This window comes from Sulfolobus tengchongensis (assembly GCF_036967215.1).
GTDB classification, from domain to species: Archaea; Thermoproteota; Thermoprotei_A; order Sulfolobales; family Sulfolobaceae; genus Saccharolobus; species Saccharolobus tengchongensis_A.
Genome location: NZ_CP146016.1, coordinates 1,362,768 through 1,420,438 on the forward strand (window position 1 = coordinate 1,362,768; position 57,671 = coordinate 1,420,438).

Annotated in this window: 49 protein-coding genes and 4 pseudogenes (2 of these 53 cut by a window edge); 27 read left to right on the forward strand and 26 right to left on the reverse strand. The window is 35.1% G+C overall.

The window, feature by feature from the left end:
• Positions 1 to 1,380, forward strand: the 3' portion of a protein-coding gene (locus V6M85_RS06550; RefSeq protein WP_338604496.1) for an MFS transporter. Its footprint begins 36 nt before the window's first position; the window shows 1,380 of its 1,416 coding nt (coding positions 37-1,416); the start codon falls outside the window, past its left edge; its stop codon occupies positions 1,378 to 1,380.
• 3 nt (positions 1,381 to 1,383) lie between these two features.
• Here the strand turns inward: V6M85_RS06550 and V6M85_RS06555 are convergent, their stop codons facing one another.
• Both V6M85_RS06555 and V6M85_RS06560 read right to left on the reverse strand, forming a co-directional pair.
• Positions 1,384 to 2,334 carry a zinc-binding dehydrogenase gene (locus V6M85_RS06555; RefSeq protein WP_338604499.1) on the reverse strand — a complete coding sequence of 317 codons (951 nt, stop codon included), beginning with the start codon at positions 2,332 to 2,334 and terminating at the stop codon, positions 1,384 to 1,386.
• A gap of 2 nt (positions 2,335 to 2,336) precedes the next feature.
• A complete protein-coding gene (locus V6M85_RS06560; RefSeq protein WP_338604661.1) occupies positions 2,337 to 3,602 on the reverse strand; it encodes an MFS transporter in 1,266 nt (421 codons plus the stop codon).
• A 374-nt stretch (positions 3,603 to 3,976) separates the two neighbouring features.
• Between V6M85_RS06560 and V6M85_RS06565 the strand changes: the two genes are divergently transcribed.
• From V6M85_RS06565 to V6M85_RS06575, 3 genes are all read left to right on the forward strand, one after another.
• Positions 3,977 to 4,447, forward strand: coding sequence for a hypothetical protein (locus tag V6M85_RS06565; protein ID WP_338604501.1), 471 nt, complete (start codon positions 3,977 to 3,979; stop codon positions 4,445 to 4,447).
• A 148-nt stretch (positions 4,448 to 4,595) separates the two neighbouring features.
• A complete protein-coding gene (locus V6M85_RS06570) occupies positions 4,596 to 5,804 on the forward strand; it encodes a Zn-dependent hydrolase (RefSeq protein WP_338604504.1) in 1,209 nt (402 codons plus the stop codon).
• A gap of 232 nt (positions 5,805 to 6,036) precedes the next feature.
• Complete coding sequence (locus V6M85_RS06575) at positions 6,037 to 7,374, forward strand: aspartate aminotransferase family protein (RefSeq protein WP_338604507.1); 1,338 nt, start codon at positions 6,037 to 6,039, stop codon at positions 7,372 to 7,374.
• A gap of 342 nt (positions 7,375 to 7,716) precedes the next feature.
• On the opposite strand, the gene V6M85_RS06580 is transcribed toward V6M85_RS06575, so the two are convergent.
• From V6M85_RS06580 to V6M85_RS06590, 3 genes are all read right to left on the reverse strand, one after another.
• Positions 7,717 to 8,691, reverse strand: coding sequence for a metallophosphoesterase family protein (locus tag V6M85_RS06580; protein ID WP_338604510.1), 975 nt, complete (start codon positions 8,689 to 8,691; stop codon positions 7,717 to 7,719).
• Positions 8,692 to 8,766: 75 nt separating this feature from the next.
• Positions 8,767 to 10,359 carry an APC family permease gene (locus V6M85_RS06585; RefSeq protein ID WP_338604511.1) on the reverse strand — a complete coding sequence of 531 codons (1,593 nt, stop codon included), beginning with the start codon at positions 10,357 to 10,359 and terminating at the stop codon, positions 8,767 to 8,769.
• A 330-nt stretch (positions 10,360 to 10,689) separates the two neighbouring features.
• The gene (locus V6M85_RS06590) at positions 10,690 to 10,860 is read right to left on the reverse strand and encodes a hypothetical protein (protein ID WP_338598128.1); all 171 of its coding nucleotides are present in this window, start codon (positions 10,858 to 10,860) and stop codon (positions 10,690 to 10,692) included.
• Between the two features lie 268 nt (positions 10,861 to 11,128).
• On the opposite strand from V6M85_RS06590, the pseudogene V6M85_RS06595 reads away from it, so the two are divergent.
• A pseudogene (locus V6M85_RS06595) lies at positions 11,129 to 11,677 on the forward strand (aminotransferase class III-fold pyridoxal phosphate-dependent enzyme); the annotation flags it as partial.
• Between the two features lie 87 nt (positions 11,678 to 11,764).
• Here V6M85_RS06595 and V6M85_RS06600 read toward each other — a convergent pair.
• A complete protein-coding gene (locus V6M85_RS06600) occupies positions 11,765 to 12,670 on the reverse strand; it encodes a transposase (protein WP_338598132.1) in 906 nt (301 codons plus the stop codon).
• Between the two features lie 58 nt (positions 12,671 to 12,728).
• Here V6M85_RS06600 and V6M85_RS06605 point away from each other — a divergent pair.
• Both V6M85_RS06605 and V6M85_RS06610 read left to right on the forward strand, forming a co-directional pair.
• Positions 12,729 to 13,511 (forward strand): annotated as a pseudogene (locus V6M85_RS06605) (aspartate aminotransferase family protein); the annotation flags it as partial.
• A gap of 73 nt (positions 13,512 to 13,584) precedes the next feature.
• Positions 13,585 to 15,145, forward strand: a pseudogene (locus V6M85_RS06610) (amino acid permease).
• Between the two features lie 740 nt (positions 15,146 to 15,885).
• On the opposite strand, the gene speB reads toward V6M85_RS06610, so the two are convergent.
• From speB to V6M85_RS06625, 3 genes are all read right to left on the reverse strand, one after another.
• The gene (gene speB, locus V6M85_RS06615; protein WP_338598135.1) at positions 15,886 to 16,803 is read right to left on the reverse strand and encodes an agmatinase; all 918 of its coding nucleotides are present in this window, start codon (positions 16,801 to 16,803) and stop codon (positions 15,886 to 15,888) included.
• Positions 16,804 to 17,177: 374 nt separating this feature from the next.
• A complete protein-coding gene (locus V6M85_RS06620; protein WP_338598132.1) occupies positions 17,178 to 18,083 on the reverse strand; it encodes a transposase in 906 nt (301 codons plus the stop codon).
• Between the two features lie 171 nt (positions 18,084 to 18,254).
• Positions 18,255 to 18,773, reverse strand: a complete 519-nt coding sequence (locus tag V6M85_RS06625; RefSeq protein WP_338598138.1) for a hypothetical protein — start codon at positions 18,771 to 18,773, stop codon at positions 18,255 to 18,257.
• Between the two features lie 281 nt (positions 18,774 to 19,054).
• Here V6M85_RS06625 and V6M85_RS06630 point away from each other — a divergent pair, with 281 nt between their 5' ends.
• Positions 19,055 to 19,495, forward strand: coding sequence for a zinc ribbon domain-containing protein (locus V6M85_RS06630; protein WP_338598139.1), 441 nt, complete (start codon positions 19,055 to 19,057; stop codon positions 19,493 to 19,495).
• A gap of 288 nt (positions 19,496 to 19,783) precedes the next feature.
• Entirely contained in the window at positions 19,784 to 20,443 is a 660-nt protein-coding gene (locus tag V6M85_RS06635) for a uracil-DNA glycosylase (RefSeq protein WP_338598142.1), read from the forward strand.
• Positions 20,444 to 20,682: 239 nt separating this feature from the next.
• Here the strand turns inward: V6M85_RS06635 and V6M85_RS06640 are convergent, their stop codons facing one another.
• Both V6M85_RS06640 and V6M85_RS06645 read right to left on the reverse strand, forming a co-directional pair.
• A complete protein-coding gene (locus tag V6M85_RS06640; RefSeq protein WP_338598144.1) occupies positions 20,683 to 20,949 on the reverse strand; it encodes a hypothetical protein in 267 nt (88 codons plus the stop codon).
• 35 nt (positions 20,950 to 20,984) lie between these two features.
• A complete protein-coding gene (locus V6M85_RS06645) occupies positions 20,985 to 21,278 on the reverse strand; it encodes a hypothetical protein (RefSeq protein WP_338598146.1) in 294 nt (97 codons plus the stop codon).
• Positions 21,279 to 21,799: 521 nt separating this feature from the next.
• Between V6M85_RS06645 and V6M85_RS06650 the strand changes: the two genes are divergently transcribed.
• Complete coding sequence (locus V6M85_RS06650) at positions 21,800 to 22,411, forward strand: carbonic anhydrase (RefSeq protein ID WP_338598149.1); 612 nt, start codon at positions 21,800 to 21,802, stop codon at positions 22,409 to 22,411.
• Here V6M85_RS06650 and V6M85_RS06655 read toward each other — a convergent pair.
• Both V6M85_RS06655 and V6M85_RS06660 read right to left on the reverse strand, forming a co-directional pair.
• Positions 22,398 to 22,940, reverse strand: coding sequence for a DUF433 domain-containing protein (locus V6M85_RS06655; protein WP_338598151.1), 543 nt, complete (start codon positions 22,938 to 22,940; stop codon positions 22,398 to 22,400). The two genes, V6M85_RS06650 and V6M85_RS06655, sit on opposite strands and share 14 nt — an antisense overlap.
• 68 nt (positions 22,941 to 23,008) lie before the next feature.
• Positions 23,009 to 24,325, reverse strand: coding sequence for a M20/M25/M40 family metallo-hydrolase (locus V6M85_RS06660; protein ID WP_338598154.1), 1,317 nt, complete (start codon positions 24,323 to 24,325; stop codon positions 23,009 to 23,011).
• A 128-nt stretch (positions 24,326 to 24,453) separates the two neighbouring features.
• On the opposite strand from V6M85_RS06660, the gene V6M85_RS06665 reads away from it, so the two are divergent.
• Positions 24,454 to 25,965 (forward strand): 4-hydroxyphenylacetate 3-hydroxylase family protein, encoded by a 1,512-nt coding sequence (locus V6M85_RS06665; RefSeq protein WP_338598156.1) that lies wholly within the window; start codon positions 24,454 to 24,456, stop codon positions 25,963 to 25,965.
• 22 nt (positions 25,966 to 25,987) lie between these two features.
• Here V6M85_RS06665 and V6M85_RS06670 read toward each other — a convergent pair whose 3' ends face one another.
• Both V6M85_RS06670 and V6M85_RS06675 read right to left on the reverse strand, forming a co-directional pair.
• Positions 25,988 to 26,740, reverse strand: coding sequence for a CBS domain-containing protein (locus V6M85_RS06670; protein WP_338598159.1), 753 nt, complete (start codon positions 26,738 to 26,740; stop codon positions 25,988 to 25,990).
• Between the two features lie 34 nt (positions 26,741 to 26,774).
• A complete protein-coding gene (locus V6M85_RS06675) occupies positions 26,775 to 27,308 on the reverse strand; it encodes a hypothetical protein (RefSeq protein WP_338598162.1) in 534 nt (177 codons plus the stop codon).
• Positions 27,309 to 27,403: 95 nt separating this feature from the next.
• Between V6M85_RS06675 and treH1 the strand changes: the two genes are divergently transcribed.
• From treH1 to V6M85_RS06690, 3 genes are all read left to right on the forward strand, one after another.
• Positions 27,404 to 29,140, forward strand: a complete 1,737-nt coding sequence (treH1, locus tag V6M85_RS06680) for an alpha,alpha-trehalase TreH1 (protein ID WP_338598164.1) — start codon at positions 27,404 to 27,406, stop codon at positions 29,138 to 29,140.
• Positions 29,141 to 29,558: 418 nt separating this feature from the next.
• Positions 29,559 to 30,752: an Nre family DNA repair protein gene (locus tag V6M85_RS06685; protein WP_338598167.1), complete on the forward strand. Its 1,194-nt coding sequence runs from the start codon at positions 29,559 to 29,561 to the stop codon at positions 30,750 to 30,752.
• Positions 30,749 to 31,528, forward strand: coding sequence for an SPL family radical SAM protein (locus V6M85_RS06690; RefSeq protein ID WP_338598169.1), 780 nt, complete (start codon positions 30,749 to 30,751; stop codon positions 31,526 to 31,528). The genes V6M85_RS06685 and V6M85_RS06690 overlap by 4 nt, the downstream gene beginning before the upstream one ends.
• 199 nt (positions 31,529 to 31,727) lie before the next feature.
• Here V6M85_RS06690 and V6M85_RS06695 read toward each other — a convergent pair whose 3' ends face one another.
• Positions 31,728 to 32,981: an MFS transporter gene (locus V6M85_RS06695; protein ID WP_338598171.1), complete on the reverse strand. Its 1,254-nt coding sequence runs from the start codon at positions 32,979 to 32,981 to the stop codon at positions 31,728 to 31,730.
• 153 nt (positions 32,982 to 33,134) lie between these two features.
• On the opposite strand from V6M85_RS06695, the gene V6M85_RS06700 reads away from it, so the two are divergent.
• Together V6M85_RS06700 and V6M85_RS06705 are read left to right on the forward strand one after the other, a co-directional pair.
• The gene (locus V6M85_RS06700; protein ID WP_338598173.1) at positions 33,135 to 33,926 is read left to right on the forward strand and encodes an aldose 1-epimerase; all 792 of its coding nucleotides are present in this window, start codon (positions 33,135 to 33,137) and stop codon (positions 33,924 to 33,926) included.
• Positions 33,927 to 34,236: 310 nt separating this feature from the next.
• Positions 34,237 to 35,046 (forward strand): hypothetical protein, encoded by an 810-nt coding sequence (locus V6M85_RS06705; RefSeq protein ID WP_338598176.1) that lies wholly within the window; start codon positions 34,237 to 34,239, stop codon positions 35,044 to 35,046.
• On the opposite strand, the gene V6M85_RS06710 is transcribed toward V6M85_RS06705, so the two are convergent.
• The 5 genes and pseudogenes from V6M85_RS06710 to V6M85_RS06730 all read right to left on the reverse strand — a co-directional run bounded on the left by V6M85_RS06710 (position 35,036) and on the right by V6M85_RS06730 (position 39,239).
• Complete coding sequence (locus V6M85_RS06710) at positions 35,036 to 35,893, reverse strand: encapsulin (protein ID WP_338598178.1); 858 nt, start codon at positions 35,891 to 35,893, stop codon at positions 35,036 to 35,038. The genes V6M85_RS06705 and V6M85_RS06710 overlap by 11 nt on opposite strands.
• A 19-nt stretch (positions 35,894 to 35,912) precedes the next feature.
• Positions 35,913 to 37,016 carry a transposase gene (locus tag V6M85_RS06715; RefSeq protein ID WP_338598181.1) on the reverse strand — a complete coding sequence of 368 codons (1,104 nt, stop codon included), beginning with the start codon at positions 37,014 to 37,016 and terminating at the stop codon, positions 35,913 to 35,915.
• A gap of 114 nt (positions 37,017 to 37,130) precedes the next feature.
• Positions 37,131 to 37,298, reverse strand: a pseudogene (locus V6M85_RS06720) (bacteriocin); the annotation flags it as partial.
• Between the two features lie 76 nt (positions 37,299 to 37,374).
• Complete coding sequence (locus V6M85_RS06725) at positions 37,375 to 38,733, reverse strand: ATP-binding protein (protein ID WP_338598183.1); 1,359 nt, start codon at positions 38,731 to 38,733, stop codon at positions 37,375 to 37,377.
• Positions 38,733 to 39,239 carry a hypothetical protein gene (locus V6M85_RS06730; RefSeq protein WP_338598185.1) on the reverse strand — a complete coding sequence of 169 codons (507 nt, stop codon included), beginning with the start codon at positions 39,237 to 39,239 and terminating at the stop codon, positions 38,733 to 38,735. The genes V6M85_RS06725 and V6M85_RS06730 overlap by 1 nt, the downstream gene beginning before the upstream one ends.
• 320 nt (positions 39,240 to 39,559) lie before the next feature.
• On the opposite strand from V6M85_RS06730, the gene V6M85_RS06735 reads away from it, so the two are divergent.
• Positions 39,560 to 40,171 (forward strand): hypothetical protein, encoded by a 612-nt coding sequence (locus V6M85_RS06735; RefSeq protein ID WP_338598187.1) that lies wholly within the window; start codon positions 39,560 to 39,562, stop codon positions 40,169 to 40,171.
• Here V6M85_RS06735 and V6M85_RS06740 read toward each other — a convergent pair.
• The 3 genes from V6M85_RS06740 to V6M85_RS06750 all read right to left on the reverse strand — a co-directional run bounded on the left by V6M85_RS06740 (position 40,145) and on the right by V6M85_RS06750 (position 44,757).
• Positions 40,145 to 41,500 (reverse strand): hypothetical protein, encoded by a 1,356-nt coding sequence (locus V6M85_RS06740; protein WP_338598189.1) that lies wholly within the window; start codon positions 41,498 to 41,500, stop codon positions 40,145 to 40,147. The genes V6M85_RS06735 and V6M85_RS06740 overlap by 27 nt on opposite strands.
• A 309-nt stretch (positions 41,501 to 41,809) precedes the next feature.
• Positions 41,810 to 42,790, reverse strand: coding sequence for an NAD(P)/FAD-dependent oxidoreductase (locus V6M85_RS06745; RefSeq protein ID WP_338598191.1), 981 nt, complete (start codon positions 42,788 to 42,790; stop codon positions 41,810 to 41,812).
• Between the two features lie 83 nt (positions 42,791 to 42,873).
• The gene (locus V6M85_RS06750) at positions 42,874 to 44,757 is read right to left on the reverse strand and encodes a 4Fe-4S binding protein (RefSeq protein WP_338604664.1); all 1,884 of its coding nucleotides are present in this window, start codon (positions 44,755 to 44,757) and stop codon (positions 42,874 to 42,876) included.
• Positions 44,758 to 44,886: 129 nt separating this feature from the next.
• Here V6M85_RS06750 and V6M85_RS06755 point away from each other — a divergent pair, with 129 nt between their 5' ends.
• From V6M85_RS06755 to V6M85_RS06770, 4 genes are read left to right on the forward strand one after another with little or no spacing between them, the layout of a single operon-like run.
• The gene (locus tag V6M85_RS06755; protein WP_338598193.1) at positions 44,887 to 45,615 is read left to right on the forward strand and encodes an electron transfer flavoprotein subunit beta/FixA family protein; all 729 of its coding nucleotides are present in this window, start codon (positions 44,887 to 44,889) and stop codon (positions 45,613 to 45,615) included.
• Position 45,616: 1 nt separating this feature from the next.
• Positions 45,617 to 46,480 carry an electron transfer flavoprotein subunit alpha/FixB family protein gene (locus tag V6M85_RS06760; protein ID WP_338598195.1) on the forward strand — a complete coding sequence of 288 codons (864 nt, stop codon included), beginning with the start codon at positions 45,617 to 45,619 and terminating at the stop codon, positions 46,478 to 46,480.
• Positions 46,481 to 46,506: 26 nt separating this feature from the next.
• Positions 46,507 to 47,703, forward strand: coding sequence for an acyl-CoA dehydrogenase family protein (locus tag V6M85_RS06765; RefSeq protein WP_338598197.1), 1,197 nt, complete (start codon positions 46,507 to 46,509; stop codon positions 47,701 to 47,703).
• 5 nt (positions 47,704 to 47,708) lie between these two features.
• Positions 47,709 to 49,991, forward strand: a complete 2,283-nt coding sequence (locus V6M85_RS06770; RefSeq protein WP_338598200.1) for a xanthine dehydrogenase family protein molybdopterin-binding subunit — start codon at positions 47,709 to 47,711, stop codon at positions 49,989 to 49,991.
• Here V6M85_RS06770 and V6M85_RS06775 read toward each other — a convergent pair.
• Positions 49,975 to 50,223 carry a hypothetical protein gene (locus tag V6M85_RS06775; protein ID WP_338598203.1) on the reverse strand — a complete coding sequence of 83 codons (249 nt, stop codon included), beginning with the start codon at positions 50,221 to 50,223 and terminating at the stop codon, positions 49,975 to 49,977. The genes V6M85_RS06770 and V6M85_RS06775 overlap by 17 nt on opposite strands.
• A 67-nt stretch (positions 50,224 to 50,290) precedes the next feature.
• Here V6M85_RS06775 and V6M85_RS06780 point away from each other — a divergent pair, with 67 nt between their 5' ends.
• The 5 genes from V6M85_RS06780 to porB all read left to right on the forward strand — a co-directional run bounded on the left by V6M85_RS06780 (position 50,291) and on the right by porB (position 54,410).
• On the forward strand, positions 50,291 to 51,481 hold the full coding sequence (locus V6M85_RS06780; RefSeq protein WP_338598205.1) for a 4Fe-4S dicluster domain-containing protein: 1,191 nt from the start codon (positions 50,291 to 50,293) through the stop codon (positions 51,479 to 51,481).
• A 63-nt stretch (positions 51,482 to 51,544) separates the two neighbouring features.
• Positions 51,545 to 52,102 (forward strand): 2-oxoacid:acceptor oxidoreductase family protein, encoded by a 558-nt coding sequence (locus V6M85_RS06785; protein WP_338598207.1) that lies wholly within the window; start codon positions 51,545 to 51,547, stop codon positions 52,100 to 52,102.
• Positions 52,089 to 52,352, forward strand: a complete 264-nt coding sequence (locus V6M85_RS06790) for a 4Fe-4S binding protein (protein ID WP_338598209.1) — start codon at positions 52,089 to 52,091, stop codon at positions 52,350 to 52,352. Before V6M85_RS06785 ends, V6M85_RS06790 begins: the two co-directional genes overlap by 14 nt.
• Positions 52,349 to 53,551, forward strand: coding sequence for a transketolase C-terminal domain-containing protein (locus V6M85_RS06795; protein WP_338598212.1), 1,203 nt, complete (start codon positions 52,349 to 52,351; stop codon positions 53,549 to 53,551). The genes V6M85_RS06790 and V6M85_RS06795 overlap by 4 nt, the downstream gene beginning before the upstream one ends.
• Entirely contained in the window at positions 53,520 to 54,410 is an 891-nt protein-coding gene (gene porB / locus V6M85_RS06800; RefSeq protein ID WP_338598215.1) for a pyruvate synthase subunit PorB, read from the forward strand. Before V6M85_RS06795 ends, porB begins: the two co-directional genes overlap by 32 nt.
• Here the strand turns inward: porB and V6M85_RS06805 are convergent.
• Positions 54,407 to 55,723, reverse strand: a complete 1,317-nt coding sequence (locus V6M85_RS06805; RefSeq protein ID WP_338598217.1) for a glycosyltransferase family 4 protein — start codon at positions 55,721 to 55,723, stop codon at positions 54,407 to 54,409. The two genes, porB and V6M85_RS06805, sit on opposite strands and share 4 nt — an antisense overlap.
• Positions 55,724 to 56,191: 468 nt before the next feature.
• On the opposite strand from V6M85_RS06805, the gene treH2 reads away from it, so the two are divergent.
• A protein-coding gene (gene treH2, locus V6M85_RS06810; RefSeq protein WP_338598218.1) for an alpha,alpha-trehalase TreH2 crosses the window boundary here: on the forward strand, positions 56,192 to 57,671 show its 5' portion. 275 nt of this gene lie beyond the right edge of the window; 1,480 of the gene's 1,755 nt are visible here — the first part of the coding sequence; the start codon lies at positions 56,192 to 56,194; its stop codon lies off the right edge, out of view.

The following is a 57,671-nucleotide window of genomic DNA, read 5'->3' on the forward strand; positions in this document are numbered from 1 at the left end:
GGATCATTAATGGCAGCAGTAGATACTACAATTGTTTTACTTGCACTTCCCACTATAACAGTTAGTTTGCATACTGATCTTTTGACGTCAATCTGGGTTCTTTTAGCCTATATGTTGGTAATATCGGTTTTATCAACGCAAACGGGGAGGATCGGTGATTTGCTGGGAAAGGGTAAAATTTACAATCTAGGCTTCGTAATATTTACCATTGCCTCAGCTCTATGTGGTATTTCCACAAATATAGATCTATTAATAATATTTAGGATAATTCAAGCTATAGGCGGTTCAATGCTGGTTTCTAACAGTTCGTCGATTATAGCTGACGTTTTCCCGCCAAATAAAAGGGGAAGAGCTTATGGTATAACCAGTTTGGGTTGGAATATAGGATCTTTGGTAGGAATTGTTTTAGGAGGATTTCTAACCACATTCCTAGGTTGGCAGTATATCTTTTACATTAACGTGCCCATAGGTATTATTGCAGTCATTTTGGGAGTTACCAATATCAAAGTTCTGAATAAGGCAAATACCAGATTAGATCTTTCTGGCGCTATTATACTAGGTCTATCATTAGGGTTAATATCGTTATCACTGTTATTCATTGCAGCATCTGGTGTTACCCTGAGTGAACTTATTGAATTAATTGTAGGTATAATCTTGTTGCCCGTTTTCATCTTCAATGAGATCAAAATTAAATATCCTATTGTAAATTTGACAATATTTAGAATTAGACTTCTAACTTATTCTCTTTTAGCCAACTTCTTTCAAGGTATAGGAGGCCTCTCCTTAACTTTCTTGCTTATAATGTATTTGCAAGGTGTCAGAGGACTTTCCCCACTTTACAGCTCATTACTCTTAACCCCTGGTTACGTAATTGCAAGCATTTTAGCTCCATTTATGGGAAGAATAGCGGATAGAGGAAAGCCAGGTATAATCGCTGGAATAGGATTAGTATTCATACTCGCCTCCTTGCTACTATACTTTTTCTTACTAACGCCTTCAACTCCTTATAGCGTAATTTTAGGCATTAGTGGAATAACTGGTATAGGCTCAGCCATGTTTTGGCCTTCTAACTCTACAGCAATAATGTTCCATGCACCTAAAGAATATTATGGTTCAGTTTCCGGCCTATCTAGGACACTGGGTAATATAGGAACGATATTAAGTTACGTTTTAAGTATAGTGGTTGCAACTTTAAGCATACCTAGATATGTTGCCTTCGAAATCTTCTTGGGAACTGCAACTTTAGATAAGGATATTAGCAAAGTTTTCGTGAATGGGTTACACTTTGCTTTCCTCGTGTCTTCACTTATAATAATTGTTGCGATAGTATTTTCGATATTAAGCGAAAAGTCAGAGGAGAAATCAAATAAAATATATTGAGATCTAATCTATTTTTACAAGGACTTTTACGTTAGGCTCTTCAATAACGTATCTCTTGAACCATTCATTAATTTGGTCAACTTCCCCTATCTTATCTATTATTTTGGCGAATTTCTCACTATTCTCACTTACTATTTTTATTGATTGCAAGAAATCGGCTACGCTATATATGATAGAACCCTTTACTACCACTTCATTTCTAACTATTACATCTCTATTCAGACTGGTATATTCTTCGTCTAAACCCGTTATTATTAGCTCAGATCTAGCTACCGAATTCTTGAGTATTGATTGAGCTAACATCATACTCTCATTGTTATTTATAGTATCTATTATCGCTATCCTTTCTTCAATAATCTCATCATCATTTACTGTAAAACCTTTCTCCTTTAAGATTTTTTCTTTTCTCTTATCTTTTTCAATTATGACACTTTTGAAGCCATATATTTCTGACACTATTGAAGCCAGTGTTCCAGTACTTCCTCCGCCTATTATTATTACCCTTCTTATGTTCTCTCTATCGATTTTATTTATTGCTGATAAGGCTACTGCAGTAGGCTCGACTAGAGCTCCAATTTTTAAATCTATGAAATTCGGCAATTTAAATACAAAATTCTTAGGTACGTTGATCCATTCAGCCATACCTCCATCGGCATTAACTCCTATGGAGATCTTGTTTTTACAACTATTATAAAATCCTTTTCTACAATTTATACAGTAATTACACCAATAGTTTGGAAAAACAACTACTTTTTCGCCATCTTCAGTTATCCCAGCTATCTCATGACCTAATACTAGTGGTTCCCTTATAGTTTTTTTACCTAAATATATATTTTTATCAGTTCCGCAAATTCCTATGTACTTAGGAAATACTCTTACTTCTCCCGGTTTTGGATATTCCTCTTTAACATCTGCTTTGATAAACTTTCTTTCACGAAAAAATATTTTCCACAAACTTAATCCCTCCTGACCTTGATTAGCCTATAGTTGGTAACTACTACTGTACCAATGAAATATATAAGTCCTATTCCAATTAAAATCTCCATACCTAAGAGGTAGGCATGAGTAGCTTGCACAGTAGCTCCAAATACTATTGGTACTATAATTCCCCATAAGGTTTCCCAGAATCCGACATGACCACCAAACTGCCCTGTCAGCTCTGGAGGTACCAGAAAGGATGGGGCAGCCCACTGAATTCCAGACCACCTAAGAAAGAAGAACGTAACCATCAGTATTTCAACAGCCTCTATTGGTGATGACGCTATGGTAGCTAATGCAAGTCCTATTGTAACTGCTAGAGAACTTACGGCAAATCCTATCTTAAAGCCTAGATTAGGATTATTCTTAACTAGCCTATCCACAACGAGACCACCTACTATCTCTCCTATAAATCCAAAGCTCCAAATTACTGCTGTATATTCTAATGTAAAGGAAAGGGAGAAGTGTCTGGCATAGTATAGGTATAAAGGTAGCCAAGTAAAGAGCCCAAAGAATATTCCGGCCTGAGCTCCTAAGCCCTGCATATATCCCCAGTAATTTCTATTTCTAAACCACGATGATAGTTGTAGTTTTACCCCTCCAGTACTACTATCCCTTCCAGATAATATATAATCTAATTCTTCTTTAGAAATTTTTGGATGTTGTTCTGGTAGATCATATAATAGTCTTCCTAATATGATAGCGAGAATTATTGCTAAAAATCCACTTACTAAAAATCCTAATCTCCACGCTAGTTCTTCATTGGGTATTATAGCAAATAAACCTAACATAAATAGTGATCCAAATACTATTCCTAAATTTACACCAGAATCCGATATAGTCCCACCTCTCGCTTTTTCGTCCTTTCTAAGCCAATTGGCTACTATTTTTGTTACACCAGGGAAACCTACGGCTTCACCAATACCTAATAATACTCTAGTTACTATGAAATAGAAAGCTGAAAATGCGAAAACGTTAATGGCTTGAACTGCTCCCCATAATATGGCAAATCTAGTGAATACTCTCTTTGGACCATATTTATCCAGAAAATAACCCACTAAAGGATTCATTATTAAATAACCAAAAGTAAACCCGTCGCCTATTATGCCAGCTTCAAAAGAACTTATTTTGAATTCACTTTTTAACACTGGGAGTGCAGCGTTTATTAGACCTCTATCTATGTAATCTATTATGATTAAAGCAAAAACAATTAATACTATTTTCCATCTTAGGTTACCAGCCATCATAAGTACTTTATACACATTATATATAAATCATAATGTTTACATGTTTGTTTAAAAAAGACTGTAAACTATTAACTATCTAAAAGACTAAATGTATAGTAATTTAATAAGCTACTTTCTGATGTTAAATTTTATTAGTAATGATAAAGATTAACACTACTTCTAGAGAATGCATCTAAAATCTCTATATAAGAACAATATTGTCATTTGTAGAGTTTACGAGCAAGATAGTTATTATAGTTCACAAGTCAGTGATAGATATTCAAAGTCGAGTTTATGTTTTCTATGATAAAGTAAACATATAGTTAAAGAGTACCTTCATCTGTCTCTAGGCTAGATTAATTTATAACTTACACTTATGATATAATTTATAAATGCCAGTTATAGTAAGGAAAACTCATGAAAAGGATGGGAAGAGAATTTACATAAGGATTGGGGAAAGTCCTCCTGCTATCAAGGAAGGGAAGGTAAAAGATGGAGCATTTTTCGTAATAGTTGGAGATGATGATGGAGAAAAGAAGATAAGATTAACCGATCAAGAGGCATTAGATATAGCTCATAGAATTATAACTATATATCAGATGCATATAAAGATGTACAGAAAGTTAGATAGGCAAGTATACCAAGAATATAAGCATCGGTTAGAGACTACTGGTGAAACGAAAGATCTAGAATCAGATATAATTAAATTCATTATTAGGGCAGGAGGAGAAACTACTATAGAAAATGTAAGGGACTTATTAAGCCCTAAACATGCTGATTACTTACATGTTATGGAGAGGAATGGATTAATAGTTATAAAGGGAAATAAAGTTTCGCTGAACTTATCTAATAATATCAAGTAGATTCTATTATTTCATTCCATTACTTATAATCTAAGCTAATTTATTGCTGAGTGAAGTGCTCCTCATCTTGTCACCATAAATTAGGTTTTAATATCAATGGGGAAAAATAAAGAAAAGGTTTATCTATCTGTAAAAGGGTAAATTATTTATGGATGCTAACAGATTTTTGTCAACTTTTCACTCATTAACTAACATAGGTTGGACTGAAGAAGGAGTGATGAGGCTTGCATTGAACACATATGATGTAAAAGTTAGGCAAGAGTTAGTGAGAATTCTCTCTACAATTAATGCTAATGTAAACCTAGATGATGCTGGAAATATAATAGGTAGTCTTAAGGGTAAATCGGACGAAACTATAGCTATTGGATCTCATATGGATTCGGTACCATATGGAGGAAAGTATGACGGTTTCTACGGTGTTATGGCAGGACTTGAAGTGCTTAGAAGCGTGAGAGAAAAAGGTAAGTTACCTAATCATACATTATCGTTAATAGATTTCACTAATGAGGAAGGAGCTAGATTTCAACCTTCGTTATTAGGTTCTGGGTTGACAACTGGCGTGTTCAATAAAGATTATGTGTATTCAAGGAAAGATAACGATAATATAACGTTTGAAAGAGCACTTATGGATTCAGGATTTATGGGTGATGAGAAGAATAGATTAGTTTACAATAAGCCGAAATACTACGTGGAACTTCACATAGAACAGGGTCCTATATTAGAAGAGGAAGGGTACCAAATTGGAATACCCATGGGTATTGTTGGTCTTTCAGTATACGAATTTACGTTTATAGGACAAGCTAGTCAGGCTGGACCTACACCTATGAATAGAAGGAAGGACGCGTTAGTAGGGGCCTCTAAATTTATCACTAGTGTTAGAGACTACGCTAGAAGTAAAGACAATTTAAGAGCAACTGTAGGTATTGTTAACGTTAAGCCTAATGTATATAATGCAATACCGAGGGAGGTTAGACTAACCTTAGATATAAGGAGTACGGAAAAGTCGGAGATTGACAAAGCAGCTAGCGAGCTTATAAATATGGCTAAGAAAATCGCAGATGAGGAAAAATTAGAGATAAGATATAATCATCTATGGACTGCTAATCCAGTGGGTTTCTCGGATGAAGTGATTAATGCAATACAGAAAGCTTGTGAGGAATTAAATATGAGATATAAGTTCATGTATAGTTGGGCTGGGCACGACGCTCAGTATATGACTAGAATATCTAGAGTAGGGATGATATTTATTCCATCTCATTTGGGAATAAGTCATGCTAAAGAGGAGTTCTCGTCAGATGAAGATATGTTAAATGGACTAAGAGTTCTTGAGAAAGTTATAGAACTTTTAGATAGATAGATTCTATGATTATATAAAGAGTTAGACCTTAGTGATTACTACTAATTTACTAATATTAATAAAAATAAAAAGCAAGTTATCGTATTTTAGAGTTAAGACGTGTTCACTATCTCAAGTGCAACTCTTTATTAGCTAACTCTCCCTATGATATTTAGACGATCGTGTTGTACTCGAAATTAATGTTAGAAAGATGTATGTAGATTTATAACTTTATTTATTTTTAAAGTAGATTATGAAAGAGGAAAGTAGTGATGATAAGGAGATAATAAAAGAATATACGTTTAAAACGTGGAGTAAACAAAAGGGTTGGGATCCAATAATTGTGACATATGCTAAAGGAGTTTATTTCTATGATAAAAACGGTAAGAAGTATTTGGACTTTTCCTCTCAATTTGTGAATGTTAATCTAGGTTATGGAAATGAAAAAGTCATTAGTAGTATTAAAGAACAATTAGATAAATTACAGTATATCAATCCGTCATTTGGTGCAGATGTTAGGGCTAGAGCTTCAAGATCTTTACTTAAAGTTATGCCCAAAGGTATTACAAAATTCTTCTTCTCCACTTCTGGTACTGAGGCTAACGAAGCGGCCATAAAGATAACAAGGCTTTATAAAAAACCAAATTATAAAATCTTGGCTAGATACAGGTCATATCACGGTTCAACTGAGTCTTCTATATCGTTAACTGGAGATTATAGAAGATGGTTTGTTGAACCACATACCATGCCAGGGGTTGTGAGAATTCCAGAACCTTATTGTTTCAGATGTCCGCTCAAATTAAAATACCCAGATTGTGGAATAGCATGTGCAAATTACGTTGACTACGTAATTAAGCAGGAAAAACATGTAGCAGGCATAATAATTGAACCAATAACTGGTACAAATGGCGTTATTGTACCACCTAAAGAATATATGCCATTAATTAGGAAGATTGCTAAGGAGAACGACATACTATTTATTGCAGATGAAGTAATGACTGGTTGGGGAAGAGTAGGAGAGTGGTTTGCAGTAAACCTATGGAATATTGAACCAGATATTTTAACTACCGCCAAGGGAGCATCAGCGTCTTATGTGCCAATAGGAATTACTGGCTTTAAAAAAGAGATAGGTGAGTACTTTGAGGAGAATGTTTTTGCTCATGGCCATACCTTTGAAGCACATCCTGTTTCGTTGGCAGCAATACCGGCCGTAATAGAGGAATACGAAAGATTAAACATTTTATCACATGTTAGAATAATGGGAGATTACCTTGGTAAAAGACTTATGGAATTGAAAGAGAGACATAAGAGTGTCGGAGACGTGAGGGGTGTTGGGCTATTCTGGGCTATGGAGTTAGTTAAAGATAACAACAATACGCCTTTTGGAGGATATGAGGATAAGTATGATGGGAAAATTACTCTAGTTGATACCTTAGCTAAAAAGCTTATGGAAAAAGGCGTCTATGTGTATAACGGCCCTTCATGGTTCATAATAGCACCACCTCTTGTGATAAATAAGGAAGAGATCGATCAAGGTGTAAACGCACTAGATGAAATACTAAACGAAGCAGATAAGGAATTTGCGGGGTAGCGGACTTTCTCCTCACCCTATTAAGAGGATAATATTCACTCTCAATAGATGAGAAGCTATAAGTATCGACTTTCTCTATTGCAATTAAGGAATTTGCCATCTGCATCTTGGTTAATAAAGCGTACAAACTTAAAGACTTTATGCGAAAAGTTCTTCTACGATGTCGATTGGTAGAAATGTATTAGAAATCATTCCCTCCTTGTGTTTGTAGGCATTACATGCTATGCCTCTAACAATCAAACTGTTGAATAACCGTAGGAGATTATCTTAGTTTAACACATTTTGCACTATAAAGAGAATGTGTAGAGGAACGTAAGTTTTGGAAAAATTCCACAAAGGAAATTATCCTATAATAAATTGGTGTGTCTTTACTTTGTTGTTCTCTAAAACTATGTAAGTTGCGTGGAGTAGTCCTATTCCGTACTCACTACCAGGGTTAATAATTACAGTTTTACCTATTTTATCAAATGCTCTTGACTCATGAATATGACCGTGGATTCCTAATAGTGGTTGAAATTCCTCTTCCAGTTTTCTTATTGCTGTAGAGCCTACATGAGTCATGACAATTTCTCCATTTCTAACTACTGGTTTTAACGTCTTATCTAATAATGGTGCGTTGTCTAGATTTGTACCATAAGGTGGAGCATGAAGGTTAAATATTGTCCTATCTGGATTTTCCACTTTTTCTATCATCTGCTTTAAATTAGAATATATCTGATCTTCCGTCATCTCCCTTGGAGTATTCCAAGGCGTAGGATTTACGTAGCCGAAAGTTACCATTTCATACCCGTTAATATTTACTATCTCTCCCTCACATTTTACTAACCTTTCACTTTTGCTTATAACGTCAAACATGTATAGTGGATCATCATTTCCCAAATTTGTATACACTTTCAAGTTAGTTCCCTTTAACTTCTCCTCTGCTATTTTATCCCACTCTTGTAGTCTTTCCAGTATCACTCGTTTGAATTCTTCATCTAATGCTTTCTTGTTTTCATTTAATTCTACTAATCCTCTCTGATCAACTATCGTATAATAGATTCCAGAGGATTTGTACTTTTTAATAATCTCATCTAGTCCTTCCCTTCCAATTACTTTCTCTTCTACCTTAAACTTGCCGTTCCCAATATCAATTATTGGTATTAATGACTTTCCAGCTAAATCTCCTCCTATGATAAGTACGTCAGCTTTCGTCATTAAACCCGCGTTAAGGAATTTTCTAAAGGCTGTTTCTGAACCATGTAAGTCAGTTGTGAACAATATTTTAACATTTCCCGTGCTATTTGATTCCGGTTTATTCTTTTTAAACAGACCCACAAATCCAACTTACATTAACCATATTTAAAGGTTAATATAAAAAAGTAACAGAAGTTTCATAATTATAGGTGAGAATTATTCAGGCGGTATTTCCTTAAAGATTAAATCTATCTGTATCCCTTTTCTGGTATTAAATATATAAGAGATGACGTATATTATAATTCCACTAGCATATATTATTCCTAATGAGAGTATTGTGGGAAAGTTTATGGGTAATAAAACGGGATTTCCCCAAGTTATATATAGTGCGTAAAGGAGGAAACCAAATACGGGAAATCCTATCAAAGATATTAAAGGTATTTTTCCTATTTTGGTTTTAACTGCAACTGCTTTATCGAAGAAGTCTTTCCTTATAAAGGGCATTAGCGCAGTAGTTAACGCGAAAATCCCATAACTTATTTCGAATACTACGGTCACGTCCACGATTGATATCGTGGGAACGTAAGCGTAAAGCAATAGACCTATTGTGCCAACGATAATGCTAGTTATTGTAGCTTCAAGTGGGATGTGGAATCTCTCATTGACATTTGCTAACCTCTCTGGCATTATTCTATCGAACGCCCACGCAAACAAATATCTAGTTAGGGATATTAACAGCGGAGGCTGACTATAGAAATTAGGCAACCAAAAGGCTATCCACATGATAATGTAAAGAATTATACTATGGTTTACTAATAGAGCGAAGAATGGCGTAAATGTGCCTATTCCACTTAAGTCATTGTAGATCGTATTATTTAATGAGTTAGATGAAATATAAGACCATGATGTTAAGAACCTCTCTCCGAATGCATTAAGGTTGAGATCAGTAAATAAAATGTAATAAATAGCTACGAATAATATCGCACCCACAATTCCTAGTAAGGAATTGTACTTTACTCTTCTCATTTCTCCACTCCATGATGCTGGTAAATTATACCATACATAGTAATACCAGACCACGGGAATTGCCAATAAAGCTCCAGTTGTTGGAGATACAAAGGTTAAACCGTTGGATGTGGCCGTATTTACTACATCGCTATATGCGTCTTTTACTCCAGTAAATGACGATAATGCCGAATAAAATTGGGACGGATGTATAGTTCCTAGGGCAACGAAAGTTACTATTGTTGTTATTATCGACACAATACCAGTAGTAAAAACAAAAGTCCAGCCATATCTACCTACTGATGCAACAACTGCTGATATAGCCAATATTATAATACCTATTATAACGCTTCCTAACGTGGTAGTAAAGAAATTTCCTAAATTTATTAATGTAGAGCTACCATAAAAAAGACCTATGCCAGTAAAAAGATACGCAAACCATTGTCCACCTAAATAACTATATAACCCTAAGGATAAAGCAAAAGCTATCCATAACGCCCAGTAATTAACAAACCCAATTAATGGATGTGACCCCCTCGCGTTAAATACGTAATCTCCACCAGATCTAGGGGTAGATATAGAAGCGATGTAAAAAAGGAATGACATTCCTAATGTGGGAAGAAGAGTTATTAAATAGGATAAGGTCCAATTTGCCCCTGGTGCTAAATAAAGCCATGACACTATTAATATCGGTACTCCTCCAGTTACTAAGCCAAAAGTCGCAAAAAATGACGCCCAAGGACTTACTTCTCTTACTAATCCAGAAGATTGTCTAATAAAGATTGATTGATTTTTATCTGGCATTTGAGTTAATTCTGACGTTAAAGAATTTAAAAGCCTTACTCACACTGAATTATTAAAACACATAAAATTGTTCGACCAAGTATAATAAAATGATTAGGTTTATTTTCTAATATAGTGTAATTTATGTAACTTATATTAATTATATCTAATATTGATTACTTTAGTTATTCAATTTTTCTTCATAAATGAATTTTCTTTAAATTATTTCAGATCATTCTATGAAGAAAAATTGAAGTGATTTACGTTAATCTTAGAGAAAATGATGGTCATACTGATACTATTTCATCTATGCAAAAATTATTGAAAAATATTATAGTTTCAGGCTATAGCCTACACTATCTGAGGTATGTGAGGAGTGTAGACTTGGCTAAATCTCCTCCTCTCTAATAAGGAATTAAAGGATTCAACTATGTTGTTAGTGGAAATATCTTGTAATTCCTTGGAAATAGGGTATCCCACGTTCCAAGAGGGCAAAAAGCAAGATGAGGAGATATCATTCATGCTTCTAAGAATTTAAAGCATTAATTAAAGAATTCATAGTAGACTATCCTTTTGAACTTTGAAAATTACCCATGTTGTTTTTAGAGAATTTATGATCTTATTAATTTTCGGTTTATGATAAATTTACAATAATTTGTAGAATAGTTTTGGCTGTAATAAATTCTATTAGAAGTTTTAAAAATCTTTTATAAAAATAATGTAATGTTTAGGTTAAATTATTTCTTAAATTCACGGATTAGTTTTTAAGTCAAAATCACAAAAAGAACATATGGAAGATAATTTAGATTCCAGCTTACTAGACGCTCCTATTATTAACGTGACTCCTCCAGGACCTAAATCATTGAGATTATTAAAGGAGCAAGAAGAATATGAAACTTCGGCCTTAAACTATCCTAAATACTTTAAGATAGCCATTAACAAAGCTCAAGGTTCCACAGTAGTGGATGCGGATGGTAACGTCTATATAGATATGGTTACTGGTATATCAGTAGTTAACTTAGGGCATAATAATCCATTTATAAGTAAATTTGTTCAAGAACAATTAGGTAAAATATGGCATACTTTAGAAATACCTACAGAAATTAGAGTTAATTTCAGCAAGAAACTGTTGTCAACTTTAGGATTTAAGGCTAAATTGCTATTCACGACAACTGGCGCAGATGCTGTTGAGGCCGCAGTTAAAATAGCTAGATGGGTAACTGGTAAAAAAACCATAATAGCCTTTGAAGGATCTTATCATGGAATAACTGCGGGAACAGTAGGTCTCACTGGGGCTAATAGATATAAAGAATTTACTCAATTTTTTGATAATAGAGTTAGTGTGTGTAGTATCTGAATTATCTCTTTGCGAAGTATAAATTTGTTTCACTAAATTTACTCTAGACTAAACTCATTAAATAACACGCTACGCCACGCGAACCGCGTGAACCTCACCCACCAAGAAATCAGCCATCTCCCTCATAACGTGATAAACCCAAAACTTCAAAAGAGCAGCCTTACCTTGAAGAACACCCCTAGCGCGAATCCCATCACCAAACATCCTCTTCACAGCAGATATCACAACCTCAACCCTCCACCTCTTACCATAACCCCTTTTCCTACTCCAATCACGTGGCGACTCCCTATACTCTAAAATAGTATCACGCCTCCTCGGACTAGCCCTATCCACATTAGCCGACCTCTTAGGCGGAATCACAACCTCAGGAACTAGATCATAAATAGCATTAGAATCATAAGCCTTATCCCCATAAAACTTCGTAACCCTCCCACCCCCTTCACTTACCTCCTTAATTACCTTAACTGCCGACTTAACTTCAGAGTTCTCAACCTCAGCCTTCAAAACCTTCATGGAATTAGCATCAACGTGAACTACTATTTTGAGGAACTTTCCCTTTCCTCCCTTTTTCCACTTTGCCCTTATGTACCTACCTCCTTGTTCAACGCTTATTCCCGTGCCGTCGCTTATTAGTTCTACTTCATCCTTGACTTTGTTGAAGTCTAGTTGCATGTTTTTTAGTCTTAGGTGGATTGTCTTGTAGTCTAGGTATACTGGTATTATTCCCATTTTGTATAGTGCTCTCAGAATTCCCTCTATTTCTCTGTATGTGAAGAATACGTAGAGGAAGGCTAGGAATTGGTTGAACATGAGTGGTGCTTTGTAGGGTCTTGTTTTTGCCTTCTTGTTATCCTCCTCTAGAAGTTCGTACCAATGTTCAAACACGTAGTAGGGGAATATCATCTCGTATCTAGTTATGAGGTTCTCGTCGTACTTTGACCAATCTCTAGTGTATCTCCTTTCCTCAGAGGACATGATTATCATTGGTATTATGCCATTTTAACCTTAACTCTAGAGAAACTCCACAAACTATAATAGAGTTGTCAAATTTCCTTATCCCTATCCATATAGATGCCCATTTAGCGATTGCTTAAACGAAATACTCAACCTCCTAGATTATGCCATATCCAATCCAGGATATCTGGGAGGTGATGTTGCAGGAATTTTAGTTGAACCTGTGCAGGGTGAAGGAGGATACGTAGTACCTCCAAGGGGTTTTCTTAAAGGTTTAAAGGAGATTTCCGAAAAATACTCTATTCCATTAATAGTAGATGAAGTACAAACTGGGATGGGAAGAACTGGAAAGATGTGGGCTTATCAATGGGAAAATATAGAGCCAGATATCGTATGCATTTCTAAAGCAATAGGGGAGGGAATTCCAGTTTCTATGGTAGCGTATAAGCAAGATTTTGATAAACTGCCCACTGGATTTCATTTAGGTACGTATAGAGGAAATCCTTTAGGATTAGCTGCGGGATTGGGCGCATTAGAATTCATAGAGAGGTATAATATTCTTTCAAGAGTTCAAAATCTAGGAAATAAAATTTTGAATGAATTAAAAGAGATCAAAAATCCACATGTGGGAGACATAAGAGGATTAGGTTTTATGGTTGGGATAGAACTAGTCAAAGATGGGAAAGAACCTTGGAGTGAAGGCAGTAAGAGAGTTATAGATGAGGCATTAAAGAGGGGACTATTAGTGTACAAGGCAGGAAGGTGGGATAATGTGATAAGATTAATGCCTCCTTTAACTATTCCAGAAAGCCTTCTTGATAAATCATTAGAAATTTTAAAAGATGTGATTCAATCCTTATAAACTGTTTTTGGAAACTATTTAATTCAATGGTTTTTAAAGCTTATATAGTAATTTAAATTTATATGTTAATGCCATGACAAGCTCCAAAAAGTCAGTTTTCCTAAGGGAATCCTCTGGTTTAGTAAGAGAATTCAGTATAATAGATGCCTTATGGTTTAATATAGCCTTGCTAGGATTACTATTTTCCACATATTATATAGCCTCTACTGGTCCACTAGTTGGTGGGAATCCTATCTTGGGATTGATATTACCGTTGTTAGGATTTTTCTTGGTTGGTATGATATTCGCATATGTTGGCTCCAAAATCCCTAGGGTTGCCGCAGATTACGTCTATGTGAGTAGAAATCTTCATCCAGCAATTGGCTTCGTAGGTAATGCAGGTTACTTTTTAGCTACAGTACCACTATTTATGGGTATAACTGGCATAACCTTACAGACCTTCGGATTAATACCCCTATTGACTATCTTAGGCTATTACACTCATAATCCATCTTTAATAGCGATAGGAGCACAAATAGATAGCAATCCCTATTTAATAATGGCAATAGGTGCTGTAGAGATACATTATAATGTCTTTAATTCCAATTTTTGGAAATAAAATATACAGAGCCTTTCAATGGGTAGCAATACCACTAGCTCTAATAGCGGCTATAGGAATGATAATAGTTGAAGCAACAGTTCCCTCTTCGCTAGCAATACAAAGACTGAATAGTTTTGCGTTAGCCTACGCTAATGTTTCAAATCTTTACGCTAATGTTTCCTCGTCTAACGTTATGGTACCAGCATATAATAGTATCTATAACATTATTTCGTTAAACCCAGTGTATGTAGTGGGTTTCTCATATATCATTAATACTGTTTATATTGCAGGAGAAGTTAGAAATCCTAAAAGAAGTATGCCTATTAGCATTTTAGGTACACTGATTATAACGGGAATTCTATTCACATCAGCATTGGCGTTAGAATATTATCAATTTAGTTATGACTTTACTGCTAAAATGATGTACTTAAGTATAGTTCAAGGCACTCTGCCAATACCTACACCTTACTTAGATTTATTGGAAGGTGTTGCAAGTGGAAATATTGTACTCGGAGTATTATTTTCCTTAGCTAGCATAATACAATTACTAATGTATTTGTCCGCAGCATCTTTCGTAGGTAGTAGACTGCTTTTCTCATACGCTATGGACAGAATAATGCCAGACTTCGTTGGTGATGTTAGTGAGAAAAGGCACGTGCCAATTAAAGCAATATTATTAGCTATGATCTCTGGTCTCATAGGTCTATTAGTGTTTACTTTACCAGTAACGTCAGCAGGAGCTTTCCTACTTTCAAGTGTTGCGGTTGCAATTTTAATGCTCTTCCCTATGGCTGTGTTGTCCATAGCTGTTTTGAAAACTGAAAAGGGAGATAACAGAATAAGGGTAGTTGCATCTATAGCTATAATCTATCTGATCTTTACTTTCTATCAATATTTGACTGTGCCTGCAATAGGAGCAGATTCTATAGTTGGTTACGGTATACTTGCAGCCTCAATAGCTATTCTCTTCATAATATTTTACGTTGCTAAATTTATAAGAGGAAAGCAAGGTATAGATTTCAATTTAATATTCAAAGAAATTCCTCCGGAGTGATTAGTCAAGAGGATTTCAATGTCTTAGGACTAATTTAAGGTATCGCATAACCATTGGATCTATTATTTTTAGATAAGTTCCCCCTTTTCTTTTTCCCATGTATTCTTGTTAAGGTTTTGTTCGTATGATATTTCTAATCTTTCTTATTTTGGTGTAAGTAGTGGAAAGGAATTTTGTTCACAAGTTATAGAAACTTTATGGTAAAAAGAAAACAGTTTTTCACGGCAGTTTTTGGAATTCTTTTCGTGTTTAGTACAGATCTTATTGCATGATTATTATATCGTAGTCTGATACTTTGCTTTTTAGGTAGTTTACTTGGTTTGCTAGAAATCTTTTTATCTGTGACCTTTTTCCTATTATTTCTGCTATTCTTTCTACGTCTTCTCCTTCGAATGAATCTTGTTTTCTTGATGGTAGTTTTTCTGGTTTTATGTAGATAAATCACAATTTGTGGGTACCGCAAATTGACGGAACCAGCAAAAATTTAAGCCTATTGCAATTAAAGAAAACGCAACCACAATAATGACAATATAAAATTACAAAATATCTATTTCTCTAGTTCTCGTCAACAAATAGTTACGCACCAAAATATAAAATATTTTATCAGTGAGCTAATGACCGTGGAATTGCTCATAACTTATAACATATCACTACTCATGTAGAGAGAGAATTATAAATACAGAAATAGTAAAATATTTCAAAAACTTTACAAAATTTACTTTTAATACTGAGTTTGTAGTTCATAAGTTTAATGATAATACGCTCATTCCCTCATAAATTATGTTTGCCGCTAACATACTAGTAATTTCACTTACATCGTAAGGTGGTGAAACTTCTACAACATCAAATCCAACTAACTTGTCGAACCTTAAGCGCCTAACTATTTCTATAATCTCAAAGCTTGTTAAACCTCCAACTTCTGGTGTTCCAGTGCCTGGCGCAAATGCGGGATCAACTACATCTATATCAATAGAAATGTAAGTGGGCCCTGTTAGGGAATTAATTTCTTTAATTACTGCATCTATATTATTTTTCAAATCTCTAATAGTAAAGCTACTTACTCCTAATCTTTCTTTATCTTTAAGATCTTCTTTAGAAAAAGTAGAAGCTCTAATACCAGCTTGTACGGCGTTTTTAATTAAACTCTCTTCAATTGCTCTCCTTAACCATGTACCATGTGTGTACTTCTTTCCCCAGTATGAGTCCCAGAAATCGTAATGAGAATCAAAATGGACAATATTTACTTTCCCATATTTCCTATATATAGCCCTTAAAATTGGTAAAGTAATTGAATGATCGCCTCCAGCTATAAACGGTACCATATCTTTGGCGGATATAATTTCATAAAGGTTATTTTGTATTACATTCATGGTGTCCTCTATATATCCTGGAACAATATTCACATCACCTAAATCGCAAGCGTTCAGCTTATCAAAAGGATATGTATCCAGAAACTGATTATAAGGTCTTAAGAGCCTAGATCCTTGTCTTATTCCCATTGGTCCAAACCTGGCTCCAGGTCTATAAGTTGTAGCGTCATCAAAAGGTATTCCTAAGAACGCAGCTTTAATTTCCTCATCCTTGGCACATAAGGGTAATCTAGCAAATGTGGAAACTTGCGTGAAACGAGGAGACTTTAAAGCATCTATTTGTCTCATAACTAAACATCGGATTATGAACTTTTTAAATTAACGTATTTTGAATGTTAGCACCAAACGACTTTTTAAACAAACTCATGGGTGTATTAACAAGGAGCCTTTCAGGTTTCCTTTGTAAATCGTAATTGATCAATCTATACTAGATAATTAAAATTGATCTATCATATTCAGTAATACTTTTAAGGAGTCCAGAATGATACCATATTACGATATTGTGTAATAGTCAGACCACGTATTAACTCCTCCAATAGTATCCATATATTTATCATTATCTATACGAGTGAGATAGTGTGTGTAGTATCTGAATTATCTCTTTGCGAAGTATAAATTTGTTTCACTAAATTTACTCTAGACTAAACTCATTAAATAACACGCTACGCCACGCGAACCGCGTGAACCTCACCCACCAAGAAATCAGCCATCTCCCTCATAACGTGATAAACCCAAAACTTCAAAAGAGCAGCCTTACCTTGAAGAACACCCCTAGCGCGAATCCCATCACCAAACATCCTCTTCACAGCAGATATCACAACCTCAACCCTCCACCTCTTACCATAACCCCTTTTCCTACTCCAATCACGTGGCGACTCCCTATACTCTAAAATAGTATCACGCCTCCTCGGACTAGCCCTATCCACATTAGCCGACCTCTTAGGCGGAATCACAACCTCAGGAACTAGATCATAAATAGCATTAGAATCATAAGCCTTATCCCCATAAAACTTCGTAACCCTCCCACCCCCTTCACTTACCTCCTTAATTACCTTAACTGCCGACTTAACTTCAGAGTTCTCAACCTCAGCCTTCAAAACCTTCATGGAATTAGCATCAACGTGAACTACTATTTTGAGGAACTTTCCCTTTCCTCCCTTTTTCCACTTTGCCCTTATGTACCTACCTCCTTGTTCAACGCTTATTCCCGTGCCGTCGCTTATTAGTTCTACTTCATCCTTGACTTTGTTGAAGTCTAGTTGCATGTTTTTTAGTCTTAGGTGGATTGTCTTGTAGTCTAGGTATACTGGTATTATTCCCATTTTGTATAGTGCTCTCAGAATTCCCTCTATTTCTCTGTATGTGAAGAATACGTAGAGGAAGGCTAGGAATTGGTTGAACATGAGTGGTGCTTTGTAGGGTCTTGTTTTTGCCTTCTTGTTATCCTCCTCTAGAAGTTCGTACCAATGTTCAAACACGTAGTAGGGGAATATCATCTCGTATCTAGTTATGAGGTTCTCGTCGTACTTTGACCAATCTCTAGTGTATCTCCTTTCCTCAGAGGACATGATTATCATTGGTATTATGCCATTTTAACCTTAACTCTAGAGAAACTCCACAAACTACGAGTGAGATGACTTTACTCAATTAATTTTATATTGAATAATAAGAAATAAAATACAATCTGCAAAGGAAACTTGAATTGCCTCTATGATTACTGTCCAACTATTTGTTTTCTGTTACAGATAAATACATGTATACAAAAAGAGTATATTATCTATTATTTCTTGTTCATTGTCAATGACTTCGTTAACCTTTTTTGATCTATGAAATAGTGCAGAAAATTTTCCGTATAAGTCTCTAAAAATGTGATAAACCTCAATACAATCAATATTAAGATCAAACTTCTTGCAAAATTCTATTGTCTTCTTCTCCCATGCTTTCCCTCTATATTTATTGATACTTTCTGAAAATTCTTTACAACCATCTTTACAATTTTTATGTTCACAAATATCTTTGCATTTTTCAAATATCATTTTCTTAACGTATTCATCTATCTTTGTAATTCTCTCGTATAGTCCTCTAAAATCTGCTCCTATCATTAATAATTGTTCTGGTGATACTTTGACACTATGTGAAACAGACTCTATATTTTTAATAATTTCCCTTATTTTTTCATCAGTCGATAATTTTGCCATATTAATTACATGTTGTCTATTTATACCACATTTAGTGAGTAAGTTTCTCGTTCTCTCCAAGCTTCATCACTATTTCGATGACATTGTTTAGAGTTTCTTCATTAATATCACCATGATCTGCTAATCTAATAAAATAACCATTCCCAATTTGCTTTATCCATGATGAGAAATAAAGTCCTTTACAAAAATGCGGGCAGAAAGCTTCGCCTTTTTTAAGGCGGAGATGAATGCCCGCGTAATGTTTTTAAACAGTTTCTTCAGAAATAAGCATGTGCTGAGGGCTTCAGAGCGAGCTACCCGTGAGGGTAGTTCCATCGAGGAGGAGATCGTGACAATCAAAAATGAAGATCTACTCCTCGGCTCTGGAGCCCTTAGCAGAACGCTATTTGGCTGGTAAGAGGTTAGTTGATGAAGCAAAAAGACTGGGTGCTAACTACATAGTCCTAGAGGATCTGAATAAGATGATTTCTCATGTGAAGGGGTTGAAGAAGAATTATAGGGAGAAACTATATTTGATGCAATATAGACGTGTTCAACAATGGGTTGAGTGGCAGGCTAAGAAGCATGGATTAAACGTAATATACATTAAACCAGCGTATAGTTCAACTACTTGTCCCAAGTGTGGAGAAAAAATGGTTGAAAGTAATTATCGTACACTTAAGTGTGTAAAATGTGGTTTTGAGGATCATCGTGATTTCGTAGCAGTGTATAATCTTTGTGCGAGGGGGTCTCTGACCCTCTTAAGTGCCCCTCAAATGAGAGATGTAACTCCGAATCGATGAGGGGAATCCTCGCCCTTTTGATGGCGGGGAGCAAGTCAGTGCATTATGAAATGTATCGTCAAAAATTTCTTAAGGAAGAGAGATATTCTATGCCCATGTTTCCTCAGAAATCAAATCTAGAGCTACATCATTTATTATTAGCAGATACTCTGAAGAGTATTGTATAAATTGTTGATATCAGTTTATTAAAGTGATTTATTTTAATTGAAATATAAGTCCAAAATTCCATAAACGTGTTTGAAAATATGAGAATAACTTATAACTTAAAAACGTAATGAAAAGAGAGATATGGCATTACAGGATTTTATATCAAGACTGATAGCGTGTCAAAGATGTCCTAGACTTGTAGAGTATAGGAATAATTTCCCATACGATTATTGGAGAAAACCAGTACCGCCTAATGGTAAGATAGATGCTCAGATAGTAATTATAGGCTTAGCTCCTGCCGGGCACGGGGGTAATCGAACTGGAAGGATGTTCACTGGTGATGAAAGCTCAAATAATTTAGCTACTGCTCTATATTCAGTGAGACTTGCAAATCAACCTTTCTCGGTTTCTAAAGATGATGGACTTGAACTGTATAACGTATATATAACTTCTGTATTAAAATGTGCACCTCCACAAAATAAGCCTACTAGGAGTGAGATAATGAATTGCCTTACGTTTTTAGAGGAAGAAATAAGAATGTTAGAGAACGCTAAAGTTTACGTTGCCTTGGGTAAAATTGCATGGGATGCTTTAATAGACGTTTTTAGGAGATTAGGCTATAAGGTTCCTAATGTTAAGTTCTCTCACGGAGCTTTAATAAGAGTTGAAAAACCGGATTCAAAAGTAGTTTTTCTGTTAGGTAGTTATCATCCTAGTCCACGAAATATGAAGACTAGGAGACTTACGATGGAGATGCTGATTGAGATATTTAAAACTGCTAAGATGCTTGCCTCATCATGACGTCCCAGACTTATTTGGAAATCTTCACACTCACTCTTTTATTACAATGCGTCATAAGTTTTAATTCGGATTATAAATGACTAAATATGCGTCAGTTCTACATTGCCTTTATTACCTATTTGAAAGAAATTATGCACGATTCATTAATTTCAAGATACTGGGAACTTCATTAACTCTCATAATATGCTTATTATGAAGCTAAATCCTATCAACCTTTAAAATCATTTATAACGCTAATATTAGCTATTATTTCCATTTGATAAAACATATCTCACCACTAGCCTCTCGGGAAAGTTAACAATTGATAGATTGCCACTATCGTCAACTACTTCACATTCTTCAGTATCTTTATTACATTTTATCCAAAGATTATCAATCCTTATTCCGTTCTGCTTTATATTTTCAATATCAATATCCTTAGTTACAATTCTACTAATTTCCAATTTAAATCCAAAAGCCTCTGGTTGTTCTATAAGGTATCTTATGTCAGATATTGCAACTCCCATTATAAATAAAAGCATACTAATAGAATATAAAATCTTTAGTCCGAAAGTAGGGTTTCATCTACATTATAAACATATAATTTTTCATTAATCTTTACGATTTTCGTATTATCATCACCATTATTCTTGTTTTCATCAATTTTTATTTCGAATTTAACATTATTATCTCTGTTAATATATGTTATAGAATTCCCATTAATTTTCCCAGAATATACCTTCTTCTCATCTCCACAGAAGCTCACAAGGAGGAATCTCTTACCATCTTTACAGACGCTCAAGAACGACGAGCACTCCTTTTCCGATAACAGATTTAGTATTACTTCGTAATTCATAGTATATGACTTTTTAAAAAATTTAAAAAACATTGTCGCTTATAATACGCTATCTTGAAAATACTTAATTGCATTTGTCTGCCTACAGCTTTAAGTATCATTTGTGAACTTAGTTAAATTTACGTGATACCTTGATAACGAGATTAATAAGAGATTTACGGAAGACCAGACAGGAGATTTATCAGTATCAATTTATTCTTCTAGAGCAACTGAACTTTGGACAAAAAATTTTCCAATTCCCTTCGGTTTATATATTCGCTCATTAAAAGACTAACCCGAACAACCTTAGACGAATTCAAAAACCTTGAGGACTACTTTTTACTCTACTGAGAACTAAGGTCGCATATAAACGAGAATGAGGTAGAGAAAGAAAAGCAAGAGACTTGCGAGATTTGGACAAGAATTAAGATGAGATGTTGAGATGGTAGCAAAGGAGATTAAGGTGACGAAAGAAAGGTGGGGCTGAGATACATTGTTATTAAAATAAGAGTTTTAAGTATCTTTAACTCTTATTTAGCAAAATGAGACTGATTATATCCTGCATGGATAGGAGACTGAATTCCTATATTAGGAAAAATTATCCAAATGCAGTGGTTATTAGAAACGCTGGAGCTAATGTTAACTCTCTCATAAATACTCTCGAAAAATACAAGAATAATGTTGATGAAGTAGTACTGTTACCTCATACGGACTGTGGCGCAATGAAAGTTGTTTTTTCCTCACTGAAAGAGGGAAAGAAGTTGACTTCAATTGTTGAGGAAAGCCTAGTAAATCAGTTTAGCTCTAAAAGATTTGATTCTCTTTCTGACCTAGAAAGATTGAATTTAGAAATTCAAAGCGAAAGATTAATAAGGATATTTGGAAATAAGGTCAAAGCTGAGCTAATAGATGTAAATAAAATAGATGTTCCACCAACCAAAGATCCCTATATGGTCTATTTAACTAAACCCTCTCCACCAGTGGAATTGGGATCTAATGTTTACGTGATCTCAGCAGATGATAAGGACATTTGGGATAGTTTAGATATAGCAATATACGGGATGAGAATAAGTAGAGTTGTCGTTAATGATCCAAAATTAGCTGAAAAAGTAAAGAGTATCTACCCATCAGTGACAACATCTACTTCTTTTTAATACAATTAAAAGCATCAACAATTACTGATGCGGGATCATTAAACGATGATAGTGACAAGTGGAAATCGTCCACTACTGATGCAGAGTAAAGTATTGACTCAATTACAGCTTCTTTTGGTATTCCCAACTCCTCCGCTACTTGTGATATCTCCTTACCCTCATATAATTTGTTTAATACATCAATTACTTTTACATCATAGTTTTTTATTTTTGGATCATATCTGCTTTCCTTATAATCTACATATTTATACTCTGTAGGGCCCAATTTCTTCTTTAGCTTAGCTGGAACTTTCGGCTTTATCTTTCCATATTTCAAAATCTTCATAATATCAATTGCGTACATTATACACTCTTGTATCTGCTTCAAATTTAATTGGTTATAAAAGACCTTTGAGACTTCCTCGTATGTTCTATCTTTAGCTAGTTCATATAGTACGTTCTCTGGTCTAATCAAGGTACCAGCTATAATTGGTCTTCCAAAATGAATATCCTTATACACGACAAGATAATAATATCCCGGTAATTCCATAAAGAACTTTATCTTAACTAACTTATAAATACATTTTAGAATACAAGAGAATTTCTCCGCGTTCAAGTTCAGTTCATTTTAGAATATATTTTTAGGAACTCTTCAGTATGTTTTATTGCATTGTAATAGTCTGCAATTTTAATATTCTCATTGGGAGCATGTGCATTTGAATAATAACCTCCAGCACCTATAGCGCTTACTGCGTCTTTTATCCCCAATTTATAAACGAATAAGCCCATAGGCTGAGTTCCTGCTGAATTTGGTATTACTTGCGGTTCAGTATTATATACTATTTTGGCAGACTCTATCATGGCTTTAACAACAGGGGAATTAACTGAAGTTCTAACTGGATATTCAAAGCCGTGGGTTATGATATCGCCTTTGAAGTTTACTCTCTGGAGATGTCTCTTTAATAACTCGAATATTTTATATGGATCCTGATTAGGAACTAATCTGAAATCTAGTTTAGCGAAAGCCTTATGTGGTACAATAGTCTTACTTCCCTTTCCCGTATACCCACACTCAAATCCGTCAACATTACAAGTAGGATAAGTTAATAAGGCCTCTACCATTTTATCCCTATCGTTATACCTAAATTCATTAAATCCTAGTGCTTTTTTAAGTTCTTCTACATTAATGTCATACTTCTTTAATAGCTCTCTCTCTTCATCGGTTAATTGTCTTATATCGTCATAAAATCCCTCGATTAGCACTTTTCCATCCGGGTCTACTAACGTCGAAATAATTCTAGCTAAATCTATGCATGGATTTCTAACCAATGGTGCATTAGAAGAATGTAAATCCTTAACCCCATAATCTAGTACTAATTCCACGTAAAGTAATCCTTTAACTCCTAACACTACCTGTGGCCTTCCTTTAACATCTAAACCTGCACCTTCCATTATCACAGCATCAGCTCTCAATTTATTGGAATTTCTCTCTATGTAGTCTTCTAGATTTATACTTCCAATCTCCTCTTCTCCTTCATATAACAATTTCACATTAACGTTCAACTCTTTCTTATCCAGTAAATGTTTAATAGCAAATAACCTAGCCATTAAAGTTCCCTTATTGTCTGATGCACCTCTGGCGTATATTCTCTCGTTTTCGATCGTCGCAGAGAAAGGTGGGTATTTCCATTCACCTAATGGATCAACTGGTTGTACATCGTAGTGATTATATACGAGTAGTGTTTTCTTAGCCCCCACATTTATTTCGGCATATACTACGGGATGCCCCTTTGTCCTCTCTAAATTTGCCTTGACTCCTAAAAGTTTCTCAATAGTTTCCTTCAGATAATTCGCAGTCTCTTCTATTCCTTCTCCCGTTGCCGAAACTGAGGGTTTCTTTAAAAATTCAATTAAAGTATGTAGCTCTTCATCCATAAATAGAATAATGCAGTTCAACCTTTTAAATGTATAGTTAGAATTTAAATCTAGCAATTATTTAATTTTTGAAATATTGCTTAATGGAAATTATACAACTTTATAAAGCTGATGTATAAGTACACTATATGGTTTTAAGAACTGGTGAAGAGTACGTTAATGCAATTAAACATAGAAATAAGGTTGAAATTTACGTTATGGGAAATGAAGTTAATGACGTCACTGAACATCCCTTTTTGAAGCCATCAATATTGGCATTTAAGGCTACTTATGATGCTGCCTATGAGGAAGATAGTAAACATCTTGCAAGAGCCTGGAGCGTCTTCGTTAATGATGAAGTAAACAGATTTACCCATATTCACAGATCACCAGAAGACCTGGCATATAAGATTAAGCTTTTAAGAAAGTTAAGTCATAAAACTGGAGCTTGCTTCCAAAGATGTGTTGGCTGGGATGCTTTAAATACACTATATGTTACAACTAAACTAATTGCGGAGAAAGGGAAAAAGGACTATTATGAAAGATTTATAGAGTATTTGAAGTACGTTCAGAAGAACGATATAGCCTTAGCAGGTGCTATGACTGATGTTAAAGGTGTAAGGACACTAAAACCGCATGAGCAACCACATGCGTATTTGAGAGTAACCGAAGTCACTAAAGATGGTATTTACGTTTCAGGGGCTAAGGCTAATATAACGGGTATAGCTGCTGCTGAAGAAGTAATCGTAATGCCAACCAGAGCTATGAGCGAAAAAGATCAAGAGTTTGCAGTTGCATTTTCTACGCCATTAGACACTGAGGGTATAAAAGTAATAGTAGGGAGACAAATCAATGATGGAAGGAGGATGGAAAATGGAGAAATTGATGGTTTGCCTTATCGTAGTAATCATGAAGGTTTAATAGTATTTGACAACGTTTTCATCCCCATGGAAAGAGTGTTTATGTTGAAAGACTGGCAAATGAGTGGAATTTTAGTTGAGATATTTAGTGCATATCATAGGCAAGGGTATGGTGGTTGTAAATCTGGTCTAGGTGACGTCATAATTGGTGCAGCTTATAATTTAGCTAAGCAAATTGGAGTAGAAAAAGCACCTCATATCCAGAATAAACTTACTGAAATGGTTTTATTGAATGAAAATATGTATGGAACCGGAATGGCTGCAAGTCTAGATGCAATCAAATTATGCGAGGATGGATGTTGGTGGGTAAATCCCATGTTCGCCAATATCACGAAGCAGTTGGTTACTAGATTCCCATACGAGATAACTAAACTCTCTACAGATATTGCAGGCGGAATTATAGGTACAGCACCTAGTGAGTGGGATTTAAAGAATCCTAAACTTAGACAACTTATAGAGAAATATCTTCAAGGAATTATGGATTACTCAACGGAGGAGAGGTTAAGAATTGTAAGATTACTTGAAAACGTGAGCTTTAGCGTAGCATTTCTAATAGAATCAGTTCATGGCGCGGGTAGTCCAGAAGCACAAAGAATTGTTATAAATAGGATATATGATTACGATTATGCTGAAAAAATAGCTAAATATCTAGCTAATATCGAGAAAAGTATTAACTTTAAAGAGAATGCCGAGCCATGGAAAAAGACTGATACCGAAAAAATAGGTAAGCAAGAAAAGTGAAACGTATAGAGTTATGCAGCTTTTACAATATGTTTATATAGGCATACATTAAGTCCCTTTCAGTAACTATTCCTACTAGTTTTTGGTTATCTAATACTGGCAACGTACCTATCCTCTTCTCTATCATTAGTTTGGCTGCATTAAGTACACTTTCATATCTTGATACAGTTATGGGTTTTCTGGTACCTGCATCTAAAACTTTTCCTATCTCTTTTTTCTTTGACAAGAACTTTACTATATCTGCGGCTGTAATTATTCCTATTAGTCTATCATTATTATCAAGAATAGGCAATCTTCTTACATTATTTCTAGCCATTAATTTGGCTGCGTCTAAAATGTTACTCTCTTCATTAATGGTAACTAATTTTGTAGACATTACGGAATCTACTATTCCGGAAAATGTTAAAGAGGTGATTAACTTTAGAACCTCTCTTTCCGTGAATATTCCCACTATTGTGTTGTTATCAATTATGGGAACACCTCCAATATTATTAATAAGCATTCTTCTCACTACGTTGTTTACATCATCATTAGGTGACGCGATTATCAAATCTTGACTCATAACGTCTTTAACCTTTAAGTCATAGACGTTAAGTCCATACTCACTAAAAGACGCTACAAGATCTCTAGTACTAATCATACCTATTGGCTTTTCTTCTTTCAAAACAATCGCCCTACCAGTAGGATTATTCGAAAGTATCTCAATTGCCTCTTTAAGCGTTGATTCTGGTGAGATAGTAATTACTATAGAGTTGCACACATCAATTACTTTCATATGTATTATATTGTCATGATAGTTAAAAAACCTTTCAAACTACAATTCTAGTAGTATTTCCAAGCTTCTCAACGTTCCTAAGAAGCTCTCGATAATCCTCTATAAAGGAAAAATTGTGCAGCTTTAAGCTTACCTCATAGTATCCCTCCCTATCTTTAGCCTTAACGGTAAGTCTATGATTTCTATATGATACGTTATAGTAAAAAAGATCTGAGGAAAGTGTTACTTCATTTACTCCATACTTAACATTGGGTTTCTCCATCATAATTATGGATCTTATTTCGAAAAATGTCTTTGATAATACTAGTTCCACAAACCCTTCTATATCTTCTTTTTCTGAAACAAACACTGCCAAAGAGCTCGTTACTGACATAAATGGATCGTTCTTCATTGCCGAATCAACGCTCTCAAATAGATGGATAGAGTTCAATCCATCCAACGGTAAGTTCCATAATTCCTCATAGCTTGCAGTATATGGTTTGCCGTTTATGATAGACCTTATTCTGAAATAGTACGATGAGCACACCACATTTATGGGAATTCTTCGTCTATCTTCTAAGCAGTACATTTTCAAACTAACTACATTATTTTACGAGTATATAATAATACTTTATCTTGAAATATAGACATACATATATTTTTCTTTATAACGATAATTGTTTTATGAAACCATTGGGTTTTATATCAAATCAAATAACGGGAGCATTAATCGATTCCTCTTCAATAGTCTGGTTTCCATTGCCAAAATTTGATTCAAAATCGATATTTACAAAGTTATTGGATAATGATGGAGGTGAATTTGCCATTTTACCAGAGACCCAACAAGTTACTAATGTTCATCAAGAATATGAGCACCCTCTAGTATTAAAGACCACGCTGAGCACAGTAGAGGGTAAGATAAGTATAACAGATTTAATTCCATTGGGAGAAACTGTAATAATAAGGAATGTTGATGCGGAGATTCCATTTAAAGTAATCTTTAAGCCAATGTTTAACTATGGACTGTATAAGCCCATAGTAGATGGTAATCGGTTTATTAACCCAAAAGGTAGGGATTGTATAGGTTTTCTTTACGAATATGATGGAGATGTAAAAAGGGTAGATGATTATGTTTGGATATTCAGTAGTGGTAGAGGTTACTTAATAGCAAACTACGCATCAGATACAAAACATGGCGTCTTCAGCGAGAGGGGAAGTAAATTAGCTGTAAATTACGAGAGAGCATTCAAAAATACTATAGATTATTGGAAAAGTATAGATATTGAAGATGTCAAATCGTTTAACAAACTATATAAGACTTCTCTTTACACTCTCTTAGGCTCTATTTATGCTCCATCTGGCGGGATAGTAGCAGCACCAACTACCTCGCTTCCAGAAGTAGAAGGAGGTATGAGGAACTGGGATTATAGATTTGCATGGGTAAGGGATTCTTCCATAATAGCAGAGGCATTATTAGAAGTTGGATATATTGTGGAGGCTAGAAGGATAATAAACTTCTTACTTTCCTTAATAAACTTCTCATCTAAACCATTTTATTATCCCCTATATACGATAGAAGGAACTATACCACCTCCAGAGAGAGAGTTAAGGTGGTTATCTGGTTATAAGGGCTCTAAGCCAGTAAGAGTAGGAAACGCTGCATCAACTCAGATTCAGTTAGATGTAGAAGGCTTTTTCATATCTGCATTATATAAATATATCGAGAAAACTAATGATTTTGTATTTTTAAGAGATATATTTAATAAAATAAAGTATATAGCAGATTGGATATCACAAAACTGGAAAATTAAAGACTCTGGAATATGGGAAGATAGAGGAGAACCTCGACACTATACCCATTCTAAGATAATGATGTGGATAGCCTTAGATAAAATAGGAAAACTAGCTAAGATGCTCAAATATGAGGACTTTTGGGAAAAAGAGCGAGAAAAGATAAGAACGTGGATATATACGAATTGTGTATTTGATAGCTATCTTGTTAGATATTGTGGAGAAACAAAGGACGTGGACGCTTCTCTGCTATCGGCACCTCTATACGGTTTCATTGACGTTAATGATAAAATATTTTTAAATACTTTAGATAAAATAGAAGAGGATCTATTAATTGACGTATTTGTGAAAAGATATAAGGCTGACTTCATGGGTGAAGCAAAACATCCTTTTTTACTAACCTCAGTATGGCTAGCTAGAATTTACATAATGTTAGGAGAAATTGAAAAAGCGAGGAAGATACTAGAGAAAATAGATAAAATTTCTGGAAGTTTACATTTGGTAGGCGAACATGTAGATGTAGGTAAGGAGGAATTTACAGGGAACTTTCCTCAGAACTTCGTCCATGCACAGTTAATAATAGCTATCAAAGAACTAGAGCAAAACTCAGCTAGACTTTCAAAGACGTAATGTATGGTCTCTAAGGAAGAGAACTACGAATCGTAACGTCACGTCTTAAACAATATAAGGTGGGACACTCTAATTGTGATACTAAATTTACTTTATGAATTCATAGGGAAGCGAATATCTAAAGTAATCTCTGAATCTTATAAACCTCAAATCACCCTCCCGTTAAAAAACTGAAATCCTAATAAAACCCACTATTACAAATAGCTCATGTTGAAGTCTTATTAGAAGTATTATAGCTTCGTTGCTAAGGATTAGGAAATAATTCCAGTTAGGGTAAAGTATGAGCGTTAATTGCAAGAACATCATTTAGATCTTATCGTAAGTAGTTTTAAGAAGCGGACAATGGGCTAGTCCGTTAATCAGAGCGGTAACAAACAATAGCTATTAATATAATTGTTATGATAAAGTGTAATATATAGTGATCCGACCAGAATTATGTATAAGATGTAGGGGAGCAAAATACTTATGCGGATTATCATATTGTCCCATAATAGTCACCACTAGAATAAGGAAAATTAACACTACTGAAGTTTTAGGTTCATCTCCTCCGACAGTTTTCGTAGGAAGGTATAATTATCCCAAAATCACCATTTATCCTTCTTCTCCACCTGTAATTGGTGATACTAGTAAATTTGAAGATCCAAAATATTGGCTTACCTCTGATTTAAACGAGTTCTTAAGCATGAGACTTTCTTTAGTCAGAGGAGGGATTCGGTATCATAGAGATGCTGCAAAACAGCCTGATAGATTGTTAATAGATATCCAAAGCATTACAATAGCTTCAAGACCAGTTGATTTAGATTTAGTCTTGAAAAAACCTCCTTCTGGAGGAATTCTTGACGATAGTTTACCTCCGTTAGGACCTTCTGCGCCATTAGAAAAATTAGAAATAAATACATTACCTCCACCGTTAAAGGTTACGGAAAAAGTTTATGGTGATAGTGATATGAAGGCAAAGGACGGGATTATGATGCTTTACAAAAGCGGATTAGATGTTGAGAAAATTGCAAAAATTCTAAGTGTGGGCGGATTGGGTATAGATAGGAAATTAGTTCCAACAAGATGGAGTATAACGGCAATAGATAAGATAGTTTCAGATAGTTTAATAGAAAAAATTAAAAACTATGAAACTATAGATAAAATTGAAGTATACTATAGACAATTCAATAAAAATCTCTTTGTTGCATTTTTATTACCCAAGAAATGGAGTTTCGAATGGGGAGAGGCGTGGTTCCCTGGAAGTACGTGGAATAAGTGGGGTAATTACGTTAATGTAGAGATCGATAATGAAGGATATGAGGGAAGAACAGAGTATCCGGAAATAGGTGGGTGTTACTACGCTTCAAGACTGGGCACGGCGGAATTTTTAGAAAAAAGAAAAAGGCAGGCAACAGCTATATTGTGGAGAGAAATATATAGCGGATTTAATTTACCAGTAGGTGTTTGGTTCGTAAGAGAGAATGTTAGGGAAATGTTTAAACAAAAACCATTTCTGTTTGACGATATAACTTCTGCACTTGCCTTCGCTGAAAGTTTGCTAAAGGTAGACATTAAAAAGTGGCTTCGTCACTCAATGCTTTCATATAATACAATAGACAAGTGGTTAAAATGATCATAAAATATATTAAAGTTAAAACTGCTCTAAGCAAGTCTGGTTTGAAGGAGTTGGATTATAGCTTAAACCCCTACTTAGGTTGTGCATTTTCTTGCCCTTATTGCTACGCACCAATGTTTACTCCCAATGAAGAGGCATCTGAAAATTGGGGAAAGGTTATAGTAGTTAAGGAAAATCTGCTAGATGTATTAAAGAAAGAGGTTAAAACAATTAGAAAGGGTGTAGTAGGCGTATCCACAATAACAGATCCTTACCAGCCCGTGGAAGCCATAAAGAAACTAACTAGAGAAAGCGTTAATTTACTCTTGGAGAACGGCTTTAGGGTTTCCATCCAAACCAAATCTCCTTTGGTAATAAGAGATTTAGACATATTCTTAAAATACAAAAATAAGGTGGATATAGGGTTTACAGTTACAAGTCTTGAAAGCCAATTGGAACCCAATGCTCCTCCTCCTAAAGCTAGAATTATGGCTTTAAGGAAGCTTAGTGAAAATGGTTTAGAGACGTGGTTGTTTGTGGGGCCTATAATTAAAGGTATAAATGACCATGAAGTATTAAAGATAATTGAAGAAGTTTCAGATATAAAAACTAGGATAATCTTTGATAGTTTTCACTATTATAAGGGCTTAAAGTTTAAAGAAGGCTCTAAAGAGTGGTGGAATAAAATAAGGGATGAGATACTTAAGCTTTGTAAAAAGTACTATTTAGAGTGTCATGAAGAGAGAGAAGATTGGGTTTATGAGAAAAGAAAATACTACAAACCTTTATTCTGATTTTTTCTATAACTAATGCGACAGCATAAGTGCGCTTAATATCCGACCTTACTAGTATAATGATAAATATTACGTCATGTTTCTAGTGAAAAAGACATAATACATTATTTATAATTTTAAATTATGATCACTAACTCTCAGAGAAAGATTATATATACACAAGAAAGACTGAATTTATGAGGTAACTATCACTCATGAGCTAACCTTCTTCTAAATATCTGAAGATCCAGGATGATATTAAGAGTAGTGCTCCAGCGATGATGAAGTCAATTCCGTAACTTATATAATGAGTAATGTAACCAGAAATTAAAGATCCTGCGAACAATGATATTCCTACTACTGTACTGTAAACTCCGAGCCCAGTTCCCTGTCTTCTTTCTCCTACTATTTTAAATATTAGTGTTGTAGATGAGGAGTAGAAGATTGCGTAAGCTATACCAGCTGCTAGTGGATAAAATATTAATCCAGAAATTAATATTGGAATACCTAAAAATAATTGTGCAAATATGCCCAAAATGATGTAAGATGATCCCCTTAAAATTAGAGATAGATAGGCTAGGTTTCTCTCATCCTTTCTTTCCAGTAAGTTTGAAGACAATCTAAAACCTAAAATTTGGAATATCATACCTACGCTTATCACAGCTAAAACTTCGGATTTGTCTAGTCCCTTCACGTAAAGACCGGCAGGATAAACGGTATTGAAAATACCACTACTAATATAAAATAATACTATACCCAAGTATAATAAAGGAATATAATTTATTGGTTTTTTGAATAATCTCTTAGGTGAGAACATTTTAAAATGATGAAAATTAGGCAAGTGTAGAAACATCATTGGTAAGTGTTTCATTCTTACTAGGAAAGACTCCTTATGATGCAATATTGCAGTTCTCTCAAACGTTATAATGGGCCTTGGAAGTATCCTAATACCGATTATTAATGTAGCCAAGACTACAAATCCTAGAATTTCTTCTATATGGTCTATTCTTAGAAATAGTACTAGGAATGTGGAAATAATTAACCCTAAGAGAACGCCTATTGAGGAGAAGAAGGAATATTTTGAGAAGAGAGAACCCCAATGTTTCTTCTCTGCTGATTCCATTATGAGTAAGTTAAAAGGCGTTGTTGAGGCCGTACTCATGAACGTGATGAAAGCGTAATTTAAAGTTATAAGTGATATGCTATTCATGAAAGGCATAACCATAAGCGGTATTGACGTACCTGCTAAGCTAATTAATATCTGTCTCTTTCTATCCATTCTATCGGCCATAAAACCCCATATTATTGAGGCTGGTATCAGAACTGCGTTACTTAAAGAAATTGCATATGCAACGTTAATTGCGTTTCCACCTAATGAGAGTATTTGCAATGTGATTAGGGTTGACAACGGACCTGTTGAAGCATTGTAGGGTATTACCAGGTACATCCATCTAGTATCCTTATACTTAATCATTATTGTTTTAGCCACTTCATGCTGTTTAAAAATTTTATTGTAAAGTTTAACGAGATGTATATCCTTATATCAGTTTAAATTTTTTAAACCAAAAGTAAAAGTCAGCACGAAGAGGAGAAAATAAATTTAATCTCATGGTGAGTGTGAAAGCATATGAAAATAAAAAAGGGAGATACAGAAGCTGAAATTTTAACACGTGGAGCATATCTTTATTCCTTTAAGATAGGGAGTAAGGACGTAATATTAAAGGGAGATATGGAAAGGCCAACCAGAGGAGGTATGGCCATACTAGTGCCATTTGCTAATAGGATAAAAGATGGAGAATATGTGTTTGAGGGAATAAAATACACCTTGCCCAAAAACAGAGAAGGAAATGCCATTCACGGATTAGTTTTAGATAAAGATTTTAATGTTATAAGTAAAGGTGAAGATAATATAAGTTTAGAATACATTGTTGAACATGAGGGATATCCCACAAGACTGGAATGCGTAATAACATACAAGATTTTTAAGCATGGCCTTAGAACAAAAATTAACATAAAAAACGTGGGAAATAGGAGAGCACCTTTAACCGTTGGCGCTCATCCGTATTTTATGGTGGCAGACGATTGGACAATACTAACAGAGAAAGAGGATAGCGTAAAGAAATGTGTAAGCTTTAATAAGATTCCCACTGGCGAGTTAATAAAAACCAAACTTGAACATACCGATTATGATGATTGTTTTTTAATAAATGGTGGCATTCAATTAAGTTCTTCGTACTCTAAAGTAAGGATCATTAGGAGAAATATGCCATTTGTGCAAATATACACTGGTGTAAGAGGTGCAGTTGCCATAGAACCCATGAGCGGAGCCCCTGATGCTTTTCATAATGGATTAGGACTTAAAATCTTAGAACCAAATGAGAGTGCCTACTTTTCGTTTACGTTGCGATTTCATGTTTAATCTCCATTAATTTGTGTAAGTATGAAAAATACTGATAATATCATATGGGGAAATTGCAAATCTGAATAGTATTTAATTCTGAATTTCAGATTATCACTTCTATTTAACACCTTTGGGGATTAAGGAGTGAAAGCCTCCATACGTAATGGCACTGTCCATTAAGGTCTTACTAATATGATTCACGCTCTTCAATATTATCTCTCAGAAGAATTGAAATAAACTAACACATGATTTTCCTACGTAAAATTCGCAGCGGTAATCTTCTATATAAATGAATAAGGTTTATATTTTAAAATTATATATTACATTTATGCCTTATGCAGAAGAAATAGAAGTGAAGGGTAGTAGATCACAACTACTAGCATTCTTTATGGATCCTATACGATTTACTGGTATATTAGGTCATATGATGATTGTAAATATTTTCGATAAAAATGAGAATAAGTTTGTGCCCATGGGTAATCTAAAAAATCCAGAGAACAAATACAAAATCCTTTACGCACTTGGTGATCCAGAATCTAAAATTGATACATTCGTTGGGACAATGGAGGGGCCTACACTTATGTATAATACTATTACATATAAGGGGGACGCCGATAATAGTAAAATAACATGGAAAATAGATATAATTATAACTGAACTAAGCAGAGTATGCAGGCTTAGAGTAGTAGCTGACATAAAACAAAAGCAAGGTTTATTTGATAGACCGAGAATGGGAGATATTGATTTAGCTACGCACTTAGTTAAAGAGCATCTTATTCCTTTCGTGAAATTTTATTTTAAACCTTCACTTCTCGAAGAGATTTCAGCATTGAATGAAGTATTTAGGTTTAGAGGGAGCGTTGAAGAAACTATTTTAAAGCTGAGAGAGATTATTGGTAATATTAAATATGGTGGTATTATTATAATTGGAGAGAGTTTGAATATTATAGCATCAATATCTAATGGAGAAATATTGCATGTTCAAATAAATAACTCTGACGTTCAGAGTGGGGACATTTTTACACACCTACTTAAGACTAGTGGAAATATCGAATTAATAGCCTACGACGTTTCGTTAGATGAACTTATATTTAAAAATTTAAGGAGGAAATTGGAAGAAATTAAGACTAGGACTTGATTACGCAAGCTGCTGAGTTACTCACCAATCTTGGTGCTATTTGTTCTGAAATTAAATATACATCGTAATCCTTTTCTTTAGATAGATACTCAACAGCAACATCTGAATATAGTAAAATGTCAAATCCTAACTTGCTAATAACATAAATCTCGTCATCCTCAACATCATTAATGGGTATTACGTTTCCTAAATCTTTTAACAACTCTATCTCGTAAGTTCCAGCCTTATCAACAACTCTAAACGTTCTAGAATAGTTTAAGGGCGAAAGTAGTATATATACATCTTTTCCAAATCCACCTTTAGATAGAATCTCATATGCCCTTAATACGTCAGCTAGAATATTTCCTGTTTGATTCCAATCAGATGCTCTCAGCTGAGAACCAATTTTAAAAGGAGATAGTGGGTGGTTCTTCAACAATAGTTTATTTTCTATCTTCACGAAAGAATTCCCTGCAGATAGTGAAATTCTTCTTGCGTCACCTTTTTGACCTAAATAAAATTTAACTTGAAAGCTAATTAATGGTACCTCGTATACTGAAATGTTTTTACTTTGTATTAATTCATCAGACTCGACCTTTATTTCGGAATACGGAATCATGGTTGAGTCGTATTTAATGGCATTTCCAATATTCCTTACCACCCTATTGGCTACTATTCCTTCTATTATCCAATTCACAATTGGGTCCTCCTTAGTAGTTTCCACTGATTTGCTTGGGGGAGATTCCAATGGGAATTTCTCGTTTTGTCCGATAAGTTTTGAAGCCTCTTCCCATCCTTTTCTAAAATAGCTGAAATCTTCAGGAGAAACTTGATATAACAATCTCAGAAATTCGCCAAAGTGAGCCATTTCCTCCTTTGTAATATCCTCAGGGTAATTCAGGGTTCCATTGCGAATTGTATTTATCTCGCTCAGTTATAATAATATAATGAAGGAATAAGTGAAAAAGTATATTGGAAATGAGAATAATATCTATGACTGTAATAAAAATAGAAGAATGAGAAAAATTAATTTTACCCCTAAACCAAAAACCAATACCCCACAAAATTTGAAACAATCTATGAGGAGAATGAAAACGACCAAACAAACGCCTCTCCAAAAGAGAATTAAAACTCTCAACCAAATTACTACTCCTCAACAACCCCTGCAAACGTTGAGGAAGATGCGTAAAGTTGAGAACACCTTGAGAAACCAACTCCTCCTTAAACCTTGTATCAACAACCCTAGTTGAAATCAACTCATCCAACTCCTTCCTCTCCTCCTCACTCATGTTCCTCTTCAAGTGAACTAGACAAGGTTGCCTAAGCACTCTTATCCCACTCCTAAAAATAGCGTTATCAATACTCTTGTGTAAATCTGCAACTACGAATTGTATGTTGAATTTTATCCATAATCTAACTAGGAGATTCCAATAAGCTTGTGTGCTTTCTGAGTCTGCTAGTATTGCATCTGCTATCCCCCAATTTCCATTCTCTTCTACTCCTATTGCTATTAGGAGTACTGCTTTTTTGTCCTTTAGTTTCACGTATTTTCCATCAAGTATGAAGTACTTGTATTCGTGTTTTTCTTGTTCCTCTGGGATCCATAGTTTTTGGTTTAGTTTCCCTGGCAAGAGGGAGTAGATTGTTAGTAATAAGGTTAATAAGATTTTCTCTTCTCTTAACAACTCTTCTTCTACTCTTGTTTTTATTCTTTTCCCGTTTTCATCTACTAGTATTGGAAGTTTTATTGTTGTGAATTCTAGTTTGTACAAGAGTGTTCTTCCTATTTGTTGTATTGTGAAGTCTGTGAGGAATTTGTAGTTTTGGTAGCCTTTTCTTTTTATTGTTTTTCCTCTTTTGTACTTGGGGCTTATCATGTCTGCTTCTTTGATGGCTAGTTTTTCAAGTTCTTGTGGGGTTTTGTTTAATAACCAGTTTTCACTATTTATTATGGGTGTGAGCACGGCTTTGGGTATTTCTAGGGTGTTCATGGTATTACGTCGTGCTCACACCCTTATTTGTATTACTTGCAAATGATAGATTACCTCAAAATTTTTTACCGTTATTTACTTTTTACAATTCGCAATGGAGCCCTGAATTACCCTATCCTCATGAACTTTCCTTAGTTTTTCATCTTCAATATATTTATTTTGTTGCAGGTAAAAGTTTATAGCGTCTATCTCTGCGGCTATTGCGTTTCTTATGGCTCTGACTATCTCCTCTTTGTCAAACTTTTCCTTCCTAGTAATTGTTGAAGGATCATTTGAGAACAAAACTAAAACACCTATTATGTATTCCAATAGGCAGTTATAAATATTTCTAAAGAGGAATTATTTTAAATTATGTGTCTTAAGTTGATACCTTATTTTCTTCAGCTAGAGATGATGATGAAGGGAAGAATTGGTCAAATAATGCTTTAATTCTCTCCTCAAGCAAGAATACATCACCGTTTAATATTTTGACTACTTCTAATGTGGGAATATGCAGGGCAAGTACTCTATCTATCCCACTTATCTCAATATTAGTTATAACGAATCTATTCTTTACTTTATACGTTTTCTTTTCATGTTCAACTTCTTCTACGTTTCCAAGTAATTTTAATTCTTCTTCATTATGAAGTTTTCCGTCATTTGAGAAAAATACGTCACCCAGAAACGCTTGATTATCAGCTATAAAGAATAAACCTACTACCAAACTTTTACCATCAACTTCAATTCTCTTTCCTCTCGGATGTACGTACGTTATTCCGTATTCCTTACTTATCCCGTTTAGCAAATCTCTGACTTTCTTCTCAAATTCCTTTGAGTCCTCTTCTGGATTCCTAAGGCTGATGTATTTCCTTAGTTCATTCTTTATACACTCGACGTTATTTTTATCGCAAGTTTTCTCAACTTTATCCATCTCATTTCGTATAAATTGTAAAATTGAACTTACCGTAGTTAATTCCTTGCTTTCCCATAATGTAAGAATTATTGGAAGTAAGTCCTCTGTCAGGTCTTTACAATACGCGCTTACAATCTCCTTTATGTCCTCTAGGGTAAGAGCGTCGTCTAATGGAATTCTACTCTCCTCTATTCTTCTCCTTATCGCCAAATCACTGATCCTGCTATAAACTTCAGTAGGCATGGATAAAATTATGGGTATCTCAAGACCTGAATTAATTAACCTGTGTATAAGGCTCATATGCGTTTCTCTAATCTCGTCAACTAACAGGATTGGGTTACCAATATTTTTCATATCCCTTAGAGCGTTAATCATACCATCAAACGTTTTATCATAACTTAAGCAATAGATTCTCAGATACGCATTATCATATTTGTTGCAGACTCTCAATAACCAATCTTCAAACTTAACTCCCATTAACTTTTTCCAGAACGAGTATCCTAATTTTCCTTTAATTCGATATAAGTGCGGTAATACTCTCTCTCTAAATGTGAATTGGTTTACCTTAGTCCAAAATTCACTATCTACACTTTGTTTGTTTGCTAGATCTAAATATATGGTTAGATTTTCATCCTTAGTTAGTTCTTCTATCTTTTTGAGTAAAGTTGTCTTACCCATTCCAGGTTGTCCCACTACTGAGGCTATTTCCTTATTTTTAATTACCTCAAGTGCTTTTTCTAGATATTTCTTATATGTAGGGCCAGCTAATATTACGCCTTTGGATGCCCAGGTTGTAACAGTGACTCTAGGTATCTCGCATACCATTATGATCTCCTCCTCTTAATTATACCATAAACTACGCCTTTTCGTGTAAATCCTTCCTCTCCTCCTGCTATTAGATCATAATTTTCTTCAATGTGCTTTCTAAATTTGGAATAAAACTCCTCCTTTTGGAGTCCTAGTTCTATTCTTATTCTCTCTAATGGAGCATATCCCAGAGAGTCCTTTATTCTATCATATGCTTCCTCAAAATCCTTAAAGGAAATCTCCTTCGTTTCGACAATTTTTTGTAATAAATCAAGAATTTTATGAACTTCGTCCCTCAAAATCTTTAATTCTTCTGCTATATTTACATTTTCAATAGGTTCAAAAGCAACTCTCCCCTTATTCTCTATTCTTCTCAATTTCCCATCTCTCTCTAAATCGTTCAGAACTTCTTCTAGAATTGACTGATCTTTGAACTTTCTCTTAATTTTAGTCAATGAAACTGGTTTGCTCGTAGCCTTATATTCATTAAGAATAATAGTAAAAACGTCATCCTTACTAATCATGGTAATCTTTTTGATGGTATAAAATTGATAAGCATTACACCCTTTAATACCTCTCGTTTCTAACCATAATCGTATTTTTCTATGATATTTGTATAATAGAAAAATTGTAAAGAGTTGTCTAAACTCATTGATTTATTAACTTGAAATTGACAAATTAATTATGGGATATAGATCTCGCCTTTATCACGTTGGAATACCGAAGATTTATAATACATATTTTTATATGATAGGCAAAAAATACATGCTATCTAGAAAATTTGCACTCAAACATGCGAAAAGGAGAAAGTTAATATTTTAGACTACAAATAGGAGTAAAGAAGATGTTATTACAATATACCAATGGTATGATACTGTCGCAAGGTATAACGCTGTGTAAGGTCACTGTGGATAGGAGTGAGGTAAGAGTAGAAGGAAACTATAATCTCTTGCTTAAAAGAAAAGGATTTAGTTCTAACGATTATGAAATCTATCAATATGGATCTAAAGTGGGAGAAGTAAATGATCTTAATGTGAAATATAGTATTTTTAATTTTATAGTAAGTAAACCACAATTAGTAGCTTTCATAAGAGGTTATCAAGATAGTGTGAAAATATTTACTACAGGCAATACTGAAGTAGGGGAAGTTAAAAGAGCTCAGAACGGACTGGAAGGTTATTTGAATGATGCATATGACCCTTATGTTATGATAATTTATCTTGTTCTGCTCTCGCGATATATAAACGTTGTACCCTATCCCAGATATAGAAGAGGAAGGATTTCACGATATAGGGGTATTTTTTACTTTATCCCATTACTCCTAATATTAGTATATCTAATTCCCCTGCCCTTCTATATTGATTTAGCAATATATGTTATATTACTAATTCTGTTTTATTATCTATTTATTATTAGAGGAATTTCAAGATCACGCAGAAGTATAAATATCTTCTAATGTATCTATGCTCTTCCAACCCTCTGCTTTAATCTCCTCTAACGCCGTATTTATTTGGGCAGAATAGATCTTAATGTTATCATTTATCTCGATCTTCTTTAATTGATCTACGAATACTTGAAGGCTATTAGATAATGGCTCAGAGAGTTCTGATTTTCTAAATACCTTACTGAATATGCCCTTTGCCTTCCCCTTGTAAATCTGAGGTGTTGTTACGAATACATTACCCTTATTTGTTTTAGCAATTAGAAATGGTATGATTACTGTAGTATCATCAGCTAAATCTAATTTTTCATAAAATAAATCTATATACTTAACAAAACTTTCCATATTTTCCTTTGCCTTATTGGCTCTATTCCTAAAATCATTGGCTACATTATCAACTTCCCTCATCATATTGTTTATTTTCTCTATCTCATTGTTTCTGTCGGCATAAAGCTTATCTAAATCTCTCTTTAGATATCTAACCTTTTCCAAATACTTTTCTATAACATTATCCTTTATCTTTCTTATTTCATCAATAACTGTCTCCAACTCTTTATTGGAACTCTCGAATTCGGTCTTTCCAATAGTTCCACCTTCATATTTCAAACTTGTGATAGCTTGCCTTGTTAGGGTTTCAGTTAATTTTGATACTTTGGAGTTTACTTCATTATTTATTGAATTAGAAATATCATTGGATGCATTCTGTATTTCATTCTCTATTTCCTTAGTCTTATTCTCTATTAATTCCTTATATTTCTTGTTAATTTCTTCTATTTGATCACTTAAGTTTCTCTTTATTCTTATTCTTGTATCCTCAACTTCCTTTAATAATACCTCAAGGGATGTAAGAGTAGTTAGGATTTCGCTTTTCAGATTAACCAGATTCTCATTAATTACCTTTACATCGTGCTCACTAATTTTCGAATCTAGTATTGGATAACTAATTTCCTCCTTTTTCCTCGCAGTCTTTATTACCTTCTCCATTTCTATATTTAATAAACCTACAAGAGAAATCTCAGCAGAGCTAATATGGTCTAGGTTTATCTTCTTAACCTTAGATATGAATGTTTGAGTATCATTTATCGTTGAAAACTCAGAGGCTATATCTTTAAATGGCGGATAAATGTATTTCACTATTTTCGAAGTAATTGTCAACGTTTCATCTAGTACGAGAAAGCCTTGATCCGTTTTTTTAAGCAATATGGGCCATCCTATGATTGATGCTTTCTCTATCTTTTCCCTCCTTTCAAGGTCTAAATTAAGTAAAGCTATGGCTATTTGTTTGTAAAAGTTAAGTTCGTTGTAATTTTGATCAACTGCTAATGATGCGAAATACGTTTGCATTATGATAATTAAAATTCTATGGATAAAAGAGTATTTGTTAACTTCCGGACTTAATTATGAAGTGAACAGTAAGTATGTGCAAAATTTCAATCACATGAGTTAATCACCCGAGAAAAAATCTTTGAGGTTACCACAACAGATAGGTATACGACGGAACTATTTTTGAGTTCAGTCAGTTCTTTAAAGTTAGGATTAGATAAGTTGTTAGAAATGTTGACGTTTTCTTTGTAATTTATGTTTCTAAAGTGTTCTTTATTCACGCTTTATGACCTACTATAGGTTTTGTGTAAATATACATTCATATTAAAATCAGAGTCTCAAACTGACCTTCTTCTTCTCAGCTTTCCAATCCACATTAACTGGTGGGAGCCCTTTCTTACTTCTAAGGTAGTTGTAAGCTGATAGTGCGGCTTTAACACCTTCAGCTGCAGCTACCACAGCTTGTTTATATGGGGTTTGTGTGATGTCTCCAGCTGCAAATATTCCATCTTTGCTAGTTCTCCCTAGTTCATCAACTATTACTTCACCTTTATCGTTTAGTTCTACAAATCCTTTTAAGAATTCAGTTTTAAGAACATATCCCATTTCTATTATAACCCCATCTACCTTCAACGGTACTATCTCTTTTTCTCTCTTTATTAGTATTTCTTCAACCTTACTGTTTCCCCTTATCTCAAGGACCTTTGAGGAGGGAAAGATCTTAACGTTAGGCTTACTTAGTACTCTCTTTATAATCTCTTCCTCTCCGGAAAGATGAGGTGAAGACGTTATATAGTAAGCTGGATTGGCGTAATTTGACAATAATTCTATTGCCTCTATACCAGGCTCACCCTCACCTATTACAGCAGCTGGTTTACCTTTAAAGAACGCCGCGTCACATATTGCGCAATAAGAGACCCCTTTACCTTTAAATTCTTGTTCCCCAGGTACGTTAAGTTCTCTGGGAGTTTTTCCAAATGCCAAAATAACAGTTCTCCCTCCATATTCACCTTTTATTCCTTTAATTATGAAAGTGTCATTTTCCTCTTTTATTTCCTTAACTTCCTCTCCATAAACGAATTCTGCCCCAAATTTCTTAGCCTGTTTTTCAATCTTCTGTGCTAGACTTAATCCACTAGTTGATTCTATTCCAGGGTAATTCTCTATGAGATCCGTTAGAGTTAGTTGACCTCCAAGATCTTTAGATAAAACTAATGTTGAAAGTTTTTGCCTAGAAGCATATAATGCAGCACTTAATCCTGCAATTCCTGCCCCGACAATTATTGTATCATAAACCTTTGTCGCGTTCATACTATATCTCATTTATACTTAATATAATAAAAAGTTATCTTTCAATACTTTGTAAAATAGTTAACTAAGGATAAAATATTCCACTAGTATTTAAATTTATCTTTAAACCAGTGCCTCACGTCGTAAAAGTAGATATTATCGTAAGGGCAAGCGTTAACGCATTCACCTATCCCGACGCACTTAAACGATTTGAATTCACCTTTCTTTATGAACCAACCTCTCATGTCCGTAATACCTACTGGACAAGCATAAGCACAATCAACTGTCTTACAGTTAACGCATACAGTGGGATCCTTGACCTTTAATCTGAATAATCCTATACTACTTACAGCTTGATTGAATACGCCCCAATAACAATAACCTGTGGTAATGCAAGCAAATGTACCTAGGAAGGGTATTGAAATGAATAGCATATACCAGAGTACATCAAACCAAATGAAATATATTAGAAATGTAATATCTGTATCAAATATAGTAAAATTAATCAAATTAATGGAGTTAAGATAAGACAATATTGCAGACAATAGTACTAATACTGAAACACTAAGCGATACAATTTTTGCCCAATTGGGTACTCTCGACGTTAATGTCTTTCTTCCCACTTTCGACGTTCTATTATAAACCTTAAGCGAATCGTAGAATGTTCCTTGAAACATTAAGGGTGCGGAGCAAGTCACCGCACAGAGATTTCTTGAACCAAATAAAAATGAAAGAATTGCGTATATCACATATGTACCTATAAGCCCTAAAAGTACTGAGTTACTTACAGATCCCAAAGTTCCTATCCCCATTGACCACATGTACGGTATGTAAGGTAAGTAATTCGAAATTGGACTAAACGTCGGTATGTATATAGTGTAAAGAGCATACGCGAGTATCATTAAACTCATTCTAACTCTAACCTCTCTAACTTTCATTTCAAGCATTTTCTTAAACGCTAAGAACCCCATTTCTATTCCCATCATTATCAGAAACCAAGTTGAACCTAAAACTGAACCCAGAATGTTTATGAAGTCCCATATCGCATTTAATGGACTGGTTAAAGGCTCCCATGGTAATGTTAAACTGTTTATGAATCCTTGAACTCCAGGTGAGAAGATACCTTCAACAAAATCTAAAACTCCCCCCATAAAGAACTCCATTATGAAGGTTAAGAATATTATTAGAAATGCTAGTTTAGAGTTTTTAGTGTAATTTCCTTTCTTTGGATTTGGTCCAGCTAACGTTCTATACAAGAACCAAACCATACTTATTATCATTGCACTGTCAAAGACTATCAAGGAACTAGATAAGAAGAAATAGAACTCACCCATCATCATTAAAGCGAATATTGATATTAATTCTAGCACAGTATAAGTTTCTTGAGAAGCTCTTAGCCTCTGTGTGTAAAGTGAATCGTAAATCAGTATAGTATCTCCTACCATTATAATAGCAGAAAGCCATATTGGTAATGCTAATGTCGGGAATATTTGAGGAAACCATGGCATTAATAATAGTAGCCCTATCAAATAGTTTCTCAAAGTGCTATTCATCCCTTTGAAGGAAAGTATAAATGTGAAGAGCATTTCCGTAATCATAACACTAACGAAAAATACGTTCTCAACTGAGGTATCTAAGTCGGCAGGAATCCCGGTTTGCAGGGTATATAATAAAGCACCCATTGCAATTTCCGAAATAACCATCAATAGTGAGAAAATTATATATACAAAGTTCCTATTTTTTATCTCCTTAACATTTAACAGAGGATACAGACCGAAAACCATGTAAGCGGAGTTAATCGTGAGTATGTAAAATGGGTTGTTGGTTACTAAGTAAAGATAGGCTCCAACGTTCATCGTTAACATCATCCCCTCAATGTATAAGGCTACTAGTACTCTTCTCATTGATCTCCATTTTTCGACCTCGTAAATTACATAGAACATTACGAGGAGCATTGATACGGTGATTAATATTGGAAGAAGCATTATGGTCATCTAAAATCAATTTTCTATCTCAACTTTTTCGCTAAAAAAGTTTTTGACTATATTTTTTGTAATTTTGATTATTCTATCTCGATTTGAGGCTAGTTTTATAAATAGTCAATTCGAAATTAAAATATGAACATTATTGTTGGTTTCAAAATAGTTCCAGATGATCAGATGATCAAAGTCGTGGGTGATAAGTTAGTTACTGATGCTCCATTAAAGGTAAGCACGTATGATAAGAACGCAATAGAGGAGGCAATAAGGTTAAAGGAGAAATTTGGTGGTAAGGTTATAGGGATTACTGTAGGGAATAACGATAGGAAGAGCATTAGAGAAGCATTGGCGATGGGTATTGACGAAGTAATTGCTGTTTCCGTTAAAAACCCTGATGTTTACATTACAGCAATGGCAATAGCAGAGAACGTTAAATCGTTGAATCCTGACATATTAATATTTTCAGAAATGAGTACTGATAGTGGAACTTCAGCATTGCCCGCTTATGTGGCTGAACTCTTGGGCTTACCCTATATATCTAACGTTAGGTCACTGAAGGTTGAAGGTAATAAGGTTACTGCTGATAGGGGGATGGTGAGCTATGTGGAAACTGTAGAGGCTACTCTACCATTAGTTATAAGCGTAGGTGGTGAAATAAATACTCCCCGCATTCCTAGTGTAAGGCAAATAATGGAATCCGCTAAAAAACCAGTTAAGGAAGTGAAATTCGAAGCACAGGCTAAAATTGCTATAAAAGAAATTAAACCCTTGATTGTGAATAGGAAGAAGATAATTATTGAGGAGAATGACGTCAATAAGGCAGTGGATAAGTTAATTGAATATTTGAAGGCTGACGGGGTGATCTGAAATGAAAACAGTAGTTTTCTCTGAAAATCCCGTATTTTTAAGAATGGCTTCTGCAGTAGCTCAGAGTCTTGGAGGAGAAGTTATAGGAATATCGAATAACGCTGACGTTAAAGTGGTAAACAAACTTTACGTAATAGATAAATTAGATGAGGATGGCATAGTGGATTTAATAGCATCGCTCTCTCCAGACGTAATTATAACCGGTAATGTTAGGAGAGATAGAGCTATAGCTGGAAGAATAGCTGGAAGACTTAAATTACCAATAGTCACAGACGTAATATCGTTTAAACTTGAGGGTAAAAAAATAGTAGCTGATAGAGTAGCTTATAGTGGAATGGGAGTAGTTACAGTAGAAGGCGAATTACCAATAGTGATCACCATAGCTAATACACAACTTCAACCAAAAGAGCTCCAACCCAGTGTTGAGAAGGTTCAGTTAAAAGAAGGAAGAGTGAAGGTTGTTAGTAGGAAATCCACCTCTTCTGGATCTAACTTATCAACTGCACAAATAGTAGTTGGAGTTGGCAGAGGTATAGGTTCTAAAGAGAACGTAAAATACGCTGAGGAATTAGCAAACGCCTTAGGTGGCGTAGTTGGTGGAAGTAGACCAGTAGCCGCTGAATTGAATTGGGTTCCAGAAGATAGACAGATAGGATTATCAGGATTGAGAATAAGACCTAAATTATATATTGCGTTGGGAATTTCTGGTCAGCCTCAGCATATAGCTGGTATAAGGGATTCTAAGATAATCGTTGCCGTTAATACAGATAAAAATGCACCTATACTCGAAAATGCCGACTATCTAGTAGTAGCTGACGCAGTTGCTTTCTGCAAAGCTATGTTAAATAAGCTTGGAAAACAATAATAATGATAAAATCTTTTTTGTTATATATGGTATTTCCTTTTAAATCGTTAGAGGATTTTAAGGTAGATATAACACAAGATCATGAATTATTAAGAAGTGCAGTTAGAGATTTCGCTGAAAACGTATTAGCAAAGTATGTGGAAAGAGGAGAGAAGGAATTAGATATACCAATGGAAGTTAAGCAGAAAGCTAAAGATATAGGACTTTATGGTTTGTTTGCAAATGAAAGTTTAGGAGGTCAAGGTGCAGATTACCTTTCGTTAATTGTTGCAACGGAGGAAATTACAAGAGTTTGGCCCTCATTTAGCACGTTTTTACTAATAGACTGGATGTTTATCTATACTTTATCCAAATTCGGAAACGATGAATTAAAGAGAAAATATGTAGTTCCAGTAGCGAAAGGGGATAAGGTAGCTGCGTTTGCAAACACAGAGCCATCTGCGGGCTCCGATGTTGCCGGGATAAAGACTACTGCTAAGAAGTTAAATGGAGAATATATACTAAATGGCAGAAAAATATTCATTACTAATGGTGATATTGCAGATTACTATTTGATAACCGCCAGAACTTCACCTCCAGATCCTAAGGCTAGATGGAAAGGTATTTCGATGTTTGTAGTTGAAAAAGATGCCGTAAAACCAGTTAGTAGAATTGAAACAACCGGTTTGAAATCATCTCATACTGCAGAAATAGTATTAGAAGACGTTAAAGTTCCAGCTGAAAATCTTGTGGGAGAAGAAGGTAACGCGTTCAAATACGCTGTAAGTGCATTCGATTTTGCCAGAACTATAGTGGCGTCGCAAGCATTAGGAGTAGGTCAGTCAGCATTAGAAAAGATGGTTAATTATACTTTACAGAGATCTGCATTTGAGAAGAAACTTGCAGATTTCCAACTAGTACAAACTAAAATTTCAGAATCCTTAGCTGATCTGGAAGTAGCTAGGCTAATAACGTATTGGGCAGGAACCTTATTTAAAAACGGTAAAGAAAACGAGTATGTAGTGGCAGCGTCATTAGCTAAGTTCATATCTACTGAGGCAGCTGAAAGAATTGTGTTGAGGGCAATGAGCGTTTATGGTGGTTATGGCGTTACCACATCTACTGGGTTAGAGAGAATGCTTAGGGATTTACAAATCATGAAAACATATGAAGGAACAAACGATATACAGAGAATAAGTGCTGCCAGATTTCTCTATAACAAATTCATAGGATATAAGGTGTAACTTTAATGTATATTGGAAGTCCGATTAAAAGGGTAGAGGATTTACGTTTTCTCACTGGTAAAGGTAGATTTATTGATGACATATATCTGCCTAATATGCTATACATGGCCGTAGTAAGGTCTAATTATGCGTGGGCTAAGTTCAAAATTGATTCTCATAGGGCTGAACAAAAGGGTTTTCGCGTCATAACATACGATGACGCTAAGGAATTCTCTAATTTACCTAATTTTTTCGTTCCTGATCCAAAAAAGGTTCCTAAGGAGTATATTCTAGCTAAAGAAGAGGCTAAATATTTTGGGGAGCCAATAGCTCTAGTATTAGGAAATGATAGATATGCAACATACGATGCCTTAGACTTAATTGACGTAGATTATGATCCTAGAGTCCCCATTATTGATCCCCTCAAAGCAATGGACATCAATTCCCCTAGGCTACATGGCGATCTAGATTCTAATGTTGTATACAGTGACGTTTTTGAATACGGAGAAGAGCCTAAGGAGTATGATGTTATTGAGAAAAAATTTAGATATAATAGAATTTTGCCCTCCCCTATAGAGACTAACGGCGTTATAGCTGATTTCGATAAGGTTAGTGGTAACTTAACAGTTTACGCAAATACGCAAGTGCCACAAGTTTTCAAGACAGCTTTGAGTATCATTTTCAATATTCCTAGATCTAAGGTTAGGATAATAGTACCGGATTCTGGGGGAGGGTTTGGGGGTAAAATTTTCCTTAAGCCCATAGCGATGACTACTTTGGCTTCAATTATAACTGGAAGACCAGTAAAGTATATTGAAACCAGATATGAGCATATGATATCAGCGATTCACGGACCAGATAGGTATTATAACGCAAAGATATTGTACAAAGGTGATAATCTTTTAGGAATCGTAGTGGATTTAATAGAGGATTTTGGAGCGTATTTACATACTTATCAGCCTTTACCTATTCTTAGGCAAATCTATCACTTAGTAGGTCCATATAAGATGAAGTACTTAAAGTTCAGAGTAAATGGAGTAGTTACGAATAAACCGCCAACTGGACCATATAGAGGATTAGGAATTCCCCCAGCAGTATTGGTATTGGAAAATTTAGTGAAAGGCGTCTCTAAAGTAACTGGGATCAATGATGTTGATCTTAGGGCTAGGAATTTCATTGATAAATTGCCATATGAGAGCATAACTGGTGCAATTTATGATAGCGGAAATTACAAGGAGGCGTTAAAGAAGCTAGTTAGTGAATTAGAGACTGTCAGAAAGGATAAGTATACTGGAATTGGAATTGCATTTGCGCTTGAGCCTGGATCCTCCTTAGCTTTTCAGACCCTAGTAGTTAACAAACCAAGGACACCTTACTATGAAGGAGTATATATGAGAATGGACAGTGGTGGAGATGTAACAGTATTTCTTTCCACTAATAGCATGGGTACTGGGCACGAGACTAGCATTTCCCAGGTTGTAGCAGATATTTTAGGGATTTCAATTGAGGATGTAAAGGTTATTTTAGGAGATACTGCAGGTCCTCCAGGTACTGGCTTTTATGGTAGTAGGTTTTCCGTAGTTAGTATTTCTGCCGTTTACACTGCAGCCATTAAACTCAAGGAGAAAATGCGTGAATATTTAGCTAAAATGTTTAATGTTGAAAAAGACGAGGTAAAGATAGAGAATGGAATAGTTAGAATAGGTGGAAAGACATTTAGTGTTAAAGAAGCAGCTAACATGATTTATAATAGATCGTATTTAATCGGAGATGAAATGGGATTAGACGTTTCCGTTACTTTAAACTCATTTAACGTTAATACATCAGATGAAAAACGGAGAGTGAATTTCTCTACCACTTATGGGGTTAACGTACACGGTGTAGCTATTAGGGTTGATAAAGAGACTGGATTTATTGAAATACTGAAGTACGTAGTGTTAAGCGATTGTGGAACAATGATAAACCCAATGCTCGTAGATGGGCAACTCATGGGTGGTACAGCAATGGGCTTAGGTGCTTCGATATTAGAAAAAGTTGAGTATGACGAAAACGGTATACCTAAACAGATGTCTTTTGGAGATTATTGGATTCCATCAGCGAAAGAAATGCCTAAATTCGAAATACTTCACATGGTAAGTCCATCACCGTTTACTCCATTGGGAACTAAGGGAGTTGCTGAGGGAGGCGCTACTGTTCCTCCTGCTGCCATTATAAACGCTTTGGAAGATATCATTAAAAAGCCAATTAACTATGTTGAAATACCAATAACTCCAGAGTACGTTCTAAAGTTAATTAATGACATGAATTGATAATTGCCTTCAATATCTCCTCTTCTTTTCCCTTTCCCTTGCCCAGCGTTATGTTCTCTATTACCTCATTAATCAGTTGCCTTATCATCTCTTCATCCTCATTACAAAATCTATTTCTCATTTCAGTATCATTACTCAGTTTTTCTCTCACGAAACTCTCTATAGAGTCTTGTTCTATCACTTCTCTTATGAAGTTTCTCATTAATGCATATTTGTAAAAAGGAGTTTCCATAGAAATTTGATCATTTTATATCAATATAAAGCTAATGTTATTAACCTAGTTAACTAGAGATTAGTATATGGAAAGGAAATTAGGATTTATATTCGATCATGACAAATGCATTATTTGCAATGCTTGTGTAGACGCCTGCAATAAGGCTTATGGCAACCTAAACTGGAGAAGCTTAATAGTAATGCCTTATGGCGAGAGTAAAACAGCGCTTTCAATAGCTTGCAACCATTGCGATAATCCAACATGCATGAAAGTATGCCCAGCTAATGCGATAGAGAAAAACGATATGGGAATTGTGAGAATAAGGGAGGACAAGTGTATAGGCTGTGGTTTCTGTACATGGGCTTGTCCATATGAGGCCTTGAAATTTAACGATATGGGAATTATGACCAAGTGCAATTTCTGTTATGATAGACTTGTAGGAGGAAAGGGTATACCATATTGCGTTGAAGCTTGTCCTACAGGTGCGTTGTCTTTTGGATGGATAGAAAAAGGTGAAGCTAACGTAGACTACCTTCCTCCTTCAGATATAACTAAGCCTAGGATTGTGATAAAGCAACCTGAAGCAAAGGAAAGCATTAGAGCAAACGTAACTCACACCAAAAGAGAGGATAACTATTTAGGGCTACTAGCTTTCACCATTGGAAGCGAATTTATCTTAGGTTATTCTCTTCTGAAATTGCCTTTCTGGGGTATCATAAGTGCTCTCATTCTAATCGTATCCCTACTATTCTCTGTAAATCACGCTAAGAGAACTGATAGATTTTACAGAGTTATTTACAATTTGAAAACATCATGGCTTAGCAGAGAAGTACTTTTCTCCTCTCTAGCAATCTTATTTTACCTTCTAAGCATAGTTAACCCTCTATTTTACTATCTCGCTTTACTCTCGCTAACGATTGGGGTTATATCTAGTATTATGATCTACATGTTGAAAGCGAGACCTTCGTGGTATAAAGCAGATACTCCAATTTCATTTGTAGGTAGTATCTTTACAATGTCATTACCATTAGGATATTACTTTACACATAATATATTATTTATAATTCCGCTAATATTAATACTGGCAATAGAAATTGCTTCTAATCACACCAAGTTCAGATTAGGTTTTAACGCTGTTTCTATTGTAATTTCATTAATTTCTATCTTTATTCCTGAAATTATCATTATAAGTGAGATTATAAACATTATATCTGAAGTCGAACATAGAATGGAATTTTATGAAAAAGTTATATACTACGGCCTACCTAAAGTTTAAACATTTTTTATAGTTAGTTTTTTAAGTGATGAAGAGTATACAATTTAGATAGGTGGTCAATTATTGCTCGAAATAAGATTCCACGGTAGAGGTGGACAAGGTGTAGTCACTGCTTCTCAATTGCTTGCTGAAGCAGCAGGTTACGAAAACCTTTACGCTTCTTCTTTTCCAATTTATGGGGCTGAAAGAAGAGGTGCGGAAATAGAGGCTTATTGTAGAATATCCGATACGCCAATTAGAGTTACTTCTCCAGTAGAGGAGCCCAATTATCTAGTCGTTATAGATAGCAGCCTCCTTAAACTGTCTAAAACCATTTTTAGAGGCTTAAAGGATAATTCCGTGATACTAGTCAACTCTTCTTCTAAACCAGATCTTAATTGGAAAACCTTTCACGTTAACGCAACTAAAATAGCTAAGGATTTAGGTTTGATAAAGTCGGGATGGCCAATGGTTAATGTAATAATATTAGGAGCCTTGATAAAAGTTCTCGGAATTCCTTCATTTTCATCATTAGAAAAAGCAATAGAGGAGGAGTTTGAGGGGAAAGTAGCAGAACTTAACATAAAGGGAGCAAAAATGGCATATGAGCAGGTTAGTGGTGTAGAATATGTCACTGCTTGATTATCAATACTTTCCAGTTAGCAGACCTAATAAAGGAGCAGGAGGGAAAACAGGAGCATGGAGGATAGTAAAGCCAATTGTAGATTACAATAAATGTATAGGATGTAAAGCGTGTTTCATGTTTTGCCCAGAAGCTACAATAATACCTAACAATGGAAAAATAAAGATTGACTATGAATACTGCAAAGGCTGTGGAGTTTGTGCAAACGTTTGTCCAGTTAAAGCCATAAACATGGTGAGCGAACAATGATGAGGAAAATAATTTCTGGGAACGAGGCCGTAGCTTTAGGAGTTAAATTAGCGAGGGTAGGAGTTACTGGAATCTATCCAATAACCCCTCAGACAACAATAATAGAGAAATTAGCTGAAATGAAAGCAAAGGGAGAAATTGACACTGAAATAGTGAGAGTAGAGAGCGAGCATTCAGCTATGGCGGCTACATTTGGCGCTGCATTAGCAGGAGTTAGAGCATTTACTGCTACCGCATCTCAAGGTTTACTCTACATGCATGAAATGATTTGGTGGGTGGCAGGAAGTAGAGTGCCCGTGGTAATGGTAGTAGGTACAAGAGCAGTAGGAGCTCCATGGAATATTTGGAACGAACATACTGACTTCACCAGCGAAAGAGATAGTGGATGGATAATGGCGTTTGCAAGTAACCCTCAAGAGGCGTTAGATTTAACCATACAAGCGTTTAGGATTTCAGAGGATGAGAGAGTCTTCTTACCAATGATGATAGGTATGGATGGTTTCATTCTATCTCATACTAAAACTAACGTATTAATACCAGATCAAGATCAAATAGATGGATTCTTACCTCCTAGAAGGCAACCATACGTTATTGATCCAGAGGATCCATTGGGTATGGGTAACGTTTTCCCTCCAGAAGGATATATGAGACTAAGGGAGTCAATAGATTCATCCTTAAGGAACTCAGAGGACGTAATTCGGGAAATAGGAAGAGAGTATAGCAAAAAGATAAATCCATTAGGAGATTATTCAACGTTAAACGTTTCGTATAAGTTAGATGACGCTGACTACGCAGTAGTAGCGATGGGAGCATGGGCTGGAGATGCTATGGAAGCTATAGATGTATTAAGGGAAAAGGGAATAAGAATAGGTCTGTTGAGGATAAGATATCTGAGACCTTGGAGTGAGAAAGAAATAAGAGAAGCATTAAAGGATAAAAAAGGTGTCTTAGTATTGGATAGGAGTACGAGCTTTGGTAGATATGGCGGTCCTCTATATGTTGAAATAAAATCAACAGTCTCAGATATTATACCTTCAATAAAAGGCGTAGTAAGCGGGTTAGGTGGTGTTACTGTTACTAAGAACGATCTAGTGTACTTATTTAATAAATTTGTAGAAGGAATGAGAGAAGACGTAATTTGGTATTATCCTAAAGAGGTGGGAAAAGTTGAGCTTAGGACTCCGAGGGATATTGAATAAGCATAATGCTATACTGTCTGGTACTTCAGCCTGTCCAGGATGTCCAGAAAATATGGCAATGCGAATGCTAGGAATGGGATTGGGAAAGGATGTTGTCTTAGTAGTAGTAGCTGGATGCTCTTCAATAATACAAGGTAATGCCCCATACAACGCTTATAATTTTCCAACAGTTAATGTTGCTTTCGCAGCAGGTCCTGCCACAGCATCAGGCTTAGCAAGAGCATATAAACAAAGGGGGAAAAACGTAACAGTAGTAGTTTGGGCTGGTGATGGTGGAACAGCGGATATAGGATTTGCCTCATTAAGTGGAGCAGCAGAGAGAAACGAAAATATACTTTATCTATGCGTTGATAATGAGGCTTATATGAACAGTGGAGGTCAAAGAAGTGGTTCTACGCCATTTGGTGCTATCACAAGTACCACACCAGAAGGGAAAAAGGAAAATAAGAAGAACTTACCATTTCTTATGATAGCCCATAATGTACCTTATGTGGCTACAGCATCTGTAGGATATCCACATGACTACATAGAGAAACTAAAGAGAGCTAAGCAAATTGATGGATTCAAATACCTTCATGTCCTAACACCAGATCCTTATGGATGGTTATTTGACCCATCAAAGACTGTTGAGGTTGCTAAGTTAGCAGTACAAACATGTTATTGGCCACTTTTCGAATACATTAATGGAAAACTGGAGATCAGTTCAGAAAGTTTACATTGTCTCGATAAAAGAACTAGAAGGCCCATAAGAGATTTTCTAAGCATACAGGGTAGGTTTAAGAAATTGAGCGAGGAACAAATCAAGGTTTTAGAACAATATGTGGATAGTATGTGGGAGAAACTAAAGTCGATGCTTTAGACCTTCTTATATTCCTCTGATGCTATTTCGAAAGCCTCTTTTAATTCATTTATCGCATTACTTACCGAGCACCTCTTAGCAGTCTCTTTTCCTAAGGATCCAACTTTCGCGTCCTTTAACGCCAATTTAAGCTTTTCAGCCAACTCTTCGACGTTCCCCGACTTAAATACGTATCCGTTCCCTCCTTCTATTATTAATTCACTTACCCCAGCACCACTACTGACAACTGCAGGCTTGCCATATAACCAACCTTCACATACTGCCAAACCAAATCCTTCTATTCTTGAAGGTAAGAGCACCACATCAGCTCTTTGATATAATGCAAACAACTCCTCATCTGGTACATAACCCGTGAATATTACCTTATCCTCTACTTTTAAATTTCTAGAGATCTCCCTCAATTTATTCACCCAAATACTACCTTTGTCATGACCTAATGTTTTACTCGTAAAACTGCCATCACCAGCTAATACTAACTTAGCGTCTATATTCTTCATAGCCATTATTGCTAAATCTTGACTTTTCATGGGATCCATTCTCGCAACTACCAAGATAACCTTATCATCGCTCTTTATCCCGTACTTGTCTTCTACGTACTGTATTTTCTCTCTTCCCACTGTTTTATATGCAGACGGATCTACAAATGGATAAATCTGTTTGACCTTAACCTTAGCACCGACCCTCACTAAGCCCTCTAAATCCCTCTTAGTACTAAATATGACTAAATCAAAACCTTCAAACGACTTGATTAAGAATTCCCTTAATTTCTTACTCAAGTTTTCGGGGACAAATGGTATGTGATACCACAGAACAGCAGGTGCAGAAGGACCAATTATTCCACCAACTAACAGCTGTTGGAAGTCATTTATGAAGTAAATATCTGTATCCTTGTAGAATTCTAAAAGCTTCTGAGCAGATAACCAATTGTAATTAGCATATGCAATATATTCTTGTCCAACAATTTCGTATTTGCCTAGACCGTGACTCTCATTATATATCCCCTCCTTAAACCTAGTATAGTTCGCTAAGGATTTGGGATCCAAATCTACAAAGTGAACTTCAGAATCTCCCATCTTTACGGATGGAGGATAACCTGGACCCAAAGAAACCCATCTAGTCTTTCCAAAGAACCTAGCGTCAATAAGGCTGAGCATCATTTTAGCTACCCCACCTACTGAAATGTGATAATCCTCATTGCTAAGTAAGCTGAGATCTATAGGTGGCTCTAAGTACCCGTATTTCTCTAGAAGGTCTTTATACGTTAATGTGAATCTGATTGGTGGTGTTTGAGTATTAATAGAAACGCTTGACATACTATTAACTTACCCGTTTCAATCATATATATTTAACTCGGTAATTAGGGTACCTCATACGTTTTTAGTTACAATCACCCTGTTGTCCAATATCTCTCGCATTCAATCTACATAGAGGCTAGCGTAAAGACCTTCTGGATTAAATAGAATGCAATAATCTTTCTCGATAATAATTACCATCATTCTAAAAAGAAGGCTATATAGTGCAATTATCAGCTATTTGACTTTCTCCTTATAAGGAACTTCATCGTTTGCACATAAAATAATTTTACATCTTTCAAGATTTTACGAGTTTCGTAAAACGTGACTACGTACTCTTGCTAAGAAATATCGGGAACTTCTTTTATAATATTCAATTTTGAAGAAAAGTGTGAGTACTCAAATTAGTTATACTGGTTAATTCGTGTCATTGTAACTGTTATTCTCAAACAAGGCTAAACTTTTTAGGAAATAATCTTTACTAATATCGTGATAAAATATTACGAATTTCTCTCAAACGGAATTACCTCGGCGTTAATAAAGGAGGGTAGCGTAGAGTGGTTACCATTACCCAGATTCGATTCTCCATCAATATTTACAAAAATATTAGATGAGGAAAGAGGAGGGTATTTCAATATTACCCCTTTGGACAGCAGTTACGAAATCATCTATGAAGACTATATCCAAAATACCTTAGTATTAAGAACAGTGTTCAAAACTGAGAAAGGCAAAGCGGAGATAATTGACTTTATACCCCTTTCCCTATCGGGAATTATAAGGATTTATGAAAGCGATATAGATCTTAAGGTTAGCATAAAACCGTTCTTTGAATATGGCCTAATATCACCTGCAATAATTAGAGCTAAGAGGGGTTTGATATTCAAAAACCCTAAATCAAAAGAGGGAGTCGAAATACTAATAGGTGGGGAATACGAACCTTTAGACGACACTGAATTCTCACTGAAGAAAGGTAAAGGATACGTATACTTACTTTACTCGAAAGATCTTAGATATGGATTATTTAGCAATAAAGGTTTCGTATACTCTGACCCATATGAAGCTATGAATAAGGCGATATCGTATTGGAGAAGAAGATTGGAAAGAGCGAGAAAGGTCAATAACTATGAAGAGGCATATTACAGATCCCTATTGGTATTATTAGGCTTAATATACGAACCTTCTGGCGGTATTATCGCATCTCCTACTACCTCACTTCCAGAAGTAATTGGTGGTAATAGAAACTGGGATTACAGATATGTGTGGATTAGAGATGCTTCATACTCAGCTGAGGCATTAATAAAAGCAGGATTATTGAGTAAAGCTAGAGATGTTTTGAGTTTTCTCACTTCCATGGTAGATCCCTCGTCCAAGAGTTTTGATCATCCTCTCTATACCATTGATGGTACTGCTCCTCCTGCAGAGGAAATTCTAGATTGGCTTAAGGGTCACAAAAAGTCATTTCCAGTTAGAGTTGGTAATGCAGCCTATATGCAGATTCAAATGGACGTTGAAGGAGCCTATATGAACGCATTATATGAATATTACAAAAGCAGTAAAGATGTGAACTACATTAACGATAACTGGTGGGCAATAGAGGCAATAGCTGAATGGACTAAAAAGAGCTGGAAATCAAAGAGTACTGATCTATGGGAACAGAGAGGAGTGGAAGAGCACTTCACACACACTAAAGTAATGAATTGGGTAGCGTTAGATAGAGCAAGTAAACTTAGCGTGGAATTGGGATATAAAAAAGAGGCTGAGGAGTGGGGTAGAATAGCGGAGGAAATTAGGAATGACATCATGAATAACGGTTATTCAGAAAAGTTAGGGCACTTTGTCAGATATTATGGCAGTAGCGAAGTGGACTCCGCCTTACTAACATTGCCACTATATGGCTTTATAGATTCTAAGGATCCCAGATTCCTAAGAACGTTAAAAGTCATAGAGAACGAGTTAATGGTCTCAGAGG

What these genes read in the sequence shown, in the direction of transcription:
- V6M85_RS06765 (WP_338598197.1), top strand. Translation starts at nt 46,507, where the DNA reads ATGGTATTTCCTTTTAAATCGTTAGAGGATTTTAAGGTAGATATAACA.
- V6M85_RS06745 (WP_338598191.1), bottom strand. Translation starts at nt 42,790, where the DNA reads ATGAACGCGACAAAGGTTTATGATACAATAATTGTCGGGGCAGGAATT.
- V6M85_RS06590 (WP_338598128.1), bottom strand. Translation starts at nt 10,860, where the DNA reads ATGAATGATATCTCCTCATCTTGCTTTTTGCCCTCTTGGAACGTGGGA.
- V6M85_RS06645 (WP_338598146.1), bottom strand. Translation starts at nt 21,278, where the DNA reads ATGAATTACGAAGTAATACTAAATCTGTTATCGGAAAAGGAGTGCTCG.
- V6M85_RS06635 (WP_338598142.1), top strand. Translation starts at nt 19,784, where the DNA reads ATGGCATTACAGGATTTTATATCAAGACTGATAGCGTGTCAAAGATGT.
- V6M85_RS06585 (WP_338604511.1), bottom strand. Translation starts at nt 10,359, where the DNA reads ATGCCAGATAAAAATCAATCAATCTTTATTAGACAATCTTCTGGATTA.
- V6M85_RS06740 (WP_338598189.1), bottom strand. Translation starts at nt 41,500, where the DNA reads ATGCAAACGTATTTCGCATCATTAGCAGTTGATCAAAATTACAACGAA.
- V6M85_RS06575 (WP_338604507.1), top strand. Translation starts at nt 6,037, where the DNA reads ATGAAAGAGGAAAGTAGTGATGATAAGGAGATAATAAAAGAATATACG.
- V6M85_RS06715 (WP_338598181.1), bottom strand. Translation starts at nt 37,016, where the DNA reads ATGAACACCCTAGAAATACCCAAAGCCGTGCTCACACCCATAATAAAT.
- V6M85_RS06675 (WP_338598162.1), bottom strand. Translation starts at nt 27,308, where the DNA reads ATGTACTGCTTAGAAGATAGACGAAGAATTCCCATAAATGTGGTGTGC.
- V6M85_RS06805 (WP_338598217.1), bottom strand. Translation starts at nt 55,723, where the DNA reads ATGTCAAGCGTTTCTATTAATACTCAAACACCACCAATCAGATTCACA.
- V6M85_RS06725 (WP_338598183.1), bottom strand. Translation starts at nt 38,733, where the DNA reads ATGGTATGCGAGATACCTAGAGTCACTGTTACAACCTGGGCATCCAAA.
- V6M85_RS06705 (WP_338598176.1), top strand. Translation starts at nt 34,237, where the DNA reads ATGCCTTATGCAGAAGAAATAGAAGTGAAGGGTAGTAGATCACAACTA.
- V6M85_RS06780 (WP_338598205.1), top strand. Translation starts at nt 50,291, where the DNA reads ATGGAAAGGAAATTAGGATTTATATTCGATCATGACAAATGCATTATT.
- V6M85_RS06760 (WP_338598195.1), top strand. Translation starts at nt 45,617, where the DNA reads ATGAAAACAGTAGTTTTCTCTGAAAATCCCGTATTTTTAAGAATGGCT.
- treH1 (WP_338598164.1), top strand. Translation starts at nt 27,404, where the DNA reads ATGAAACCATTGGGTTTTATATCAAATCAAATAACGGGAGCATTAATC.
- V6M85_RS06565 (WP_338604501.1), top strand. Translation starts at nt 3,977, where the DNA reads ATGCCAGTTATAGTAAGGAAAACTCATGAAAAGGATGGGAAGAGAATT.
- V6M85_RS06560 (WP_338604661.1), bottom strand. Translation starts at nt 3,602, where the DNA reads ATGGCTGGTAACCTAAGATGGAAAATAGTATTAATTGTTTTTGCTTTA.
- V6M85_RS06770 (WP_338598200.1), top strand. Translation starts at nt 47,709, where the DNA reads ATGTATATTGGAAGTCCGATTAAAAGGGTAGAGGATTTACGTTTTCTC.
- V6M85_RS06795 (WP_338598212.1), top strand. Translation starts at nt 52,349, where the DNA reads ATGATGAGGAAAATAATTTCTGGGAACGAGGCCGTAGCTTTAGGAGTT.
- V6M85_RS06665 (WP_338598156.1), top strand. Translation starts at nt 24,454, where the DNA reads ATGGTTTTAAGAACTGGTGAAGAGTACGTTAATGCAATTAAACATAGA.
- V6M85_RS06650 (WP_338598149.1), top strand. Translation starts at nt 21,800, where the DNA reads ATGAGACTGATTATATCCTGCATGGATAGGAGACTGAATTCCTATATT.
- V6M85_RS06700 (WP_338598173.1), top strand. Translation starts at nt 33,135, where the DNA reads ATGAAAATAAAAAAGGGAGATACAGAAGCTGAAATTTTAACACGTGGA.
- V6M85_RS06570 (WP_338604504.1), top strand. Translation starts at nt 4,596, where the DNA reads ATGGATGCTAACAGATTTTTGTCAACTTTTCACTCATTAACTAACATA.
- V6M85_RS06730 (WP_338598185.1), bottom strand. Translation starts at nt 39,239, where the DNA reads ATGATTAGTAAGGATGACGTTTTTACTATTATTCTTAATGAATATAAG.
- V6M85_RS06755 (WP_338598193.1), top strand. Translation starts at nt 44,887, where the DNA reads ATGAACATTATTGTTGGTTTCAAAATAGTTCCAGATGATCAGATGATC.
- V6M85_RS06695 (WP_338598171.1), bottom strand. Translation starts at nt 32,981, where the DNA reads ATGATTAAGTATAAGGATACTAGATGGATGTACCTGGTAATACCCTAC.
- V6M85_RS06620 (WP_338598132.1), bottom strand. Translation starts at nt 18,083, where the DNA reads ATGTCCTCTGAGGAAAGGAGATACACTAGAGATTGGTCAAAGTACGAC.
- V6M85_RS06790 (WP_338598209.1), top strand. Translation starts at nt 52,089, where the DNA reads ATGTCACTGCTTGATTATCAATACTTTCCAGTTAGCAGACCTAATAAA.
- V6M85_RS06775 (WP_338598203.1), bottom strand. Translation starts at nt 50,223, where the DNA reads ATGGAAACTCCTTTTTACAAATATGCATTAATGAGAAACTTCATAAGA.
- V6M85_RS06690 (WP_338598169.1), top strand. Translation starts at nt 30,749, where the DNA reads ATGATCATAAAATATATTAAAGTTAAAACTGCTCTAAGCAAGTCTGGT.
- V6M85_RS06735 (WP_338598187.1), top strand. Translation starts at nt 39,560, where the DNA reads ATGTTATTACAATATACCAATGGTATGATACTGTCGCAAGGTATAACG.
- V6M85_RS06640 (WP_338598144.1), bottom strand. Translation starts at nt 20,949, where the DNA reads ATGGGAGTTGCAATATCTGACATAAGATACCTTATAGAACAACCAGAG.
- V6M85_RS06710 (WP_338598178.1), bottom strand. Translation starts at nt 35,893, where the DNA reads ATGGCTCACTTTGGCGAATTTCTGAGATTGTTATATCAAGTTTCTCCT.
- speB (WP_338598135.1), bottom strand. Translation starts at nt 16,803, where the DNA reads ATGAGACAAATAGATGCTTTAAAGTCTCCTCGTTTCACGCAAGTTTCC.
- V6M85_RS06600 (WP_338598132.1), bottom strand. Translation starts at nt 12,670, where the DNA reads ATGTCCTCTGAGGAAAGGAGATACACTAGAGATTGGTCAAAGTACGAC.
- V6M85_RS06670 (WP_338598159.1), bottom strand. Translation starts at nt 26,740, where the DNA reads ATGAAAGTAATTGATGTGTGCAACTCTATAGTAATTACTATCTCACCA.
- V6M85_RS06660 (WP_338598154.1), bottom strand. Translation starts at nt 24,325, where the DNA reads ATGGATGAAGAGCTACATACTTTAATTGAATTTTTAAAGAAACCCTCA.
- V6M85_RS06630 (WP_338598139.1), top strand. Translation starts at nt 19,055, where the DNA reads ATGAAGATCTACTCCTCGGCTCTGGAGCCCTTAGCAGAACGCTATTTG.
- V6M85_RS06655 (WP_338598151.1), bottom strand. Translation starts at nt 22,940, where the DNA reads ATGGAATTACCGGGATATTATTATCTTGTCGTGTATAAGGATATTCAT.